This window comes from Streptomyces sp. NPDC033229 (assembly GCF_055576875.1).
Map to the genome: position 1 here is coordinate 158,725 of NZ_JBVIQR010000005.1, position 57,671 is coordinate 216,395.

Annotated in this window: 44 protein-coding genes (2 of these 44 only partly in view); 34 read left to right on the plus strand and 10 right to left on the minus strand. The window is 72.9% G+C overall.

Annotation, left to right across the window (positions count from 1 at the left end; translation table 11 throughout):
• A protein-coding gene (locus ACZ53N_RS07200) for an adenosine deaminase (protein ID WP_469139921.1) crosses the window boundary here: on the minus strand, nt 1-317 show its start. Its footprint begins 706 nt before the window's first position; 317 of the gene's 1,023 nt are visible here — the first part of the coding sequence; the start codon lies at nt 315-317; the stop codon falls past the left edge of the window.
• Nucleotides 318-422: 105 nt separating this feature from the next.
• On the opposite strand from ACZ53N_RS07200, the gene ACZ53N_RS07205 reads away from it, so the two are divergent.
• On the plus strand, nt 423-1,238 hold the full coding sequence (locus ACZ53N_RS07205) for a DUF4190 domain-containing protein (RefSeq protein WP_469139922.1): 816 nt from the start codon (nt 423-425) through the stop codon (nt 1,236-1,238).
• On the opposite strand, the gene ACZ53N_RS07210 is transcribed toward ACZ53N_RS07205, so the two are convergent.
• Complete coding sequence (locus tag ACZ53N_RS07210; RefSeq protein WP_469139987.1) at nt 1,178-1,810, minus strand: NADAR family protein; 633 nt, start codon at nt 1,808-1,810, stop codon at nt 1,178-1,180. The two genes, ACZ53N_RS07205 and ACZ53N_RS07210, sit on opposite strands and share 61 nt — an antisense overlap.
• Before the next feature lie 167 nt (nt 1,811-1,977).
• Here ACZ53N_RS07210 and ACZ53N_RS07215 point away from each other — a divergent pair, with 167 nt between their 5' ends.
• The 8 genes from ACZ53N_RS07215 (at nt 1,978) to ACZ53N_RS07250 (ending at nt 10,779) form a co-directional block, all read left to right on the plus strand.
• Nucleotides 1,978-2,391: a DUF4190 domain-containing protein gene (locus tag ACZ53N_RS07215; protein ID WP_469139923.1), complete on the plus strand. Its 414-nt coding sequence runs from the start codon at nt 1,978-1,980 to the stop codon at nt 2,389-2,391.
• Between the two features lie 153 nt (nt 2,392-2,544).
• On the plus strand, nt 2,545-4,059 hold the full coding sequence (locus tag ACZ53N_RS07220) for a gamma-aminobutyraldehyde dehydrogenase (protein WP_469139924.1): 1,515 nt from the start codon (nt 2,545-2,547) through the stop codon (nt 4,057-4,059).
• 461 nt (nt 4,060-4,520) lie between these two features.
• Nucleotides 4,521-5,714, plus strand: coding sequence for a polyamine ABC transporter substrate-binding protein (locus tag ACZ53N_RS07225; RefSeq protein WP_469139925.1), 1,194 nt, complete (start codon nt 4,521-4,523; stop codon nt 5,712-5,714).
• A gap of 81 nt (nt 5,715-5,795) precedes the next feature.
• Nucleotides 5,796-6,965: an ABC transporter ATP-binding protein gene (locus ACZ53N_RS07230; protein WP_469139926.1), complete on the plus strand. Its 1,170-nt coding sequence runs from the start codon at nt 5,796-5,798 to the stop codon at nt 6,963-6,965.
• A complete protein-coding gene (locus ACZ53N_RS07235) occupies nt 6,965-7,903 on the plus strand; it encodes an ABC transporter permease (protein WP_469139927.1) in 939 nt (312 codons plus the stop codon). Before ACZ53N_RS07230 ends, ACZ53N_RS07235 begins: the two co-directional genes overlap by 1 nt.
• Nucleotides 7,903-8,718: an ABC transporter permease gene (locus ACZ53N_RS07240; RefSeq protein WP_469139928.1), complete on the plus strand. Its 816-nt coding sequence runs from the start codon at nt 7,903-7,905 to the stop codon at nt 8,716-8,718. Before ACZ53N_RS07235 ends, ACZ53N_RS07240 begins: the two co-directional genes overlap by 1 nt.
• A gap of 4 nt (nt 8,719-8,722) precedes the next feature.
• Nucleotides 8,723-10,135, plus strand: coding sequence for an NAD(P)/FAD-dependent oxidoreductase (locus ACZ53N_RS07245; protein ID WP_469139929.1), 1,413 nt, complete (start codon nt 8,723-8,725; stop codon nt 10,133-10,135).
• Nucleotides 10,136-10,329: 194 nt separating this feature from the next.
• Nucleotides 10,330-10,779 (plus strand): bifunctional DNA primase/polymerase, encoded by a 450-nt coding sequence (locus tag ACZ53N_RS07250; RefSeq protein WP_469139930.1) that lies wholly within the window; start codon nt 10,330-10,332, stop codon nt 10,777-10,779.
• On the opposite strand, the gene ACZ53N_RS07255 is transcribed toward ACZ53N_RS07250, so the two are convergent.
• Nucleotides 10,709-11,386, minus strand: a complete 678-nt coding sequence (locus ACZ53N_RS07255) for a phosphatase PAP2 family protein (protein WP_469139931.1) — start codon at nt 11,384-11,386, stop codon at nt 10,709-10,711. The genes ACZ53N_RS07250 and ACZ53N_RS07255 overlap by 71 nt on opposite strands.
• A 374-nt stretch (nt 11,387-11,760) precedes the next feature.
• Nucleotides 11,761-13,119: a 4-aminobutyrate--2-oxoglutarate transaminase gene (gene gabT / locus ACZ53N_RS07260; RefSeq protein WP_469139932.1), complete on the minus strand. Its 1,359-nt coding sequence runs from the start codon at nt 13,117-13,119 to the stop codon at nt 11,761-11,763.
• A 308-nt stretch (nt 13,120-13,427) separates the two neighbouring features.
• Between gabT and ACZ53N_RS07265 the strand changes: the two genes are divergently transcribed.
• The 13 genes from ACZ53N_RS07265 (at nt 13,428) to ACZ53N_RS07325 (ending at nt 32,566) form a co-directional block, all read left to right on the plus strand.
• The gene (locus ACZ53N_RS07265) at nt 13,428-15,668 is read left to right on the plus strand and encodes an ATP-binding protein (protein WP_469139933.1); all 2,241 of its coding nucleotides are present in this window, start codon (nt 13,428-13,430) and stop codon (nt 15,666-15,668) included.
• Nucleotides 15,669-15,761: 93 nt separating this feature from the next.
• Entirely contained in the window at nt 15,762-17,435 is a 1,674-nt protein-coding gene (locus ACZ53N_RS07270) for a PucR family transcriptional regulator (protein ID WP_469139934.1), read from the plus strand.
• A 301-nt stretch (nt 17,436-17,736) separates the two neighbouring features.
• The gene (locus ACZ53N_RS07275) at nt 17,737-19,182 is read left to right on the plus strand and encodes an aldehyde dehydrogenase family protein (protein WP_469139935.1); all 1,446 of its coding nucleotides are present in this window, start codon (nt 17,737-17,739) and stop codon (nt 19,180-19,182) included.
• 205 nt (nt 19,183-19,387) lie between these two features.
• The gene (locus ACZ53N_RS07280) at nt 19,388-20,368 is read left to right on the plus strand and encodes an NADP-dependent oxidoreductase (RefSeq protein WP_469139936.1); all 981 of its coding nucleotides are present in this window, start codon (nt 19,388-19,390) and stop codon (nt 20,366-20,368) included.
• A gap of 305 nt (nt 20,369-20,673) precedes the next feature.
• Nucleotides 20,674-21,918, plus strand: coding sequence for a sensor histidine kinase (locus ACZ53N_RS07285; RefSeq protein WP_469139937.1), 1,245 nt, complete (start codon nt 20,674-20,676; stop codon nt 21,916-21,918).
• Nucleotides 21,902-22,609 carry a response regulator gene (locus tag ACZ53N_RS07290; RefSeq protein WP_469139938.1) on the plus strand — a complete coding sequence of 236 codons (708 nt, stop codon included), beginning with the start codon at nt 21,902-21,904 and terminating at the stop codon, nt 22,607-22,609. The genes ACZ53N_RS07285 and ACZ53N_RS07290 overlap by 17 nt, the downstream gene beginning before the upstream one ends.
• Nucleotides 22,610-22,789: 180 nt before the next feature.
• Nucleotides 22,790-24,724 carry an acyl-CoA dehydrogenase family protein gene (locus ACZ53N_RS07295; protein WP_469139939.1) on the plus strand — a complete coding sequence of 645 codons (1,935 nt, stop codon included), beginning with the start codon at nt 22,790-22,792 and terminating at the stop codon, nt 24,722-24,724.
• A gap of 291 nt (nt 24,725-25,015) precedes the next feature.
• Nucleotides 25,016-26,293 (plus strand): 1-deoxy-D-xylulose-5-phosphate reductoisomerase, encoded by a 1,278-nt coding sequence (gene dxr, locus ACZ53N_RS07300; RefSeq protein WP_469139940.1) that lies wholly within the window; start codon nt 25,016-25,018, stop codon nt 26,291-26,293.
• Nucleotides 26,290-27,591 carry a M50 family metallopeptidase gene (locus ACZ53N_RS07305; RefSeq protein ID WP_469139941.1) on the plus strand — a complete coding sequence of 434 codons (1,302 nt, stop codon included), beginning with the start codon at nt 26,290-26,292 and terminating at the stop codon, nt 27,589-27,591. The genes dxr and ACZ53N_RS07305 overlap by 4 nt, the downstream gene beginning before the upstream one ends.
• 330 nt (nt 27,592-27,921) lie before the next feature.
• Complete coding sequence (ispG, locus tag ACZ53N_RS07310; RefSeq protein WP_469139942.1) at nt 27,922-29,076, plus strand: flavodoxin-dependent (E)-4-hydroxy-3-methylbut-2-enyl-diphosphate synthase; 1,155 nt, start codon at nt 27,922-27,924, stop codon at nt 29,074-29,076.
• Nucleotides 29,077-29,244: 168 nt separating this feature from the next.
• Nucleotides 29,245-30,090: a GNAT family N-acetyltransferase gene (locus tag ACZ53N_RS07315; RefSeq protein ID WP_469139943.1), complete on the plus strand. Its 846-nt coding sequence runs from the start codon at nt 29,245-29,247 to the stop codon at nt 30,088-30,090.
• A gap of 50 nt (nt 30,091-30,140) precedes the next feature.
• Nucleotides 30,141-30,674: a GNAT family N-acetyltransferase gene (locus tag ACZ53N_RS07320; RefSeq protein WP_362212005.1), complete on the plus strand. Its 534-nt coding sequence runs from the start codon at nt 30,141-30,143 to the stop codon at nt 30,672-30,674.
• 194 nt (nt 30,675-30,868) lie between these two features.
• On the plus strand, nt 30,869-32,566 hold the full coding sequence (locus ACZ53N_RS07325) for a proline--tRNA ligase (protein ID WP_469139944.1): 1,698 nt from the start codon (nt 30,869-30,871) through the stop codon (nt 32,564-32,566).
• Nucleotides 32,567-32,722: 156 nt separating this feature from the next.
• On the opposite strand, the gene ACZ53N_RS07330 is transcribed toward ACZ53N_RS07325, so the two are convergent.
• The 3 genes from ACZ53N_RS07330 to ACZ53N_RS07340 are packed head-to-tail and all read right to left on the minus strand — an operon-like array spanning nt 32,723 to nt 34,769.
• Complete coding sequence (locus ACZ53N_RS07330; RefSeq protein WP_469139945.1) at nt 32,723-33,679, minus strand: aminoglycoside phosphotransferase family protein; 957 nt, start codon at nt 33,677-33,679, stop codon at nt 32,723-32,725.
• A gap of 29 nt (nt 33,680-33,708) precedes the next feature.
• Nucleotides 33,709-34,203, minus strand: coding sequence for a ferritin-like domain-containing protein (locus ACZ53N_RS07335; protein ID WP_469139946.1), 495 nt, complete (start codon nt 34,201-34,203; stop codon nt 33,709-33,711).
• Nucleotides 34,200-34,769 (minus strand): hypothetical protein, encoded by a 570-nt coding sequence (locus ACZ53N_RS07340; RefSeq protein WP_469139947.1) that lies wholly within the window; start codon nt 34,767-34,769, stop codon nt 34,200-34,202. Before ACZ53N_RS07340 ends, ACZ53N_RS07335 begins: the two co-directional genes overlap by 4 nt.
• A gap of 170 nt (nt 34,770-34,939) precedes the next feature.
• Here ACZ53N_RS07340 and rimP point away from each other — a divergent pair, with 170 nt between their 5' ends.
• The 9 genes from rimP (at nt 34,940) to ACZ53N_RS07385 (ending at nt 47,757) form a co-directional block, all read left to right on the plus strand.
• Entirely contained in the window at nt 34,940-35,473 is a 534-nt protein-coding gene (gene rimP / locus ACZ53N_RS07345) for a ribosome maturation factor RimP (RefSeq protein WP_469139948.1), read from the plus strand.
• Nucleotides 35,474-35,475: 2 nt separating this feature from the next.
• A complete protein-coding gene (nusA, locus tag ACZ53N_RS07350) occupies nt 35,476-36,528 on the plus strand; it encodes a transcription termination factor NusA (protein WP_469139949.1) in 1,053 nt (350 codons plus the stop codon).
• A gap of 176 nt (nt 36,529-36,704) precedes the next feature.
• Complete coding sequence (locus ACZ53N_RS07355) at nt 36,705-37,001, plus strand: YlxR family protein (protein WP_469139950.1); 297 nt, start codon at nt 36,705-36,707, stop codon at nt 36,999-37,001.
• Between the two features lie 146 nt (nt 37,002-37,147).
• Complete coding sequence (infB, locus tag ACZ53N_RS07360) at nt 37,148-40,225, plus strand: translation initiation factor IF-2 (RefSeq protein WP_469139951.1); 3,078 nt, start codon at nt 37,148-37,150, stop codon at nt 40,223-40,225.
• A 133-nt stretch (nt 40,226-40,358) separates the two neighbouring features.
• Complete coding sequence (locus ACZ53N_RS07365) at nt 40,359-40,652, plus strand: DUF503 domain-containing protein (RefSeq protein ID WP_130880199.1); 294 nt, start codon at nt 40,359-40,361, stop codon at nt 40,650-40,652.
• A 31-nt stretch (nt 40,653-40,683) separates the two neighbouring features.
• Entirely contained in the window at nt 40,684-41,166 is a 483-nt protein-coding gene (gene rbfA, locus ACZ53N_RS07370; protein WP_469139952.1) for a 30S ribosome-binding factor RbfA, read from the plus strand.
• Nucleotides 41,163-42,197, plus strand: a complete 1,035-nt coding sequence (truB, locus tag ACZ53N_RS07375; RefSeq protein WP_469139953.1) for a tRNA pseudouridine(55) synthase TruB — start codon at nt 41,163-41,165, stop codon at nt 42,195-42,197. Before rbfA ends, truB begins: the two co-directional genes overlap by 4 nt.
• 270 nt (nt 42,198-42,467) lie before the next feature.
• Nucleotides 42,468-46,739: a serine protease gene (locus tag ACZ53N_RS07380; RefSeq protein WP_469139954.1), complete on the plus strand. Its 4,272-nt coding sequence runs from the start codon at nt 42,468-42,470 to the stop codon at nt 46,737-46,739.
• A gap of 52 nt (nt 46,740-46,791) precedes the next feature.
• The gene (locus ACZ53N_RS07385) at nt 46,792-47,757 is read left to right on the plus strand and encodes a bifunctional riboflavin kinase/FAD synthetase (protein ID WP_469139955.1); all 966 of its coding nucleotides are present in this window, start codon (nt 46,792-46,794) and stop codon (nt 47,755-47,757) included.
• Nucleotides 47,758-47,863: 106 nt separating this feature from the next.
• Here the strand turns inward: ACZ53N_RS07385 and ACZ53N_RS07390 are convergent, their stop codons facing one another.
• The 3 genes from ACZ53N_RS07390 to eccE form a co-directional block, all read right to left on the minus strand.
• Nucleotides 47,864-50,695 carry an SCO5717 family growth-regulating ATPase gene (locus ACZ53N_RS07390; protein WP_469139956.1) on the minus strand — a complete coding sequence of 944 codons (2,832 nt, stop codon included), beginning with the start codon at nt 50,693-50,695 and terminating at the stop codon, nt 47,864-47,866.
• Between the two features lie 358 nt (nt 50,696-51,053).
• Entirely contained in the window at nt 51,054-51,806 is a 753-nt protein-coding gene (locus ACZ53N_RS07395) for a hypothetical protein (RefSeq protein ID WP_469139957.1), read from the minus strand.
• Nucleotides 51,806-53,146, minus strand: coding sequence for a type VII secretion protein EccE (gene eccE / locus ACZ53N_RS07400; protein WP_469139958.1), 1,341 nt, complete (start codon nt 53,144-53,146; stop codon nt 51,806-51,808). Before eccE ends, ACZ53N_RS07395 begins: the two co-directional genes overlap by 1 nt.
• Before the next feature lie 195 nt (nt 53,147-53,341).
• On the opposite strand from eccE, the gene eccB reads away from it, so the two are divergent.
• The 3 genes in view from eccB to ACZ53N_RS07415 are tightly spaced (at most 23 nt apart) and all read left to right on the plus strand, a layout consistent with a single transcriptional unit that may run on beyond the window.
• Entirely contained in the window at nt 53,342-54,943 is a 1,602-nt protein-coding gene (gene eccB / locus ACZ53N_RS07405) for a type VII secretion protein EccB (protein ID WP_469139959.1), read from the plus strand.
• A gap of 4 nt (nt 54,944-54,947) precedes the next feature.
• Entirely contained in the window at nt 54,948-56,336 is a 1,389-nt protein-coding gene (gene mycP / locus ACZ53N_RS07410) for a type VII secretion-associated serine protease mycosin (RefSeq protein ID WP_469139960.1), read from the plus strand.
• A 23-nt stretch (nt 56,337-56,359) separates the two neighbouring features.
• Nucleotides 56,360-57,671, plus strand: the 5' portion of a protein-coding gene (locus tag ACZ53N_RS07415) for an outer membrane protein assembly factor BamB family protein (RefSeq protein ID WP_469139961.1). The gene runs 113 nt beyond the window's last position; only the first 1,312 of its 1,425 coding nucleotides appear in the window; the start codon lies at nt 56,360-56,362; its stop codon lies off the right edge, out of view.

A 57,671-nucleotide genomic window follows, 5' to 3' on the forward strand; every position in this document is an offset into this window, starting at 1 on the left:
GTCGAGCTGTAGGGGGTGACGGTGAGTTCGGCGTAGCGGATGTTCTGCCGGGCCATGTCACGGGCGACCTCGTACGTCAGCAGACGTACGTCCTCCGCGTCACGGATCAGGTCGACCACGGACAGATAGACCTCGATGAAATGCGCGAAGTCGCGGAAGGTGAAGAAGTCCGCGAGGGCCTCGGGATCCGTCGGCACCGGCGAGTCCGGGTGGCGGGCCGCCAGCTCGGCGACGATGCGCGGGGAAGCGGAGCCGACATGGTGGACATGCAGCTCGGCCTTCGGAAGCCCGGCGATGAACGAGTCGAGTACGGACATGCACGGCCTCCAGGGCGGTTCGGTAGGTGCCGATCATCGTATGCGGGGCGGGCGTCACCGCCGTGCCCAGGCCTTAGCATGACGGGATAACGACAGGGGAGGGTCATGTCCGACAAGGACGCGCAGCCGGAGCAGCGGGACACAAACCCCTGGCCTCCGCAGGAGCACCGGGTGCCGCTGGAGAAGCCCGGCACACGGCCCACCTGGGAGCCGCCGACGGACGCCGCCGCAGCGCCCGCCCCGGCCCCCTCGCAGCAGCCCACTCAGACGGCCATGCCCGCCGCCGCGCCGGCGCCCGCTCCCGCCGGGCCGACGCCCGGCAGGGTGCCTCCCGTGCCACTCGCGCCGACCGGCCCGGGGACGCCGAGCGCGTACCCGGGCGGCAGCACGTACGGTCAGACCCCGTACGCACCGCCCGGCTACCCGCAGCCGCCCGTGCGGCCCCACGGACAGCAGGCCGCCCCCTACGGACAGCCGCCGTTCGGTCAGCCCCCGTACGGGCAGGCGGGCTACGGCTATCCGTCGGCCGCCGGCTACGCGCAGGGCTGGCAGGCACCCGCGATGACGCCCAACAACGGCCTCGGCGTCGCCGCTCTCGTGCTCGGCATCATCGGCACGGTCCTGTGCTGGACGCTGGTGTTCAGCTTCATATGCGGGGTGCTCGCGATCGTCTTCGGCGCGATAGGCCGCGGCAAGGCGCGCACCGGTGAGGCGAACAACGCCGGGCAGGCCCTCGCGGGGCTGATACTCGGCGGCGCCGCGCTCGTCGCCACCGCCTTGATGGTCGTCGTCTACATCAACATCGACGAGCAGGAAGACACCCGGTACGCCCCGGACGACCCCGACGCGACCTACGGCGCCTATATGCCGGCGCCACCCGGGCCCGCCTCGCTCGTCTTCCCGGCGGCCGCCAGCCGCTGACGGGCCTCCATCAGCGCGAAGCCCAGCAGATTCTCCCCGAGCCACCGGCCGGGGTCCTGTGCCCGCTCGTCGTCGGCGGCCAGGCCGATGCCCCAGATCCGGTCCAGGGGACTGGCCTCCACCAATACCCGGTCCCCGGTGCCGAGCAGATAGGCACTCAGCTCCGGGTGCTGGGCGAATTTGTGGACGCTTCCCTCGACCACCAGCGCGAACCGGTGCCGCCGCCACACTTCCTCGTCGAATCCGCGCACCGAACGGCCCGCGTCCTTGGCCTGCTTGGGGTGCCCTGCCGCCAGCACCCGGGCCTCTGCCTCCGCGTCCCCGAAGAGCCGGGCCTTGCCCGCCATCATCCAGTGCTCGGCCGTGGCATAGACGACACCGTCCACCGAGAACGGTGACTCCCACCACTGGCTGAAGCACCCGGGCCCCGCACTGCCGTCCCGGCGCGGCCGGTGGCCCCAGAAATAGACGTACTTGACGCCCTCTCCACGGGCGAGCACCGCCCGCAGTTCCGCGACCGAACGCGGGCCGTCGGCAACCCCCTCCGGCGCCGGGACGGACGCGTTCCCCATGTCGTTCCGCACGCTGCTTCCCCCGTTGTCGTTCACGCCGTCATTCTGTCATCGGGCGCTGACAGCGGATCCGTGGAGGACCCGGCGACCCTGCGGGCCCGGCGGCCCATCACCTCGTGATCTATGGCCATAGCATTACTCGACGCCATTTCACAGAGGAGCCCGCCATGTCCGGCTATCAGCAGAACCCCTATTCCGGGCCCCAGCCGCCGCCCGCACCCCAGGGCCACGGCTACCCGGTGGCACCCCCGGTCCAGCCGTACGGACAGCCCGGTGGCCACCCCGGATACGCGACGCCGACACAGCCGCGCAACGGGCTGGGCACCGCGGGCATGGTGTGCGGCATCGTCGGTGCGGTGTGCGGCCTGACCTTCGTCCTGTGGTTCTTCGCCTTCGTCCTCGGCGTCCTGGCGATCGTCTTCGGCGGTATCGGCCGGTCCCGGGTGACGCAGGGGGAGGCGGACAACCGCGGCCCCGCGACCGCCGGCATCGTCCTCGGCATCACCGCTCTGGTGCTCCCGATCCTCTGGTTCGCCCTGGCCGTGACCCTCCTGCGCGATCTCGGGCCCCTGCCCTCGTAGGTCACCGGCCGTCCGCAAACTGATTCCGTCGCCAATCCAAAACGCCGCGACGGAATCCCTTGTTGTGGATCGGAGCCTCTGCCAGGATCGACACTCGATACCGGTTGGAGCTACGCCCGTCCGAGGTCATCGCGGTCGGCGGAGGAGTGCGCCATGAGTCAACGGTTCGACGCTACGGAACGATTCGCCAAGGGCGCGCAGTACATCGGCGGCAGCCTGCGGGCCGGGTCCTCCGGCCGCCGACACGCGGTCGTCGACCCGGCGACCGGGGCGGAGGTCCTCGACTACGAGCTGGCCGGGGACGCCGACGTCGACGCGGCCGTGGCCGCCGCCGAGCGGGCCTTCCCCCAGTGGGCGGGCGCCACACCGGGCGAGCGCTCGGACGCGCTGCACCGGTTCGCCGCCGTGCTCGCCGAGCGGGCCGGGGATTTCGCGCGCGCCGAGTCGGCCCAGTGCGGCAAGCCGCTCCGGCTCACCACCGAGTTCGACGTGCCGGGCACGGTCGACAACACCGCCTTCTTCGCGGGCGCCGCCCGGCATCTGGAGGGCAAGTCGGCGGGGGAGTACAGCGCCGACCACACCTCGTACGTCCGCCGGGAGCCGATCGGTGTCGTCGGCTCGATCGCGCCATGGAACTACCCCCTCCAGATGGCCGCCTGGAAGGTCCTGCCGGCGATCGCCGCGGGCAACACCATTGTGCTCAAGCCCGCCGAGCTGACCCCGCTGACCTCCCTGATGTTCGCCCAGGCGGCCACCGACGCCGGGATCCCGGACGGGGTCGTCAACGTCGTCAGCGGGGCGGGCAGGGACGCCGGAGAACGTCTCGTCGGCCATCCGTCCGTCGCCATGACCTCCTTCACGGGCTCCACGGCCGTCGGCAAGCGGGTCGCCGAGCTCGCCACCACCACGGTCAAGCGGGTCCATCTGGAACTCGGCGGCAAGGCCCCCTTCGTCGTCTTCGACGACGCCGACCTGGAGGCCGCCGTCCACGGCGCGGTCGCGGGTTCGCTCATCAACACCGGCCAGGACTGCACGGCCGCGACCCGCGCGTATGTGCAGCGACCGCTGTACGAGGCCTTCGTGGCCGGCGTGGCCGATCTGATGGCCACCGTCCGGCTCGGCGACCCCTTCGACGACCGGACCGACCTGGGCCCGCTGATCTCGCACACCCAGCGGGACCGGGTCGCGGACTTCGTCGACCGGGCCCGCTCGTACGCCACCGTCGTCACCGGTGGCGAGGCACCCGGCGGAGAGCTGGCCAAGGGCGCCTACTACCTCCCCACGCTCGTCACCGGCGCACCCCAGGACAGCGAGATCGTCCAGGCCGAGATCTTCGGTCCGGTGCTGGTCGTGCTGCCCTTCGACAGCGACGACGAGGGCATCGCCCTGGCCAACGACACCCCCTACGGACTCGCCGCCTCCGCCTGGAGCCGGGACGTCTACCGCGCGGGCCGCGCCACCCGGGAGATCAAGGCCGGCTGCGTCTGGGTCAACGACCACATTCCGATCATCAGCGAGATGCCGCACGGCGGCTACAAGGCCTCTGGATACGGCAAGGACATGTCGGCCTATTCCTTCGAGGAGTACACCCAGGTCAAACACGTCATGTACGACAACACGGCCGTTGCGAGAAAGGACTGGCACCGCACGGTCTTCGGCGCGCGCTGAAGACGCCGGGGCGGCGATCCCGGGCGGCGGGACGCGGGGCGCGTCGTCCGTGAATACGCGCGGGCATCCCGCCGAAACACCGTGCGGAATGTCGTGCGAAACGGTCCGCCTTATGCGCGGCGGGCCGTCAATTCACCGTGCGGTCAATTCACCGCCCGCCGATGCCCGATGCCCGATGCCCGATGCCCGTCCCGTCCCGTACCGGCTCCGGCTCCGCGGCCGTATCGGCCGGTCCGGGCGCCGGGCGGGGGTGCCGCCGTGCGCCCATCCGTGATGAATGCCGGTATTTTCTTGTGCCGCGGTGAAATCCCCGCTTTTCGCGCGAGCGGGCGCGCGCGACCGGCCGTTCACCGAATCGGTCGCGTAACCAAAAGGCAACAACGGAATCCCTTGTTCATGGCGAATGGCTCTGTCAGGATCCTCCTCCAAAGCCCGTTGGAGCTACGGAAAGGGCATTCCGAATGGAGCGCTACCAGCCGCGTGCGGCATTGACCCGGCGGTCCCTGTTGCGGGCCGGGGGCGCCGGTGCGCTCACGCTCGGCGCCCTCGGCGCACTGGGCGGCTGCGGTATTCCGCCCGCCGGTCGCACCGGCGTGGACGGCTCGTCCGAGGACCGCTCCGCGTCGGAGAAAACGCTTTCCTTCTCCAACTGGACCGAGTACATCGACGTCGGCGAGGACGACAAGAGCCGCCCCACCCTGGACGACTTCCGGCGGCGCACCGGCATCGAGGTCGCGTACACCGAGGACATCAACGACAACGTCGAGTTCTTCGGCAAGGTCAGCAAGCAGCTCGCCGCCGGACAGGGCATCGGCCGCGACCTGATCTGTGTCACGGACTGGATGGCCGGCCGCATGATCGGCCTCGGCTGGGCGCAGCGGCTGGACGCCGCCAACCTGCCGAACGCCTACGCCAACCTCGCCCCCGGCTTCCGCACCCCCGACTGGGACCCCGGCCGCGCCCACTCCTACCCCTGGACCGGCATCCCCGCAGTCATCGCCTACAACCGCAAGGCGACCGGCGGCCGCACGGTCGACTCCGTCTCCCAGCTCCTCGACGACCCCCGGCTCAAGGGCCGCGTCGGCCTGCTGTCCGAGATGCGCGACACCGTCGGCCTCACCCTCCTCGACATGGGCAAGCGGCCCGAGCACGTCACCGCCGACGACTACGGCGCCGCGATCGACCGGCTGCAGAAGGCCGTCGACCGCCGACAGATCCGCCGCTTCACCGGCAACGACTACACAGGCGACCTCAACAGCGGCGACATCGCCGCCTGCATCGCCTGGGCGGGCGACCTCGTCCAGCTCCAGGCCGACAATGCCGACATCCAGTTCGCGGTCCCGGACGCCGGCTACATGCTTTCCAGCGACAATCTTCTGGTCCCCAACCACGCCCGCCACAAGAAGAACGCCGAGCGACTGATCGACTACTACTACCAACCCAAGGTCGCGGCCCGGCTCGCCGCTTCCATCAACTATGTGAGCCCGGTGGCGGGCCTCCGCGAGGAACTCGCGAAAATCGACAAGGATCTGGCCGACAACACCTTGATCATCCCCAGTGAGGCGATGGCGGCGAAGGCACACGCCTTCCGCTCGCTGTCCGCCGAGGAGGACAAGGCGTTCGAAGCCGCATTCGCCGAGCTCACCGGCGCCTGACAGCCCGTACCCGCTCACCCCGTTTCCCCTGTACGCGGCCGACCTTCCCCGGCGCCCCCCGACACCCCTGGACCGACACCCATGACAGCAACCGCCCCGACCGAGCGCACCGGCACCGAGGTCCGGCTCACCGGGATCAGCAAGAGCTACGGTGCCTTCACCGCCGTGCACCCGCTCGACCTGACCGTCCCCGGCGGCTCGTTCTTCGCCCTCCTCGGCGCCTCCGGCTGCGGCAAGACCACCACCCTGCGCATGATCGCCGGTCTTGAGGACCCCAGCGCCGGCACCGTCGAGCTGGCCGGCGCGGACGTCACCGCCCTCCCCCCGCACAAGCGGCCCGTCAACACCGTCTTCCAGAGCTACGCGCTCTTCCCGCACCTCGACATCTACGAGAACGTCGCCTTCGGGCTGCGCCGCCGCGGCATCAAGTCCGTCAAGAAGCAGGTCGGCGACATGCTCGACCTCGTCCAGCTCGGCGACTTCGCCCGCCGCAAGCCCCAGCAGCTCTCCGGTGGCCAGCAGCAGCGCGTCGCCGTCGCCCGCGCCCTGATCAACCACCCGCAGGTGCTGCTCCTCGACGAACCGCTGGGCGCCCTCGACCTCAAGCTGCGCCGCCAGATGCAGCTCGAGCTCAAGCGCATCCAGACCGAGGTGGGCATCACCTTCATCCACGTCACCCACGACCAGGAGGAGGCCATGACCATGGCCGACACGGTCGCGGTGATGAACGGCGGCCGGGTCGAGCAGCTCGGCGCCCCCGCCGACCTCTACGAGATGCCTCGCACCACCTTCGTCGCCAACTTCCTCGGCACCTCCAACCTCATCACCGCCGACGTCCTCGACGCCTCCGGCAGTGATCTGGTCCTCCAGGCCGCGAGCAGCAAACTCGCGCTCCCCGCCGAGCGATGTACGGTCACCCCCCGCACCGGCGGGCGGCTGCTGATCGGGATACGGCCCGAGAAGATCAGCCTCACCCACGCCGACGACGCCGGCACCGTCCCCGACGGCCGCAACCGCGTCACCGGCCGCATCGCCACCTCCAGCTTCATCGGCGTCTCCACCCAGTACCTCGTCGACAGCCCCGTCACCGCCGGCACCGCGCCGCTGGCCGTCTACGAGCAGAACATCGAACGCGACCACCGGCTCGTCCCCGGCGCCGAGGTCGTCCTGCACTGGAACCCCGGCCACAGCTTCGGTCTCGACGCCGCGCAGAGCATCGAGGCGGGCACGGACGCGGGGGAGGGCACCTGATGGCACACCCACAGGCCACCGCCACCGCCACCGACCCCGCCTCCGAGGCCCCGCCCGCGCTCCGCGCCGCGGCCCGCCGCAAGAAGGTCGTCCCTTACTGGCTGCTGCTCCCCGGCATCCTCTGGCTGCTCGTCTTCTTCGCCGCGCCGCTGGTCTACCAGGCCTCCACGTCCGTACAGACCGGCTCACTCGAAGAGGGCTTCGAGGTCACCTGGCACTTCGCGACCTACTGGGACGCGGCCACCGAGTACTACCCGCAGTTCCTGCGCTCGGTCGGCTACGCCGCCACCGCCACCGTGGGCTGCCTCGCCCTCGGCTACCCGCTCGCCTACCTCATCGCCTTCAAGGCGGGCCGCTGGCGCAACGTACTGATGATCCTGGTGATAGCGCCGTTCTTCACCAGCTTCCTGATCCGCACCCTGGCCTGGAAGACGATCCTCTCCGACGGTGGCCCCGTCGTCTCCGCCCTCAACTCGCTGCATGTTCTCGGCCTCACCGACGCACTGGGCATCACCGAGGGCCACCGCGTGCTCGCCACCCCGCTGGCCGTTGTCTGCGGTCTGACCTACAACTTCCTCCCTTTCATGATCCTGCCGCTCTACACCTCCCTCGAACGCATCGACCCGAGGCTCCACGAGGCGGCCGGCGACCTCTACGCCAAGCCGCTGACCACCTTCCGCAAGGTGACCTTCCCGCTGTCCATGCCGGGCGTCGTCGCGGGCACCCTGCTCACCTTCATCCCCGCCACCGGCGACTACATCAACGCCGAACTGCTCGGCTCCACCGACCAGAAGATGATCGGCAACGTCATCCAGTCCCAGTTCCTGCGCGTCCTGGACTACCCGACCGCCGCCGCGCTGTCCTTCATCCTCATGGCGGCCATCCTCGCCATGGTCACGCTCTACATCCGCAAGTCCGGGACGGAGGACCTGGTCTGATGACTGCTCCCTCGGGCCTGTCGCGCCTGGCGCGCCGGCTGCGCCGCAACCTCGTCGTGATCGCAGGGCTGGGCACGCTCTGCTATTTGATGCTGCCCAACGTCGTCGTGACGGTCTTCTCGTTCAACAAGCCCAACGGCCGGTTCAACTACGAGTGGCAGCGCTTCTCCACCGACGCCTGGGCCGACCCCTGCGGCGTCGCCGACCTGTGCGGTTCGCTGTCCCTCAGCCTCGAGATCGCCGTCTGGGCGACCCTGGGATCCACGGTCCTGGGCACGATGATCGCCTTCGCGCTCGCCCGCTACCGCTTCCGCGCCCGCTCCTCGGTGAGCACCCTGCTGTTCCTGCCGATGGCCATGCCCGAGGTCGTCATGGCCGCCTCGCTGGCCACCCTCTTCCTCAACATGGGCGTCAGCTTCGGCTTCTGGACCATCCTCATCGCCCACATCATGTTCTGCCTGAGCTTCGTGGTCACCGCCGTCAAGGCGCGTGTGATGAGCATGGATCCCCGGCTCGAACAGGCCGCGCAGGACCTCTACGCCACCCCGCTGCAGACCTTCCTGCGCGTCACGCTCCCCATCGCCGCCCCCGGGATCGCCGCGGGCGCGCTGCTCTCCTTCGCCCTGTCCTTCGACGACTTCATCATCACGAACTTCAACGCCGGCTCCACTGTGACCTTCCCCATGTTCGTCTGGGGATCCGCGCAAAGGGGCACACCCGTTCAGATCAATGTCATCGGAACGGCGATGTTCGTCATCGCCGTGCTGTGCGTGCTCGTCGGTCAGCTGGCCGGCGGACGCCGCAAAAGGAGCTGAGAACATGGCCGCTCGTGCCATGAACCCTGTCCAATCACTTTCCGACGCCGCGCCGCGCCCCTACTGGCTCGACGACCCCGCCCGGCCGGCCCCCCTCCCCGCGCTCGTCGGCGACGAGCACTGCGATCTGCTCGTCGTCGGCGGCGGTTACTCCGGCCTGTGGACCGCGCTGAATGCCAAGGAGCGCGACCCCGGCCGGGACGTCGTCCTCATCGAGAGCCAGGAGGTCGGCTGGGCCGCCTCCGGCCGCAACGGCGGCTTCTGCTCCTCCTCCCTCACCCACGGCTGGGCCAACGGCCAGTCCCGCTGGCCCGAGGAGCTCACCACCCTGGAGCGGCTCGGCCGCCGCAACCTCGACGAGTTCGAGGCCGCCCTCACCCGCCACGGCGTCGACTGCGACTTCGAGCGCACCGGCGAGATCGACATCGCCACCGCCCCGCACCAGGTGCAGGAGCTGCGCGAGGCCGCCGACGAGGTCGCGGCCCTCGGCCTGCCCGACTACGAGTTCCTCGACCGCGACGCCCTGCGCGCCGAGGTCGACTCCCCGACCTTCCTCGCCGGGCTCTGGGACCGCACGGGCGTCGCGATGCTGCACCCCGCCAAGCTCGCCTGGGGCCTCAAGCGCGCCTGCCTGGACCTCGGCGTCCGGATCTACGAACAGACCCCCGGCACCGAGCTCTCCTCGCGCAACGCCGGCGTCGCCGTCCGCACCCCCTACGGCCGGGTCTTCGCCCGGCACGCCGCGCTGGGCACCAACGCCTTCCCCTCGCTGGTCAAGCGGCTGCGCCCGTACATCACCCCGGTCTACGACTACGCGCTGATGACCGAGCCGCTCAGCCCTGAGCAGCTGGCCGCCGTCGGCTGGAAGCGCCGCCAGGGGCTCGGCGACGCGGCCAACCACTTCCATTACTTCCGCATCACACGTGACAACCGCATCCTGTGGGGCGGCTACGACATCGTCCATCACTACGGCGGCGGGGTCCGCTCCGAGTACGACCACCACCCCGCCACCTACCAGAAGCTCGCCGAGCACTTCTTCCGCTGCTTCCCGCAGCTCGAGGGCGTGCGCTTCACCCACAACTGGGGCGGTGCCATCGACACCTGCTCCCGCTTCTCGGCGTTCTTCGGCACCGCGCACGGCGGGCGGGTCGCCTACGCGCTCGGCTACACCGGTCTCGGCGTCGGCGCGAGCCGCTTCGGCGCGGACGTCATGCTCGACCTGCTCTCCGGCGAGCGCACCGAGCGCACGGAGCTGGAGATGGTCCGCAGCAAGCCGCTGCCGTTCCCGCCCGAGCCGATGCGGTCGGTGGGGATCGGCATCACCCAGTGGTCGATGACCCGGGCCGACGAGAACGGCGGCCGCCGAAACCTCTGGCTCAAGGCCATGGACAAGGTCGGCATGGGCTTCGACAGCTGACCCGCCGCCGCGTGAGCAGGGCGCGTCCCCGCGCCCGCTCGCGCCCGGCGCCTGGCCCGTCGGCTCTGTGCGCCTTTCATCACCCGTGCGCCCTTCATCACCCGTTCGGGGTGAAAAACCCGCGTAATGATCCGCCCGGGGCGGCCTCTCATCCGTGAACGCGAACAAGCGGACACGGAGTGGAGGAACCACACATGAGTGGCGACGTGGGGGCGAGGAACGCGGTGGAGTGGCTGGCTTCGGCGGCACCCGACCCCGAGACCTGCCGATGGGAGTGGGAACGCAGCCCGCTGGGGGTGGCACTGCTGCCCGCGGGCCGGCTGTGGGACGTGCTCATTCTCCCCGGCGGCCTCGGCCACCCCACGCTGGACGTGCTGAGCCGGCGCGCCGACCGGCCGGGCCCGGTGCTCGCCGACCACCGCGTGGGGTTCTTCGTCCCGCCGGGCACGGCCGCCCGCTGGGTCGCCACGGGCGTACGGGGGGCCGGGCGCGGGGCGTGGGTCGTCGTCCCCCACCCGGGCCGGTCCGTGAGCGCGCTGCGCTGGCTCGTGCCGCCCGACGGGTCGGGCACGCTCAACGATCCGGCGACGCTGGAGCTCGCGATGCACGAGGCCGTCGCCGGCCGCGGCGAGCCGGGCCGGTGAGCAGCAGGGCCAGAGCCCACAGCAGCACCCCGGACAGACACCACGCGCCCACGACGTCCAACGGCCAGTGGTAGCCGCGCCGGACCAGCCCGATGCCCACGCCGATGTTGAGCAGCACGCATCCGGTGATCGTCACCCTGCGCACGCGCGACGACGGCGGCGGGCCGGTCCGGTGGAGCAGGAGCAGCACCGCGGCGCCATAGGCGACGGCTGCCGTGGCGGTATGACCAGAGGGAAAGAATCCGTCGTGCGCGCCGGGCGGCATCCCCGGCGGTCCGGGGCGGGCGATCGCGTTCTTGACCGGGACGACCAGGGCCGGCACGACCGCCATCGTGACCGCCGCGGCAAGCGGGGGCAGCCACCGGCGGGGCGCCCGGGCCCGGAAGGCCGTCGCGATCATCGCGGCGGCCAGCACGGGCAGCGCGACGGCCGTGTTGCCGAGGTCGGCGAAGAGCTCCGCGACGCCGCGGGGAATGCCCGAGCCGACCGTCGCGCGGCCCAGCCGCTCGTCGAGGGCGCGCAACGGGCCGTGGCCGGCGATCTGCCAGGTGACCAGGGCGAAGAGCAGTGCGCACAGCGCCGGAAGGAGGGCGGCGGGTGACGTCACCGCCGACGGGCGCGAAGTCGGCGGCCCCGGAACAGGGGGGGTAGTTCCGAGGCCGCCGTGGGGACCGGTGGGCCGCGCGCCCCGGGGGGTATGGGGCGGGCGGTCTTCCGATCGGTGAGGATGTCCGGAGCCAGGGGCTCCAGTGGTGTGCGCGATGGCACGACCGGGTCGGCACTGGGGAAGCACCGGCTCGGCATCGCCCGCAGTCCCCTGCGAGCGAGGTGTTTCACTCATCTGAAGAAACCGTACGGCAGGTAGGGCGGGCCGGACACCCGGATCACCCCTCCACCACCTGCCCCGCACAGGTTCTTCACTCCCCGTATCCCATCCCCGTGGTCACGTCCGTATCCCTGACCCGTGACCACGGGCGGGGATCACAGACGGTCGAACGCGGCCTCGATGATGTCCAGACCCTCGTTCAGCAGGTCCTCGCCGATGACCAGCGGCGGCAGGAAGCGCAGCACGTTGCCGTACGTACCGCAGGTGAGGACCAGCAGACCCTCCGCGTGGCAGGCCTTCGCGAGCGCGCCCGCGGCCGCCGCGTTCGGGGTCTTGGTGCCCGGCTCCACCAGCTCGATCGCGATCATCGCACCGCGACCGCGGATGTCACCGATGATGGCGCCGTTGTCCAGCTTGTCCCGCATGTCGGCGAGGCGGCCCTTCATGACCTCCTCGATGCGCTTGGCCTTGGCGTTCAGGTCCAGCTCACGCATGGTCTCGATGGAACCGAGCGCCGCGGCGCACGCCACCGGGTTGCCGCCGTAGGTGCCGCCGAGGCCACCCGCGTGGGCCGCGTCCATGATCTCCGCGCGGCCGGTGACGGCGGCGAGCGGCAGACCGCCCGCGATGCCCTTGGCGGTGGTGATCAGGTCCGGGACGATGCCCTCGTCCTCGCACGCGAACCACTGGCCGGTGCGGCAGAAGCCGGACTGGATCTCGTCCGCGACGAAGACGATGCCGTTGTCCTTCGCGAACTGCGCGATGGCGGGCAGGAAGCCCTTGGCCGGCTCGATGAAGCCGCCCTCGCCCAGGATCGGCTCGATGATGATCGCCGCGACGTTCTCCGCGCCGATCTGCTTGGTGATCTGGTCGATGGCCTGGGCGGACGCCTCGGCGCCACAGTTCTCCGGGCCGGTCGGCCAGCGGTAGCCGTACGCCACCGGCACGCGGTAGACCTCGGGCGCGAACGGGCCGAAGCCCTGCTTGTACGGCATGTTCTTGGCGGTGAGCGCCATCGTCAGGTTCGTGCGGCCGTGGTAGCCGTGGTCGAAGACGACGACCGCCTGGCGCTTGGTGTACGCACGGGCGATCTTCACCGCGTTCTCGACGGCCTCGGCGCCCGAGTTGAACAGCGCCGACTTCTTGGCGTGGTCGCCGGGGGACAGCTCGGCGAGCTGCTCACAGACCTCCACGTAGCCCTCGTAGGGGGTCACCATGAAACAGGTGTGGGTGAAGTCGGCGAGCTGCGCGGACGCGCGGCGCACCACGGCCTCCGCGCTGGAGCCCACCGAGGTCACGGCGATGCCGGAACCGAAGTCGATCAGCGAGTTGCCGTCCACGTCCTCGATGACACCGCCGCCCGCGCGCACGGTGAACACCGGCAGCACCGAACCCACGCCACCGGCGACCGTCTGAAGACGGCGGGCCTGCAGCTCCAGCGACTTCGGGCCGGGGATCGCGGTGACGACACGGCGCTCCTGGGGAAGGGACGGGCCTCCGGTCAGTTCGGTCATGAGGTGCGCTCCAGGGAGAGAAAGAGGCGGCGAAAGGGGCTTTTACGTCGCAGGCTAGGGCGGGGGAGCAGGCCTCGGCATGTTCCGTTCGGGAGCAGTGCGCGCGTCGCCTTGTCCGTCACGGACATGGCGGCCCGGCGCCCCCGCCCGCGCGCACCCTCCGAGTGATCATGCGCACGCTACGGGCGTGGCATCGCCGGGGACGCTGAACTCCCGGGCGACGGCCACTAGATTGGGCGACGGCCCGCACCCGGAACGGCGGATACGGGCACGGCGGCAGGACGGCTGGTCGGGGGCAAGGGGCAGCGATGGACACCGAGGACACCTACGGCGAACCGGGCACCCGGGACAACCGGCTGCCCCGCCCGGCGGACCCGCCGGCCGGGCACCCCGCCATGCCGCCCGTACCGCCGGCTCCTCTCGCCAAGCCGGCCCCGACGCCCCCCGCCCCGCCTGCCCCTCCCGCACCTCTTTCCGGGCCGCCCCGCCCCGCTGCCCTGCCGCTGCCCGGCGCCCCACCCGCCGGGCCCGTCCCCGCCGCCCCGCCGCCCGGGTCGGCCTTCCTCGCCTGGCTGCGCACCCCCCGCCCGGCGGCGGCCCCCGGCATCTGGGCCTTCGGCCACCGGCCCAGGCCGCCGCACGAACCGGACCGGATCGCCGGGCGACCGCTGGTCAGCGGGGCGGTCATCTCCTTCCTCTGCGGCTGGCTGCTGTGGTCCCTGATGTGGAACGGCTACCTCGGCCCGTTCTGGATCTGGCCGCTGTACGCCCTCACCCCGGACGCCTGGCACGAGGGCATGGTCGCCGTCTGGACCGTGTACCTCTACTACGCCCTCGTCATCGGCGTCCTGCTCGTCGTCTTCGGCCGCCTCGGCCGCTGGGCACAGGTCTGGCGCCGCTACGCCGCCCCCGCCCTGCGCCGACTGTGGGACGACTCCGGCACCCCGCCACCCGCCGCCCCGGCCCCCCGCGAGGACCCCGCTGAGTGGCCCCGGCTGCGCGCCGCCGGGGCGCACGACGCCGCCGACCGGCTGTCGGCCGACGCCCGGCACGGGCTGATGAACGACGTCGACCACGCCCGCATCCAGCACGCGTGGGAGTCGACCCGGGCCCGGCCCGGCGGCCCCGCCTCCTTCACCGACACCGTGCTCCGCCACGGCGCCGCCGCCTGCGCCCACCCCTCCGGCTCCCGCGACCTGCCCGTACGTGCCGCCCTGCACGACCTGCTCACCCGGCAGGTCCGCATCGGCACCGCCGCCGACGACGACCGCAACCCCTACGACCACCGCGGCGCCGGGTGCGCGCTCGACCCCGGGCTGCTCGGCACCTCGCTCCTCGCCGTCGGCCCGCCCGGCTGCGGCAAGACCGCCCGCTTGGTGCGACCCGTCCTGGAGTCGCTGTGCCTCCAGGCACTCGCCGGGCGGACCGCCGTCGTCGTGGTCGGCGCCGCGGGCGCCGGGCTCGCGCCGGACGAGTCCTTCGACATCGTGGTGAAGATCGGACGCCCGGACTCCGAGTACGACCTCGACCTGTACGGGGGCACCGACGACCCCGACGAAGCCGCCACGGTCCTCGCCGAGGGGCTCGTCGGCGACATCACCTCCGGCCTCCCCAGCGGGGACGCCCGGCGCGCCGCCACGGCACTCGCCCAGCTGCTGGGCCCCTACCGCGCCGCCCACGGCCGCTTCCCGTCCGTGCCCGAACTGCGGGAACTCCTCGACCGGTCCGCCGACGCCGGCACCGCGCTGCGCACCGCCCTGCGGGCCGCGGGCCTGGACGCCCATCTCCGCGAGCTCGACGCCCGCGAGCGGCAGGCGCAGCGCCCCGACGACCCCGGCGCGTTCCTCGCCGACCGGCTCGCCCTCCTCGACCGGCCCGCCTTCGCCCGCTTCTTCGACACCACCGCCCCCGGCCGCACCTTCTCGCTCCGCAGCCTCGAACACCCGCTGCGGGTCCGTATCGACCTGCCCGAGCGCGGCCACGCCGAGGCGTCCCGGCTGCTGGCCCGGCTCGTCCTCGCGCAGTTCACGGAGTCCGCCGTCGGCCGCGCCGACCGCTCGCTGTTCACCTGTCTGGTCCTGGACGACGCCACCCACACGATCACCGCCGAAGCCGTCCGGGGACTGCAGCGGCTGCGCTCCGCCAACGCCGGGGCCGTGCTCACCCTCCGCACGCTCGACGACGTGCCCGAGGCGCTGCGCAGCGCCCTGCTCGGCTCGGTCGGCTGCCGGATGGCCTTCTCCGGCGTCACCACCTGGGACGGCGCGCGCTTCGCCGAGGTCTGGGGCAAGGAGTGGGTCGAGACCCGCGACATCACCGACCAGCAGGTCATCGCCCACGAGCCGCTGACCCGCGCCAGCCACGTCGTCCGGCGGGTGATCACCGGCCGCGCGGTCACCGCCCAGTCGGTCACCGTCCGCAAGGTGGAGCGGGAGCGCTGGTCCGCCTCCGAGCTGGCGCACGCGGTGCCCGCCGGGCACGCCGTGCTGTCCGTGACGTCCGTGCAGGGGGGGAGCGCGCCGCCGGTCCTGGTCGACCTCAGGAAGTGAGCGTTGGCCGGGCAATGCGCCACTGAGGCAGAATCGGTCACAGCCGTTCATACGGGACGGCACAGTCATCGCGACGCCCCTCCCGAAGGTGCCATGCCTCCCACGCTCGCCTCACTCGTCCACCACTCCGCGCTCAAGCTCGCCGTGCTCGCGGGGGAGGACCGGCTGGACACCCCCGTCCGCTGGGCGCACGTCAGCGAGCTGGTCGACCCGGTGCCGTGGATGGACGGCGGCGAACTGCTGCTGATCACCGCGATGAAGATCGACGCCGAGGACCCGGAGGCGATGCGCGGCTATGTGCGACGGCTCGTCCGCGCGGGTGTCGTGGGGCTCGGCTTCGCCGTCGGCGTCAACTACGAGCAGGTGCCGACGGCACTGATCGAGGCGGCCCGGACCGAGGGGCTGCCCCTGCTGGAGGTGCCCCGCCGCACCCCCTTCCTCGCCATCACCAAGGCCGTTTCCGCGGCCATCGCCGCCGACCAGTACCGGGCGGTGACCGCCGGTTTCGAGGCCCAGCGCGAGCTGACCCGGGCCGCGCTCGGCGCCGACGGGCCCGCCGCGCTCCTCGCCAGGCTCGCCGCGCACCTCGGCGGCTGGGCCGCGCTCTACGATGCCTCGGGCGCGGTCGTGGCCGCCGCCCCCGACTGGGCCGAGCGCCGCGCCGCCCGGCTGAGTGCCGACGCCCGGCGGCTGCGGGAGCGGCCCGCACCCGCCAGCGCCGTCGTCGGCGCGGACCCCGACGACGAGGGGGCCGACCGCGTCGAACTCCAGTCCCTCGGCACGGGCCGCCGCACCCGCGCGGTCCTCGCTGTCGGCACCGACGCGCCCCTGGGCACCGCCGATCGCTACGCCGTGCACTCCGCGATCGCGCTCCTCACCCTCACCACCGAGCGCTCCCGTGCCCTGCGGGACGCGGAACAGCGGCTGGGCGCGGCGGTACTGCGGATGCTGCTGGCGGGCGAGCCGGAACACGCGCGGACCGTCGCGGGGGAGCTGTACGGCGGGCTGCTCGACGCGCCCTTCCGGATGCTGGTCGCGGAAGCGGCCACCGTGCCCGGCGAGGCGGAGGCGGCGGAGCCGCGCGACGCCGGCACCGGCCCGCACGACGCGCTCGGCGGGCTCGCCGACGCGCTGGAGACCGCCGCGAGCCGGGTGGCCGAGCCGGTGCTCGTCGTCCCCGACGGCGGCCGGCTGATCGTCCTCGCACCGGACGGCGGCGCGGCCGTCGCCGCCTGCGCCGAGCACGCCCGCGCGATCGAGGCCCGCCGCAGCGCCGCGAAGAGCCGTACGACCGCGGCCCGCACCCCGCGCGACCGGACCGTCCCCGCGCCGGAGGACGGCAGTCTCGACGTGGTGCTCGGCCTCTCCGCCCCGAACGTCGCCCTCGCCGCCGCGACCGCCTTCCACCAGGCCGAACAGGCCCTGTCCGTGGCCCGCCGCCGTGGCCGGGCCCTCGTCGAGCACGAGGAGGTCGCCGCCGGTTCCGTCCTGCCGCTCCTCGCCGACGAGGCGGTACGCGCCTTCGCCGACGGCATGCTCCGGGCCCTGCGTGACCACGACGCGACGGGCCGCGGCGACCTCGTCGCCTCGCTCCGCGCCTGGCTCTCCCGCCATGGCCAATGGGACGCGGCCGCCGCCGACCTGGGCGTCCACCGCCACACCCTCCGCTACCGCATGCGCCGTGTCGAGGAGATCCTCGGCCGCTCCCTGGACGACCCGGACGTCCGCATGGAGCTGTGGCTGGCCCTGAAGGCGACGTCGAAGTAGCGGGGCGGCGGTAGGCGCCGCGGTGGCGGGAGACAACAGCCCGTTCGTACCGAGCCGCAGCACGAACGGGCCACCCGGGTCGCCCGACCCGCCGCGCCGGAGCAGCCGAACCGTGCCGCGGCCCCCGCGCGGGACGCGCAGCCGCGCTACCGGCCCCCGGCGGAGCCGGAAAACCCCCCTTAACCCTCCATCGCGGCGCGCGAGCGCCCCCGTGTGCGCCATCTCGGACAATCGGCCCCCGGCCGACCCGCACCTACGGTGGGGGAGCTAATCATCCGCACCACCTGGAAGGGCCGGGATTGTGACTGCTCCCCACGCGTTCTGGCTGGCCGGCCGCGAGGCCACCGGCGAGGACACCTTCGACGTCACGAACTCCTGGGACGGCCGTCTCGTCGGCACCGTGAGCGTCCCCACCGAGGAGCAGGTCGAGGAGGCCGTGGCCGCCGCGCACGCCGTGCGCGACGAGTTCGCGGCGACCCCGGCGCACGTCCGGGCCGCGGCCCTCGACCACGTGTCGAAGCGGCTGACCGAGCGCACCGAGGAGATCGCGCAGATCATCTCCGCCGAGAACGGCAAGCCCATCAAGTGGGCCCGCGGCGAGGTCGGCCGTGCCGTCTCCGTGTTCCGCTTCGCGGCCGAGGAAGCCCGTCGCTACAACGCCGGTGACGCCCAGCGGCTGGACACCGACGCCGGCGGCGTCGGCCGGCTCGCGCTGACGCGCCGCGTCCCGCGCGGCACCGTGCTGGGCATCGCGCCGTTCAACTTCCCGCTCAACCTGAGCGCGCACAAGGTCGCCCCGGCCATCGCGGTCGGCGCCCCGATCATCCTCAAGCCCGCCCCGGCGACCCCGATCTCCTCGCTGATCCTCGGCGAGCTGCTGGCCGAGACGGACCTGCCGGCCGGTTCGTGGAGCGTGCTGCCGGTGCCCAACGACCGGATGCCCGCCCTCGTCAAGGACGAGCGGCTGCCGGTCATCTCCTTCACCGGCTCCGGCCCCGTGGGCTGGTCGATCCTGGACTCCGTGCCGCGCAAGCACGTCACCCTGGAGCTCGGCGGCAACGGCGCGGCCGTCGTCCTCGCCGACTGGTCCTCCGAGGCCGACCTGGACTGGGCGGCGCAGCGCATCGCCACCTTCTCCAACTACCAGGGCGGCCAGTCCTGCATCTCCGTGCAGCGCGTCATCGCCGACGCCTCGCTGTACGAGCGGCTCCTGCCGAAGGTCGTCGCGGCCGTCGAGGCGCAGGTGACCGGCGACCCGTCCGACCCGGCCACCGAGGTCGGCCCGCTGGTCAGCGAGGACGCCGCCAAGCGCGTCGAGGCGTGGGTCGACGAGGCCGTCGCGGCCGGTGCCACGCTGCTCGCGGGCGGCAAGCGCGAGGGCGCCACCTACGCCCCGACCGTGCTCGCCGACGTCCCCGCCGGCGTGACGATCGCGTGCGAGGAGGTCTTCGGCCCGGTCCTCACGATCACCAAGGCCGACGACGAGGCCGCTGCCTTCGCCGCCGTCAACGACTCCCCGTACGGCCTCCAGGCGGGCGTGTTCACGCACGACCTGAAGACCGCCTTCCGCGCGCACCGCGCGCTGGAGGTCGGCGGCGTGGTCGTCGGCGACGTGCCGTCCTACCGCGCGGACCAGATGCCGTACGGCGGTGCCAAGCAGTCCGGCGTGGGCCGCGAGGGCGTGCGCTACGCGATGGACGACTACACCTACGAGCGGGTGCTGGTCATGACGGGCCTGGACCTGTAAGTCCAGTCCACGATCCGCGATCCGCGGGACGGACGGCCGCGGTGCACGCTGGTGCGCCCCGGCCGTCCGCCGTTTTCCCCGCACCCGGGCCCCCGGATCCCGTGGCCCGATCCTTGCGCAGAGTGGCAGCACGGCCAGTCGCCGGAGGCGCCCCGCTCCGGCAGCCTGGAGGCATCGAACGGCACCACCGCGAGGAGAAACCCCCATGTCCGACACCACCGCCACCACCCCCGGCACCGCTCGCCCCATGCGTGCCATCCGGCAGGAGAAGGCGGGCGGCCCCGAGGTGCTGGAGCTGGTCGAGACCGACCGCCCCGAGCCCGGGCTCGGCGAGGTCCTGGTGCGGGTCCACGCCGCCGGGGTCAACCCCGTCGACTGGAAGACCCGGACGCGCGGCCGCTTCTACTCGGGCCACACCCCGCCCTTCACCCTCGGCTTCGACGTGTCCGGCGTGATCGAGCAGGTCGGTGAGGGCGTGACCGTCCATGCCGTCGGCGACGAGGTGTACGGCATGCCCCGCTTCCCGGCCCCCGCCGGCGCCTACGCCGAGTATCTGACCGCCCCCGCCCGCCATCTGGCGCCCAAGCCGCACGGCGTCGAGCACGTACGGGCGGCCGCGCTGCCGCTGGCCGCGCTCACCGCCTGGCAGTGCCTCGTCGACACCGCCGACGTACGGGAGGGGCAGCGCGTCCTGATCCACGCGGCGGCGGGCGGCGTCGGCCACCTGGCCGTCCAGATCGCCAAGGCCCGCGGCGCGTACGTCATCGGCACGGCGAGCGCCGCCAAGCACGAGTTCCTGCGCGGCCTCGGCGCCGACGAACTGATCGACTATCACGCGCAGGACTTCGCCGAGGCCGTCGGGGACGTCGACGTCGTCCTGGAGTCCGTCGGCGGCGACTACCCCGCCCGCTCGCTGCGCACCCTGCGCCCCGGGGGCACCCTCGTGTCGATCCTCCCGCTGGAGGAGTCGGTGTACGCCGAGGCCGGCGCCCGCGGTGTCCGCGCCACCCGGCTGGTGGTGGAGCCGGACCAGGCCGGCCTGCGCGGCATCACCGAACTCGTCGAGTCCGGACGGCTGCGGTGCGAGATCGCCGCCGTACTGCCCCTGGAGGACGCCGCCAAGGCCCACGAACTGGGCGAGACGGGCCGCACCTCCGGGAAGATCGTGCTCACGGTCCACATCTGAGCGGATGACCGGGGCCGGACGATTGGGGAGCCGGACGACCGGCGTCCGCGCCCGCCGAGGCGGTGCGCTCCGGCCCTCGGCCGGAGCGCACCGCGTTCCCCCGTGCACCGGCGCCTTCCTCGACGCTCCCCCGTGCCGGCAGTACCGACCCTACGGAGGGCGCCGCGCCCAAGTCGTCCCGTGGCGGGTGGAATCCCCCGTCAACCCCCGCGGTACCCCGGCCGTCCGTCTCCACCCCACGCGGTAGGCGGCAGTGCCTCCGCCGGAGCGATGCGCGGCCCGTGACACGCCGCTACGCTGCGGCGATGTTGACGCCTCAAGCGCTGGAGCGGCGGATCGCCGGCTGGCCGCGAGCGGCGCTGGACGTGCCGCTCGCCGTCGGATTCACCGTGGTCGCCCTGCTGTTGGGGCAGGAGCGGCCCCCCGCGGGGTGGCACGCCCTGGACACGGGCGGCCTCGTCCTGACCGTCGTGACCAACATGCTGCCGGCCGGGCGGAGACGCATGCCGATCACCGTCTTCACCACGATCTGCGTGCTGTACCTCGTCCATGTCGCCGCCGGCTACTGGCCCGTCATCCAGTCGGCCGCCGCGATGCTCGCGTTCTACACCGTCGCCGCCGCCCGTCCGCCGCGCACCACCGGACTGTGCGCGGGCGGGCTCTTCGCGCTGTGGGTGGTCTCCGGGCTGTCGAACCCCCACAGCGACATGGGGACCGTCGCCGCCCAGAGCGTCGTCACCCCGGCCGCCTTGTGGTGGTTCGGCAACGCCGCCCGCCGACTGGCCCGGCGCAACGCGCAATTGTCCGCCGTCACCGAGCAGCTCCGCCGCGAACGGGACGGCAACGCCCGGCGCGCCGTCGCCGAGGAACGCGTCCGCATCGCCCGCGAGCTGCACGACGTGGTCGCCCACCACATGTCCGTCATCTCCGTGCAGGCGGGCCTCGCGCATTACGTCTTCACGACCGACCCCGACACCGCCCGGCAGGCCCTCGGCACCATATCGGGCACCAGCGGCGAGGCCCTGGAGGAACTGCGCCGCCTGCTCGCCGTGCTCCGCGTCGGCCCGGAAGGGGCGGGCGACAGCGGCGGGGACGGCGCCCACCAGCCCGCCCCCGGCCTGGACCGGCTGGAGGAGACGGCCGAGCGGGTACGGGCCGCCGGGGTGCCGGTCACGCTGGAGATCGTGGGGGAGCGCCCACGACTGCCCCCGGGACCCGACCTGTGCGCCTATCGCGTCGTCCAGGAAGCGCTCACCAACGTCATCAAACACGCCCGGCCCGCCGCGGCCACCGTCCGTGTCGAATTCCGGCCCCACCAGCTGACCGTGCGCGTCACCGACGGCGGAGGGCGGCGGGTTCCGGCCAACCCCGGCCCGTCGGACGGACACGGGTTGATCGGCATGCGCGAGCGCGCCAGGATCTACGGGGGAACCCTGGTCGCCGGACCGCGCGACCTGGGCGGGTTCGAGGTCCGGCTGACTCTTCCCCTGCGGCCGGCGGCCGGAGCCGCACGGGAGAGGGACGGACCGGGGCATGACGGCAAGCACTGACGGGGCGGCGGACATCCGCGTCCTCGTCGTGGACGACCAGATCCTCATCCGGGCCGGCGTCGCGGCCCTGCTGCGCGCCGCCCCGGGCACGACCGTCGTCGCCGAGGCGTCCGACGGCGAGGAAGCCGTCGCGGCCGCCGCCGAGCACCGGCCCGACGTGATCCTCATGGACATCCGGATGCCCGGCCTCAGCGGCACGGCCGCCACCGAGCGGATCCTGGCCGCCGCCGAGCGGGACGGTGTGCCCGCCCCGCGTGTCCTGGTCCTGACCACCTTCGATCTCGACGAGTACGTCTACGAGGCGCTGCGCGCCGGGGCCGCCGGCTTCCTGCTCAAGGACGCCGGACCGCACCGGCTGCTGGCCGCCGTCGCCGCCGTCGCGGGCGGCGACACCCTCTTCGCCCCGACCGTCACCCGCCGCCTCGTCGAGGCCTTCGCCCATCGGCTCCCCACCCCCGCCCCGCCGCCGCCCGAGACGCTCGAAGCCCTCACCGGCCGGGAGCTGGAGGTGCTGCGCCTGACCGCGCGCGGGCTGTCGAACGCGGAGATCGCCGCCGAGCTGGTCATCAGCGAGGCCACCGTCAAGACCCATCTGAACCGGGCCATGGCCAAGCTGGGCCTGTGCAGCCGCGCCCAGGCCGTCGTGGTCGCCTACGAGAGCGGCCTCGTCACCCCCGGCGCGGGACGCTGACCCGCGCGCTCTTCACGCGCGCCGTTCACCCGCTCGTACGGTCGAGGGGGTACGCCGCAGGCCGGATCATTGCGCGCGGTCTGGTAGAGCCCGTGGGGATCGGGTAGGTACATACGGACGAGTAGCACCGGTCGGTAGTCGACCGGGACAACCGCCCCGACGTAAGCGGCGAGGTGCCTCATGTCCGCACCATCCGTACGACCGGTCTCCGAGCGAGAAGCCCGCCAGGTCGCCGAAGCGGCCCGCGAACAGGACTGGAAGAAGCCCAGCTTCGCCAAGGAGCTCTTCCTCGGCCGGTTCCGGCTCGACCTGATCCACCCCCATCCCTCCCCCGCGGTGGAGGACGTCCGGCGCGGCGAGGAGTTCCTGTCCAAGCTGCGCGACTTCTGCGAGACCCGGATCGACAGCGCCCGGATCGAGCGCGAGGCCCGGATCCCGGACGAGACGATCGAGGGGCTCAAGGAACTCGGCGCGCTCGGCATGAAGATCGACACCAAATACGGCGGCCTCGGCCTGACCCAGGTCTACTACAACAAGGCCCTCGCCCTCGTCGGCTCCGCCAGCCCGGCCATCGGGGCGCTGCTCTCCGCCCACCAGTCCATCGGCGTGCCCCAGCCGCTCAAGCTCTTCGGCACCCAGGAGCAGCGGGACACCTTCCTGCCGCGCTGCGCCCGCACCGACATCTCGGCGTTCCTGCTCACCGAGCCGGACGTCGGCTCCGACCCGGCCCGGCTGGCCACCCTCGCCGTGCCCGACGGCGACGACTACATCCTCGACGGCGTGAAGCTGTGGACCACCAACGGCGTCGTCGCCGACCTGCTCGTCGTCATGGCCCGGGTGCCCAGGAGCGAGGGCCACAAGGGCGGCATCACCGCCTTCGTCGTCGAGGCGGCCTCCGAGGGCGTCACCGTCGAGAACCGCAACGCCTTCATGGGCCTGCGCGGCCTGGAGAACGGCGTCACCCGCTTCCACCAGGTCCGGGTCCCCGCCGCGCACCGCATCGGCCCCGAGGGCGCCGGCCTGAAGATCGCCCTCACCACCCTCAACACCGGCCGCCTCTCGTTGCCCGCCATGTGCGTCGGCGCCGGCAAGTGGTGCCTCAAGATCGCACGCGAGTGGTCCACCGTCCGCGAGCAGTGGGGCAAGCCCATCGCCCGGCACGAAGCCGTCGGCTCGAAGATCGCCTTCATCGCCGCCACCACCTTCGCCCTCGAGGCCGTCGTCGACCTCTCCTCCCAGATGGCCGACGAGGACCGCAACGACATCCGCATCGAAGCGGCCCTCGCCAAGCTCTACGGCTCCGAGATGGGCTGGCTCATGGCGGACGAGCTGGTCCAGATCCGCGGCGGCCGCGGCTTCGAGACCGCGGCGTCCCTCGCCGCCCGCGGCGAGCGGGCCGTCCCCACCGAGCAGATCCTGCGCGACCTGCGCATCAATCGCATCTTCGAGGGCTCCAGCGAGATCATGCACCTGCTGATCGCCCGGGAGGCGGTCGACGCCCACCTCTCGGTGGCCGGTGACCTGATCGACCCGGAGAAGACCCTCGGTGAAAAGGCCAAGGCCGGTGCCCGGGCCGGCGGCTTCTACGCCCGCTGGCTGCCCAAGCTCGTCACCGGCCCCGGACAGCTGCCGCGCACCTACACCGAATTCCACCCGCCCGGCCACCGGGACCTCTCCGGCCATCTGCGCTTCGCCGAGCGCTCCTCGCGCAGGCTCGCCCGCTCCACCTTCTACGCCATGTCCCGCTGGCAGGGCCGGCTGGAGACCAAGCAGGGCTTCCTCGGCCGGATCGTCGACATCGGCGCCGAGCTCTTCGCCATCAGCGCCGCCTGCGTCCGCGCCGAGGCCCTGCGCGCCGAGGGCGACCACGGCACCGAGGCCTATCAGCTCGCCGACGCCTTCTGCCGGCAGTCCCGGATCCGCGTCGAGGAGCTGTTCGGCCGGCTGTGGACCAACACCGACGAGCTCGACCGCAAGGTCGTCTCCAGCGTGATGTCCGGTGCCTACGAGTGGCTGGAGCGCGGCGTCGTCGACCCCAGCGGCGAAGGCCCCTGGATCGCCGACGCCACCCCCGGCCCCTCCAAGGCGGAGAACGTCCACCGGCCCATCCATTAGGGCCTGGCCGACGGCTCATGGGGGCGCACCACCGCTGCGCGGCGGTGTCCTCAATCGCCGGACGGGCTGCTGTGCTGTGTCCTCAAGCGCCGGACGGGCTGGTTGTACCAGCCCGTCCGGGGGCACCTCCCAGCGGTAGCTGGGGGAGCTTGAGGACGCGCCCGCAGGGCGCTACCGCCGCGGGCGGCAGCCGGGTGGCATCCGGCCGGCAGCCGGGCGAGATCCGCCGGACAGGCACCGGCGGGGGGCTCCCGGTCCGTCTTCCGGCCGGAAGAGGCAACAATGGAGCCCATGACGGACTCCCTCGCTGACCCGCATCTGCGCTACGCCGCGCCCCCCGCCTCCGGCGGCCCGCGCGAGATCGTGATCCTCGGCTCGACCGGCTCGATCGGTACCCAGGCCATCGACCTCGTGCTCCGCAACCCCGACCGGTTCGTGGTGACGGCCCTGTCGGCCGCGGGCGGCCGGGTGGCACTGCTGGCGGAGCAGGCCCGGCGGCTGTGGGTCCGGCGGGTCGCCGTCGCGCAGGCCGACAAGGTGCCGGACCTGCGCGAGGCGCTCGCCGCGCAGTACGGCGGCGAGCCGCTGCCCGAGATCCTGGCCGGTCCCGACGCGGCCACCGAGCTCGCATGCGGTGAGTGCCACACCGTTCTCAACGGCATCACCGGCTCGATCGGCCTGGCCCCCACCCTCGCCGCGCTGGAGGCGGGCCGGACCCTGGCCCTGGCCAACAAGGAATCGCTGATCGTCGGCGGCCCCTTGGTCAAGGCGGTCGCCAAGCCGGGACAGATCATCCCGGTCGACTCCGAGCACGCCGCGCTCTTCCAGGCGCTGCTGGGCGGCACCCGCGCCGAGGTCCGCAAGCTCGTCGTCACCGCCTCGGGCGGGCCCTTCCGCGGCCGGACGAAGGCGGAGCTCGCCGCCGTGACCCCCCAGGACGCCCTCGCGCACCCCACCTGGTCCATGGGCCCGGTCATCACGATCAACTCCGCGACCCTGGTCAACAAGGGGCTGGAGGTCATCGAGGCGCATCTGCTCTACGACATCCCCTTCGACCGCATCGAGGTCGTCGTCCACCCGCAGTCCTACGTCCACTCGATGGTGGAGTTCACCGACGGCTCGACCCTCGCGCAGGCCACCCCGCCGGACATGCGCGGCCCGATCGCCATCGGCCTCGGCTGGCCCGAACGGGTCCCCGACGCGGCCCCGGCGTTCGACTGGTCCAAGGCGTCCACCTGGGAATTCTTCCCGCTCGACGAGGAGGCCTTCCCCTCGGTCGCCCTCGCCCGGCACGTCGGCGGCCTCGGCGGCACGGCGCCCGCGGTCTTCAACGCGGCGAACGAGGAGTGCGTCGACGCGTTCCTCGCCGGCCGGCTGCCGTTCAATGGCATCGTGGACACCGTCGCCGAGGTGGTCGCGGAGCACGGGACCCCCGTCGCGGGAACCCACCTCACGGTCCCGGACGTCCTGCAAGCGGAGACCTGGGCACGCGCCCGGGCCCGCGAACTGGTAGGTCGTACGGCATCGGCGGCCCGCACGGCTCAAGCGACCTCGGAGGCCCCCGTATGACGACACTGATGACGATCCTGGGGATAGTCGTCTTCGTGGTGGGCTTGCTGTTCTCCATCGCCTGGCACGAGCTGGGACACCTCTCGACCGCGAAGATGTTCGGCATCCGGGTGCCGCAGTACATGGTCGGCTTCGGCCCGACGATCTTCTCGCGGAAGAAGGGCGACACCGAGTACGGCATCAAGGCCGTTCCGCTCGGCGGCTACATCCGCATGATCGGCATGTTCCCGCCCGGCGCGGACGGGAAGATCACCGCCCGCTCCACCTCGCCGTGGCGCGGCATGATCGAGGACGCCCGCTCGGCCGCCTTCGAGGAGCTGCGGCCCGGCGACGAATCCCGGCTCTTCTACACGCGCAAGCCGTGGAAGCGCGTGATCGTGATGTTCGCGGGGCCGTTCATGAACCTCGTCCTCGCGGTGGTGATCTTCCTCGGCGTGATGATGTCCTTCGGCATCAACACCCAGACCACGACCGTCTCCACGGTCTCGGACTGTGTCGTCTCGGCCAACGCCAAGACCGACAAGTGCCCCACCGGCGCCAAGGACTCCCCGGCCAAGGCGGCCGGCCTCCAGCCCCGCGACAGGATCGTGGCCTTCAACGGCCACCGGGTCGGCGACTGGGCCACCCTCCAGAAGGACATCCGCAAGACCACCGGACCCGCCACGATCACCGTCGAGCGGGACGGGCAGCGCAAGACGCTGACCGCGGACCTGATCTCCAACGAGGTGCAGAAGTACGACGCCAAGGGCACGCCCGTCAAGGGCAAGACCGTGACGGCCGGCTTCCTCGGCTTCACGCCCGCCACCGGCGTCGTACCGCAGACCTTCGGCCAGTCCGTCGACCGTATGGGCGACATGATCGAGTCCGGTGTCGAGTCGCTGATCGCCCTGCCCGGCAAGGTCCCCGACCTGTGGAACGCGGCCTTCGACGACGGTGAGCGCAAGCCCGACTCCCCGATGGGCGTCGTCGGCGCCGCCCGGGTCGGCGGGGAGGTCTTCAACCTCGACATCCCGCCGTCGCAGCAGGTCGCGACCATGCTCTTCCTGGTCGCGGGCTTCAACCTCTCGCTGTTCCTGTTCAACATGCTGCCGCTGCTGCCGCTGGACGGCGGACACATCGCCGGCGCGCTGTGGGAGTCCGTCCGACGGGCCTTCGCCAAGGTCTTCCGACGGCCCGACCCGGGCCCGTTCGACGTGGCGAAGCTGATGCCGGTGGCCTATGTGGTGGCCGGAATCTTCATCTGCTTCACCCTCCTCGTCCTGATCGCGGACGTCGTGAACCCCGTGCGGCTCACGTAGGCCTTTACCGGCCGGTGTCGGTTGGCGGCGCACCCGCCGTTCCGTCCTCGATCGCCGGACGGGCTGCTGTGCTTTGTCCTCGATCGCCGGACGGGCTGTTCGCAGCCCGTCCGGCGATCGAGGACACGCCGCGCAGCGGAAGTGCGCACGTACGCGAAAAAATCAGGCACCTGCCCATTTGTGACGGCCGGACGCGCTTTGTGTCCGGCCGTCCTTCTTTGCGCGGTCTTCGCGGCGGGATGTGCTTCGAGGTGACCCGGTGCCGTAATCTCGAATCCTGGAGCCCGCCGATCTCGGGACCTTGATTCACACCTTGGGGTTGCACGCCACATGACTGCGATTTCGCTCGGAATGCCGTCCGTCCCGACCAAGCTCGCCGACCGCCGGGTCAGCCGCAAGATCCAGGTCGGATCGGTGGCCGTCGGCGGCGACGCGCCGGTGTCGGTCCAGTCGATGACGACGACGCGGACCTCGGACATCGGCGCGACCCTTCAGCAGATCGCGGAGCTGACGGCCTCGGGTTGTCAGATCGTGCGGGTGGCGTGCCCGACGCAGGACGACGCCGACGCCCTCCCGATCATCGCGAAGAAGTCGCAGATCCCGGTGATCGCGGACATCCACTTCCAGCCGAAGTACGTCTTCGCGGCGATCGACGCGGGCTGTGCGGCGGTCCGGGTGAACCCGGGCAACATCAAGCAGTTCGACGACAAGGTCAAGGAGATCGCCAAGGCGGCTTCCGCGACGGGCACCCCGATCCGGATCGGCGTGAACGCCGGGTCGCTGGACGCGCGGCTGCTCCAGAAGTACGGCAAGGCCACCCCCGAGGCCCTGGTCGAGTCCGCCCTCTGGGAGGCCTCGCTGTTCGAGGAGCACGGTTTCCGCGACATCAAGATCTCGGTCAAGCACAACGACCCGGTCGTGATGGTCAACGCCTACCGGCAGCTCGCCGCCCAGTGCGACTACCCCCTCCACCTGGGCGTGACCGAGGCGGGTCCCGCGTTCCAGGGCACGATCAAGTCCGCGGTCGCCTTCGGCGCGCTGCTCTCCGAGGGCATCGGCGACACGATCCGGGTCTCGCTGTCGGCGCCGCCGGCGGAGGAGATCAAGGTCGGTATCCAGATCCTGGAGTCCCTCAACCTGCGCCAGCGACGGCTGGAGATCGTCTCCTGCCCGTCCTGCGGCCGCTCCCAGGTCGATGTGTACAAGCTCGCGGAGGAGGTCACCGCGGGCCTGGAGGGCATGGAGGTGCCGCTGCGCGTCGCGGTCATGGGCTGCGTCGTCAACGGTCCCGGCGAGGCCCGTGAGGCCGACCTCGGCGTCGCCTCCGGCAACGGCAAGGGACAGATCTTCGTGAAGGGCGAGGTCATCAAGACCGTCCCGGAGTCGAAGATCGTGGAGACCCTCATCGAGGAAGCCCTGAAGCTCGCCGCGCAGATGGAGAAGGACGGCATCGCCTCCGGCGAGCCCCAGATCAGCGTCGGCTGACACCCCGCACCCGTCGCACGCCCCTCGATCCACGGCTGCCCCGCCCCCGCGGCGGGGCACGGCGGGCACCCCCTCCGGTCAGGGGAGGTGTACGAAGGGGACGGAGAGGTACAGTGCCAAGACCTGTTCCCATGGCCTCCGGCCCGCGACGGTGAGGCAATCCGACACGTGTTGACGACGACCACCACCAAGGTCCTGGAGCCCGGCGACCTCGACGCGGCCCTCGCCGTCCTCGACCGCGAGCCCGTCGCCAACGCCTTCGTCGCCGCGCGGGTGCACGCCGCCGGTCTCGACCCCTGGCGGCTCGGCGGCGAGATGTGGGGCTGGTACGCGGGCGGCCGCCTCGAATCCCTCTGCTACGCCGGCGCCAACCTCGTCCCCATCTGCGCCGGACCCGAGGCTGTACGGGCCTTCGCCGACCGCGCCCGCCGCTCCGGCCGCCGCTGCTCCTCCATCGTCGGTCCGGCCGAGGCGACCACCGAGCTGTGGTCCCTCCTCGAACCCCACTGGGGCCCGGCCCGTGAGGTCCGCGCCCACCAGCCCCTGATGGTCACCCGCGCCATGTCCGCGGACATCGCGCCCGACCCGCTCGTCCGCCGCATCCGCAAGGACGAGCTGGACGTGGTCATGCCCGCGTGCGTGGCGATGTTCACCGAGGAGGTCGGTGTCTCCCCGCTCGCCGGGGACGGCGGGCTGCTGTACCAGGCCCGCGTCGCCGAGCTCGTCGGAGCCGGCCGCTCCTTCGCCCGCATCGAGGACGGCCGCGTCGTCTTCAAGGCCGAGATCGGCGCGGCGACGGCCCTCGCCTGCCAGATCCAGGGCGTCTGGGTCGCCCCCGAGTACCGGGGCCGCGGCCTGTCCGAGACCGGCATGGCCGCCGTCCTCGGCTACGCCCTGCGCGAGGTCTCACCCGTCGTCAGCCTCTACGTCAACGACTACAACACGGCGGCACGCGCGGCATACCGACGGGTGGGTTTCGAGGAAGTCGGCGCGTTCACGAGCGTGCTGTTCTGACTTGTCGCGGGCGACCGCACAAGCGGCTGCCGCCCAGGTAGCCTCCGGGCATGGATGACATCGTGGTCGGACCGCTCGACCTCGCCGCGCGGGTCGACGACGCGCTCGCCGTGCAGGCGCTCGCCTTCGGGCTCACCGACGACGAGGTCGGCGTTCGGCGCCACATCGTGCTTCGCCACCTCGGCTGCCGCGGCGCCCGCGCCCTCGGGGCGACCACGGACAGCGGCCGGCTGGTCGGCTTCGTCTACGGCATGCCGAACGACCGCGCCCACTGGTGGTCCACGGTCGTCGAGCCGTATCTGCGCGCCACCGGCTCCGAGGGCTGGCTGGACGACGCCTTCGTGATCACCGAGCTGCACGTCCACCCCGCCTACCAGAACCGGCGGATCGGCCGGTCACTGATCACCACGATCACCGCGAGCGCGCGGGAGCCGCGCAGCATCCTCTCCGCGATCGACACCGACAGCCCGGCCCGAGCCCTCTACCGCAAGCTCGGCTACCACGACCTGGCCCGACCGGTGCACTTTCCGAGTGCGCCGAGGCCGTATGCGGTGATGGGGGCGCCGTTGCCGTTGCTGGGGTGACCGGGGTGGGCCGGGGGTCCGGGGGTTGTCCCCGGGGGATGCGGTCCGAGTGCGCCGAGGCCGTATGCGGTGATGGGGGCGCCGTTGCCGTTGCTGGGGTGACCTGCCGCTCCCCGCGTCACGGAAGTCGTTTCCCGACCGTTGTCCCCTGCCGCTAATCTCCTCGCATTCCCACTACGCAGCAGGAGACCACGATGGCCCACGTCCAGCGCATGTCCACGACGATGATCAAGACGCTGCGCGACGACCCGGCCGACGCCGAGACCGCCAGTCACAAGCTGCTGGTCCGCGCCGGGTACGTCCGCCGTACGTCCGCGGGCGTGTGGACCTGGCTGCCGCTCGGTAAGAAGGTGCTGGACAACGTCTCGCGCGTGGTGCGCGAGGAGATGGACGCCATCGGCGGCCAGGAGGTCCTGCTGCCGGCGCTGCTGCCCAAGGAGCCCTACGAGGCGAGCGGGCGCTGGGAGGAGTACGGCGATCTCCTCTTCCGTCTGAAGGACCGCAAGGGCGCCGACTATCTGCTCGGGCCCACGCACGAGGAGATCTTCACCCTCACGGTCAAGGACCAGTGCACGTCCTACAAGGACCTGCCCGTGATCCTCTACCAGATCCAGACGAAGTACCGCGACGAGGCGCGTCCCCGCTCCGGCGTGCTGCGCGGGCGCGAGTTCCAGATGAAGGACTCGTACTCCTTCGACACCACGGACGAGGGCCTCGCCGAGTCCTACCGGCTGCACCGCGAGGCGTACACGCGGATCTTCGAGCGGCTCGGCCTCGACTACCGCGTCGTGTCCGCCGTCTCGGGCGCGATGGGCGGCTCGGCGTCGGAGGAGTTCCTGGCCCCGGCCGGGGCCGGCGAGGACACCTTCGTCGACTGTCCGGCCTGTGACTACGCCGCCAACACCGAGGCGGTCACCGCGGTCGTGGCGCCCGTCGACCCGTCGGACCACGGCCCCGTCGAGGAGCTGGACACCCCCGACACCCCCACCATCGAGACTCTCGCCGCGCACCTGGGCGTGCCCGCCTCGGCGACGTTGAAGAACCTTCTGGTCAAGGTCGACGGCGAGATCACGGCCGTCGGCGTACCGGGCGACCGCGAGGTGGACCTCGGCAAGCTCGGTGAGCACCTGGCCCCCGCCGTCGTGGAGTTGGTGAAGGCCGAGGACTTCGTCGGCCGGCCCGATCTCGTCCGCGGCTACGTCGGCCCGCAGGGCCTCGGGGTGCGCTACATCGCCGACCCCCGCGTGGCCCCCGGCACGGCCTGGGTCACCGGCGCCAACAAGGCCGACAAGCACGCCCGCAACGTGGTGTGCGGGCGGGACTTCGAGGTCGACCAGTACCTCGACGTCGTCGTGGTCGAGCCCGGCGACCCGTGCCCCCGCTGTGGCGCGGGCCTGGAGATCGGGCGGGCGATCGAGATCGGCCATATCTTCCAGCTCGGCCGGAAGTACGCCGACGCCTTCGGCCTCGACGTGCTCGGGCAGCAGGGCAAGCCGGTGCGGGTCACCATGGGTTCGTACGGCATCGGCGTCTCCCGGGCCGTCGCCGCGCTCGCCGAGCAGACCCACGACGCGTCGGGTCTGTGCTGGCCGCGCGAGGTCGCCCCGGCGGACGTGCACATCGTCGCGGCGGGCAAGGCCGTGCAGACGGAACTCGCCCTGGAACTGGCCGAGAAGCTGGGCGCCGCGGGCGTCCGGGTCCTGGTCGACGACCGCGCGGGCGTGTCGCCCGGCGTGAAGTTCACCGACGCGGAACTGATCGGTGTGCCCACGATCCTCGTCGTCGGTCGCGGTGCCGCCTCCGGCGTGGTCGAACTCAAGGACCGCCGCACCGGCACCCGTGAGGAACTGCCCGTGGACGAGGCGCTGAGCCGCTTGGCCGCGGCGGTGTAGGGCGCGTTGCCGTCGGCGGCGGGCGCCCTGCGGGCGCGCGTCCTCAATCGCCGGACGGGCTTGATGTGGCTGGGCTCAGCCAAAACCAGCCCGTCCGGCGATTGAGGACACCGCCGCGCAGCGGTGGTGCGCCCCCGGCCAAGCAAGCGCGCAGCGCTACAGCAAGCCGGCGAACTCCAGGAGGAGTTCGCCCGCCGGGCGGGCACCGGTGGACAGTTCGCGGACGCCCGCTTCCACCGCCCGGAAGACCGTCCAGCCACGCAGCCGGTCGCGGTCGACGTCCAGCGACTCCGCCAGCTTCGCCACCCGGCGCCGTGCCGCGGCGGGTGCGCCGGGGGCGGCCAGCAGGGTGTCGAGCCGGTCCCGAACCAGCCAGGCCAGGTCATAGGCCCGCTCTCCGACCAGCGGGCGCGGACCGATCGCCAGCCAGGGCGAGCGGTCGCCCGCGAGGACGTTGCCCTGGTGGTAGTCGCCGTGCAACAGGGACGGCTGCGGGTCCCCGGCGTCGGCCACCAGGCCCTCGCGCAGGTCCAGCGCCTCGTCGATCATCGTCCGGACGTCCGCCGCCCACGACTCGGCGCGGTGCTCGCGCAGCACGTCCGCCAGCGTGGCCGTGTGGTCCGCGACGCCGGTGAACGGGTGCCCCTCCGCCGGTGGTACCCACAGGCGCTGCAACGTCGCCGCCGCCTCCAACAGGGCTTTGGCGTCCGCCAGGGAGCGCAGGCTCACATCGCCGTGCAGTCGCTCCAGGAGCAGCACGCCCGCGCCCGGGTCGGCGCGCAACGGCCGCACCGCGCCCCGGCCGTTCCAGTGGGCGAGCGCCGCGTGTTCCCGGGCGATCGCGCCGTCGGGCAGGCCGAGCTTGAGCGCCGCGGGGGTGCCGTCGGACTGCCGGACGAGGACGACCATGCTGGTCCGGCCGCCCGGGGTCTGCACCCGATCGGGCGTCAACTCCCAGCGGTCCAGGTACTCCTGGGCGCTGCCGGGCAGGTCGGCGAGCCATCGGAGTGCCGCCGCGCCGCCCTCTTCGCCCTCCCGGGCCCCCCGGCTTTCGCGGCCCAGGGCGCGCACCAGCCGCTCCGGCGGTTCGAGGCGGTCCTTCGCGTTGGCCATCCCTGCGCTGTCCTTTTCGTCTGTGCTGGTCAGAGGCGCTTCGACGCGCCGTCCGGTGAGCTGTCGGCGCCGGTTCGAGGAGCCCGCTCGACGAGCCCAGGGAAGGCTACGCTGCCGCCCCGCCAGCGCACCGCCCGCACCGCCGCCTCGCGCAGCGCGGCCGCCGCCTCGCGGCGCCGGGCGCCGGTGGCGGCCCGTACGAGATCGGCGTAGACGGCGGCGAGCCGGCTCTCCAGCTCCGCCGCGAGCCGCACGGCCGCGGCCTCGTCCGGCACGGCGAACGGCAGCGCGTACGCGGCGGACGCGGCCTCGGGCGTGCCGCCCAGGGACCGGACGGAGCGCCACATCGCGTCCCGGCGGGCCCGGTGGGCGTCGTGCGCCTCCCGGGCCTCCGACTGCCGTGCCTCGCCGACGCGCGCGCCGACGACCCCGTACCCGTACACGGCGGCGTGCTCGGCCGCGAGCGCCGCCTGGGCCGCCTCCAGCGCCGGGTCGTGCTTCTTGGAGCCGGGTGACGCGCTCACGCGACACCGCCGAGGAGATAGGCGTGGGCCGCGCCCGAGGCCGCGACGGAGGCGAGGAGACGGGCGAGTTCGGGCGGCGCGGAGGCCAGGGCCGCGGTGTGGGTGTCGGCGGTACGCCGCTCGGCGTCCGCGAGGGCGGCCAGCGCCGCCTTCTCGTCCTGGGGAACCGCGGGGCCGGCCTTCCCGGCGGGCGCGGAAGCGGAAGGCCCGGAAGGGGAGCCCGAAGCCGAAGCGGAACCCGAAGCGGAAGGAGAAGCGGAGGCCGGGCGCGCCCCGAGGGCCGCCGCGTGCCGGGCGACCTCGGCCCGCAGCGGGCGCAGCCGCTCAGCGAGCGCGGCGTGCGCGCCGATCGTCGCGTCGTACCGCTCCAGCAGCGCCGCCGAGCCCCGCCCGGCGCGGGCGCGCAGCCGCTCCTCGGCCGAGGAGCGTTCGTCGCGGGGGTCCGGATCGTCGGAACAGCCGGTCAGCAGCGCGCCGCCGCCCGCCAGCAGGGCCGCCGCGCCGCCTGCCAGTACCCTGCGTCTGCGCGGGTCGCCGGGGCCCCGCGTCGTCGTCGTGAGCGACACGATCCTCTTTCCGCCTGGTCGGGTCATGATCACCGGACGTGAGCGTACCGGCGCGCGGTCACCCGACCGGGGAGCGGGCACCGAATCGTCAGTCGGCTGCCGGAACAGATAGGCTTTGACCAGACACGCGACATTCCCACAACAGCACACGCGGCCGAGGAGTCACCCGGATGAGCACCACCCAGAGCGAGAGGCTGCGCGAATTGCTCGCCCCTCTCGTCAGCGCGCGAGAGCTGGATCTGGAAGAGGTCGAGGTGACGCCGGCCGGCAAGCGCCGTGTGCTCCGCATCGTGGTCGATTCCGATGAGGGTGTGCAGCTGGACGCGTGTGCGGAAGTCAGCCGTGCGATCTCCGAGAAGCTCGACGAGACGGACGTCATGGGCGGGACCCCCTATGTGCTGGAGGTCACCTCGCCCGGCGCCGACCGCCCCCTGACCGAGCACCGCCACTACGTACGGGCCACCGGCCGCCTGATCAAGGCGCAGCTGACCGAGGGCGGCGAGCTCGTCGCGCGCATCGTCGCCGTCGACGACGAGGGGCTGGACCTGGAGGTACCGGGTGTGAAGGGCCGCAAGCCCACCGCCCGAAGGCTGGCCTTCGCGGAGATCGCGAAGGCCCGCGTGGAGATCGAGTTCAACCGGAAGTCCCCGCAAGAAGCCGACATGGCCGAGGACGAGACCGACGAGAGTCAAGAGGAGGCGTAGCCGTGGACATCGACATGAGTGCCCTGCGGGGTCTGGTGCGAGAGAAGGAGATCTCTTTCGACCTGCTGGTCGAGGCGATCGAGTCGGCCCTCCTCATCGCGTACCACCGCACCGAGGGAAGCCGCCGCCGCGCCCGCGTCGAGCTGGACCGCGCGTCCGGCCACGTCACGGTGTGGGCGAAGGAGGACCCGCAGGACCTGGAGGAGGGCGAGGAGCCCCGCGAGTTCGACGACACGCCTTCCGGCTTCGGCCGGATCGCGGCGACCACCGCCAAGCAGGTCATCCTCCAGCGTCTGCGCGACGCCGAGGACGAGATCACTTTCGGTGAGTTCGCCGGCCGCGAGGGCGACGTCGTCGCGGGCGTCGTCCAGCAGGGCAAGGACCCCAAGAACGTCCTGGTCGACATCGGCAAGCTGGAAGCCATCCTGCCGGTCCAGGAGCAGGTGCCGGGCGAGGAGTACAAGCACGGCACGCGTCTTCGGACGTACGTCGTCCGGGTGGCGAAGGGTGTCCGCGGTCCGTCCGTGACGCTCTCGCGCACCCACCCCAACCTGGTGAAGAAGCTCTTCGCCATGGAGGTCCCGGAGATCGCGGACGGCTCGGTGGAGATCGCCGCCATCGCCCGCGAGGCCGGCCACCGCACCAAGATCGCTGTCCGGTCCACCCGGTCCGGGCTGAACGCCAAGGGCGCCTGCATCGGCCCGATGGGCGGCCGCGTCCGCGCGGTCATGGCCGAGCTGCACGGCGAGAAGATCGACATCGTCGACTGGTCGGACGACCCGGCGGAGCTCGTGGCGCACGCGCTGTCCCCCGCGCGGGTGAGCAAGGTCGAGGTCGTGGACCTCGGCGCGCGCTCCGCCCGGGTGACCGTGCCGGACTACCAGCTCTCCCTCGCCATCGGCAAAGAAGGCCAGAACGCCCGCCTCGCGGCGCGGCTGACCGGCTGGCGGATCGACATCCGCCCGGACACCGAGCAGGACGGGCAGTCCTCGGACCGCTCCGACCGTTCCGAGCAGCCCTACCGTTCCGAGCGGGCCGACCGCTACCGGGACTGATCAGCGGGAAGATCAACTGAACCACGGGAGGGGCGCGGGCCGGCAACGGCCCGCCGCCCCTCGCGAGTGACATCCGGAGCCATATCCGGAGCGGCCCCGAAGGGTGGCCGAAATCCATATGTGCCCGATCATCGCCCCACAGGGATGAGGTCGGCGCGGGGAGGTAGACTTAATCAGTGTCTGGCCGGACGCATGCCCGCGCATGCCCTGAGCGCACCTGTGTGGGGTGCCGGGAGCGAGCGGCCAAGGGCGATCTGCTGCGGATCGTGGTGAACGAGGGCGCTTGCGTCCCCGATCCTCGCGGTACGCTGCCCGGCCGGGGTGCCTCCGTGCATCCCACACTGGTCTGCCTCGATCTGGCGGTCCGCCGCCGGGCGTTCTCCCGGGCCTTCAAAAGCCAGGGACCGTTCGATACCTCGGCGCTTCGGCACTACGTCGATCAGGCCGAGCGGCACGGCCAGGCAACACCGTAAGAAGAACGGCACGGGAAACCGTGCGGTCAGGTACCTCGCGAGTTGGAAGTAGGTCGAGATTGCGATGAGCACTCGATGAGTACGCGATGAGTACGCCCATGAAGTAGCGACGGTCCGGTGGACAACCCGGACCTAGAAGGAGCGATGTGGCTAAGGTCCGGGTATACGAACTCGCCAAGGAGTTCGGTGTTGAGAGCAAGGTCGTCATGGCCAAGCTCCAAGAACTTGGTGAATTCGTCCGTTCGGCGTCCTCGACGATCGAGGCGCCTGTAGTCCGCAAGTTGACTGACGCTTTGCAGGGGCCCGGCGGCAACGCCGGCAAGTCCGCTGCCAAGCCCGCGGCGCCGCGCAAGGCAGCGCCCGCAAAGCCGGGTGCCCCCACTCCGGGTGCCCCGGCCCGTCCCGCTGCCCCGGCCCCCAAGCCGGCCGCGGAGACCCCCGCAACCCCCAAGCCCGCAGGTGGCGCGCCGACCCCGGGTCCCCGCCCGGGTCCGAAGCCCGCCCCGGCGGCTCCGGCCAAGCCCGCGCCGGTCACCCCGGTGCCCGCCGCGGAGTTCTCCGCGCCGGCCCCGGCCCAGCCGAGCCAGCAGGCCCCCTCCGGTCCGCGCCCCGGCGCCACCCCCGGCCCGCGTCCGGCTCGTCCGGCGCCCGCCGGTCGTGACGGCGGTCAGCGGGAAGGCGGCCGCCCCGAGCGTGCCCCCCGCCCGCAGGGCCAGGGTGCCCCGCGTCCCGGTGGCGCCCGTCCGGCCGGTCCCCGTCCGGGCAACAACCCCTTCACCTCCGGTGGCTCCACCGGCATGGCCCGCCCGCAGGCCCCCCGTCCCGGTGGCGCCCCGCGTCCCGGCGGCGACCGGCCCGGCCCCGGCGGTCCGCGTCCGCAGGGCGGTCCCGGCGGCGCTCCCCGTCCCCAGGGTCAGGGCGGCGCCCGTCCGAGCCCCGGTGGCATGCCTCGTCCGCAGGGCGGTCCCGGTGGCGCTCCGCGTCCCGGTGGCGCTCCGGCGGGCAACCGCCCGAACCCGGGCATGATGCCGCAGCGTCCGGCTGCCGGTCCCCGTCCGGGCCCCGGTGGCGGCGGTCGCGGTCCCGGCGGCGGCGCGGGTCGTCCCGGCGGTGCCGGTCGTCCCGGCGGCGGCGGCTTCGCCGGCCGTCCGGCCGGTCCCGGTGGCGGCGGTCGTCCCGGTGGCGGCGGCGGCTTCGCCGGTCGTCCCGGTGGCGGTGGCGCTCCCGGTGGCGGCGGCGGCTTCGGCGGTCGTCCCGGCTTCGGTGGCCGTCCCGGCGGTCCCGGTGCCCGTGGTGGCACGCAGGGTGCGTTCGGCCGTCCCGGCGGTCCGGCGCGTCGTGGTCGCAAGTCGAAGCGGCAGAGGCGCCAGGAGTACGAGGCCATGCAGGCCCCGTCCGTCGGCGGCGTGATGCTGCCCCGCGGTGGCGGCGAGACCATTCGTCTGTCCCGTGGTGCCTCCCTCACCGACTTCGCGGAGAAGATCGGCGCCAACCCGGCGTCGCTCGTCGCCGTGATGATGAACCTCGGCGAGATGGTCACCGCGACCCAGTCGGTGTCCGACGAGACGCTGACGCTCCTCGGTGACGAGATGAACTACCAGGTTCAGATCGTCAGCCCCGAGGAGGAGGACCGCGAGCTGCTCGAGTCGTTCTCCATCGAGTTCGGTGAGAACGAGGGCGGCGAGGAGATGCTCGTCTCCCGTCCGCCGGTCGTGACCGTCATGGGTCACGTCGACCACGGTAAGACCCGACTGCTGGACGCCATCCGCAAGACGAACGTCGTCGCGGGCGAGGCCGGCGGTATCACGCAGCACATCGGTGCGTACCAGGTCGCCACCGAGGTCAACGGCGAAGAGCGCGCCATCACCTTCATCGACACCCCGGGTCACGAGGCGTTCACCGCCATGCGTGCCCGTGGTGCCAAGTCGACCGACATCGCGATCCTCGTGGTGGCGGCCAACGACGGTGTCATGCCGCAGACGATCGAGGCGCTGAACCACGCCAAGGCGGCCGACGTGCCGATCGTGGTCGCGGTCAACAAGATCGACGTCGAGGGTGCCGACCCGACCAAGGTGCGCGGTCAGCTCACCGAGTTCGGTCTGGTGGCCGAGGAGTACGGCGGCGACACCATGTTCGTCGACATCTCCGCCAAGCAGGGTCTGAACATCGACTCCCTGCTGGAGGCCGTGGTCCTCACCGCGGACGCCTCGCTCGACCTGCGCGCCAACGCGGAGCAGGACGCGCAGGGTATTGCGATCGAGGCCCACCTCGACCGTGGCCGCGGCGCCGTGGCCACCGTGCTCGTCCAGCGCGGTACCCTCCGCGTCGGTGACACGATGGTCGCCGGTGACGCCTACGGCCGTGTCCGCGCGATGCTCGACGACAAGGGCCAGAACGTGGAAGAGGCGGGTCCCTCGACCCCGGTCCTCGTCCTCGGTCTGACCAACGTCCCGGGCGCCGGCGACAACTTCCTCGTCGTCGACGAGGACCGCACGGCCCGCCAGATCGCCGAGAAGCGCGCTGCGCGTGAGCGCAACGCCGCCTTCGCCAAGCGCACCCGCCGGGTGTCCCTCGAGGACCTCGACAAGGTGCTCAAGGCCGGTCTGGTCCAGGATCTCAACATCATCATCAAGGGCGACGCGTCCGGTTCGGTGGAGGCTCTCGAGTCCTCGCTGCTCCAGCTCGACGTCGGCGAAGAGGTCGAGATCCGCGTGCTGCACCGCGGTGTGGGTGCGGTCACCGAGTCGGACATCAACCTGGCGACCGGCTCCGACGCCATCGTCATCGGCTTCAACGTCCGCGCCGAGGGCCGTGCCACGCAGATGGCCGAGCGCGAGGGCGTCGACGTCCGCTACTACTCGGTCATCTACCAGGCGATCGAGGAGATCGAGGCGGCCCTGAAGGGCATGCTGAAGCCGGAGTACGAAGAGGTCGAGCTCGGTACGGCGGAGATCCGCGAGATCTACCGCTCGTCCAAGCTGGGCAACATCGCGGGTGTTCTCATCCGCTCCGGCGAGGTCAAGCGCAACACCAAGGCGCGCCTCATCCGCGACGGCAAGGTCGTCGCCGAGGACCTCACGATCCAGGGTCTGCGTCGTTTCAAGGACGACGTCACCGAGATCCGCGAAGGCTACGAGGGCGGTATCAACCTCGGAAACTTCAACGACATCAAGGTCGACGACGTCATCGCGACGTACGAGATGCGCGAGAAGCCGCGCGGCTGATCCGCGTAGAACGACTCGGGGCCGATCGGCGGATTATTTCCGTCGATCGGCCCCGGCCGTTGCATGTACGGTTCTAAGAGCTCGTACACACAGCTTCACCTCACGCCTCCCGGGTGGGCTTCACCCGTTACGCATGTATGTAGGGACACTGTCCTTCGACCTCCTCCTCGGCGACGTCCGGTCGCTGAAGGAGAAGCGCTCCGTCGTCCGTCCGATCGTCGCCGAGCTGCACCGCAAGTACGCGGTGAGCGTGGCGGAGGTCGGCGACCAGGACCTCCACCGCAGAGCCGAGATAGGCCTGGCGGCGGTCTCGGGCGACGCGGCGCACCTCACGGACGTGCTGGACCGCTGCGAGCGCCTCGTCGCCGGGCGGCCGGAGGTGGAACTGCTGTCGGTGAGACGGCGGATCCACGGCGACGACGACTGATGACTGAACCGAAGAAGAAAGAAGTAGGCGCATGACCGACAACGCGCGGGCGCGCAAACTGGCCGACCGCATCCGAGTGATCATTGCGGAGACCCTCCAGCGCCGGATCAAGGACCCGCGGCTCGGCTATGTGACCATCACCGACACCCGGGTCACGGGCGATCTGCAGCAGGCCACCGTGTTCTACACGGTCTACGGCGACGACGAGGAGCGGGCCGCCTCGGCGGCCGCGCTGGAGAGCGCCAAGGGCGTCCTGCGCTCCACGGTCGGCCGGGAGACCGGGGTCCGCTTCACCCCGACCCTGACCTTCGTCCCGGACGCCCTGCCGGACAACGCCCGGACCATCGACGACCTGCTCGCCAAGGCCAAGGCCAAGGACGCGGAGGTCCGTGAGGTGTCCTCGGGCGCGCAGTACGCCGGCGACGCCGACCCGTACCGCAAGCCGGGCGAGGACGAGGACGGCGACGACGCCGGTTCGGACGGCTCGGACAGCAAGGGTGCAGCCTCCGAATGAACCACCAGGCACCCAGCGAGCGCCCCGCGGTGACCCCGGCGGCCGACGCGAGCGCCCCGCCCGCCGCCGAGGTCGCCCCGGCCGCGGAGCCCAAGGGCCCCGCGGCACGGCCGGAGCGCTCGAAGGCGAAGGGACCGCGCCCGGTCTGCCCGGACGGTCTGGTCATCGTCGACAAGCCGGCCGGTTTCACCTCGCACGACGTCGTCGCCAAGATGCGCGGCATCGCGCGGACCCGGAAGGTCGGCCACGCCGGGACCCTCGACCCGATGGCGACCGGTGTGCTCGTCCTCGGCGTCGAGCGGGCGACCAAGCTGCTCGGTCACCTCGCGCTGACCGAGAAGGAGTACGTGGCCACCATCCGGCTCGGGCAGAACACCGTGACGGATGACGCCGAGGGCGAGATCACCTCGTCCGCCGACGCCTCCGGGGTCACCCGCGAGGCGATCGACGCCGGGGTCGCCAAGCTCACCGGCACGATCATGCAGGTCCCGTCGAAGGTCAGCGCGATCAAGATCGACGGCAAGCGGTCGTACGCCCGCGCCCGCGAGGGCGAGGACTTCGAGATCCCGGCCCGGCCGGTGACGGTCTCCTCCTTCGCCGTGCACGCCGTGCACCCGGCCGAGGCGGCCGACGGCACCCCGGTACAGGACCTGCTCGTCTCCGTCGTCTGCTCGTCGGGCACCTACGTCCGCGCCCTCGCGCGCGACCTGGGCGCCGACACCGGCGTCGGCGGCCACCTCACGGCCCTGCGCCGCACCCGCGTCGGCCCGTACGCGCTGGGTGAGGCCCGCACGCTGGACCAGCTCCAGGAGGAGCTGACCGTCATGCCCGTCGCCGACGCGGCCGCCGCTGCGTTCCAGCGCTGGGACGTGAACGAGGAGCAGGCGCGCCTGCTCGGCAACGGCGTCCGGATCAAGGTCCCGCTCTTCGACACCACGGGGCCGATCGCGGTCTTCGGCCCGGACGGCCGCTTCCTGGTGCTGGTCGAGAACCAGGGCGGCAAGGCGAAGAGCCTCGCGGTCTTCGGCTGAGACCCGGCTCCGGCCGAGAACCTTCCGGCTCCGACAGAGGGCGGGCGCACTGCGCCCGCCCTCTGTCTCGCTTTCGGCGCCGTCGTCGCGCCCCACGCGATACCCCTCCGCTGCCGTCTATCCGTCCGGCGCCGCGGATTCACCCCAATGGGCAGGCGCTCGGAGTGAACAACGGGGGTGGAAGGGGGCGCGTTCGGCTCGTGATCTGTCCTGCCGATCATCCGCTGCCTACGGTCGGAACGAACCGGCATGGCGGGGAGGTATCGGCGGATGAGTGCTCGGCGGGCCGATGCGGACGAATCATTGGTGCGTATCCGCGATCTCGCCGGGCGGCCACGCGGCACGGGTTTCGTGGCCGACGACCGTGGCACCGTGATCACCAGCCATGAGGCGGTCGACGGTCTGGCCCGGCTGGTGCTGCACGCGCCGGGCGAGCGCACCTGCCTCGTCGGCGTCGAGGCGGTCACCCCGCTGCCCGGCGCGGACCTCGCCCTCGTGCGCACCGAGGGCCTCTGCGTGCCTCCGCTGCCGGTCGCGGGCGCCGAGTGCGTCGAAGGCGGCGCGAAGGTACGGCTGAGGGCCGGCCGCTGGCAGACCGCCCAGATCATCGGCGACGCCCTGGTGATCTACACCGCGACCGACCGCTTCCATCTGCTCGGGGCGGCGCTGGAGCTGTCCCTCGGCGAGCGGGACGGCCTGCGGCTCGGCGAGGAGGCCACGGGCGGCCCCGTCATCGACGCCCGCACCGGTGCGGTCGTCGCCGTCCTCGGTACCGCGCTCCACACCGAACACCGGGCCGGCGGCTTCGCCATCCCCCTGCGTGCCGCCGCCGCGGCCTCCCCGGACGGCCCCCTGGCCGCGCTTCTCGAGCGCAACGCGGCCACGGTCCCCGCGTACGGTCCCGAGCTCAATCTCGCGGGCGGTCTGCAGCTGACGGCGACCTCGCTGGGCCCGGTCACGGCCTCCCTCGCGTGGAGCGAGCCCGTGGCACGACCGGAGATCGAGAGGGAGTTCGCGCGGTTCCTGAGCGATGACGATGAGGATGACGCCGTCGCGAGCGAAGGACCTGGCGGGGTCGGCGAGGGCGTCGGCGCGGGGCCTGGGGACTGCGGCCAGGGCCCGGCGGCACCGTCCGGAGGCTGCGGGGTTGCCGACCCGGACGCCCGCCGGTGTGGCGGGGGGCCGGATTCGGAGGGCAGCTGTGGTGGCCTGTCGGGGGCCGCTTCGCGTGGCGATCAGGGTTGTCGCCACTGCGGTGGTGGAGGTGGCCGGCCCGACGGTCCGGCGGCAAAAGCCGGCCCCACCCGCCGCGGTGACAGCCGCGAACCGGACGACGGCCCGCCGGATCCTCACCCTGCCCGAAGCGGTAGGGCAAGCGTGCTGGGCCTGGTCGGTGACCCCGGTACCGGACGTACGACCGAGCTGGCGGCGCTCGCCGGGCGGCGGGCGCGGGGGGACGAACCCGCACCGACCGTGTGGTTGCGCGGCGCGGACCTGCGGGTCGGGGACGAGAGCGTCCGGGACGCCGTCGCGCGGGTCCTGGAGACCGCCGGACGGATCGTCACCGCCTCGGCGGGCGCCGACGGCACCGTGGGGGACCCCACCGACGCCACCCCCGAGGCCGTCGCGGAAATGGCGCACCGCGTGGGCCGCCCGCTCCTGATCCTGCTCGACGGCCCCGAGGAGATGCCGCCCGGCCTCGCCCACGCCCTCGCCGGCTGGACCGCCGCGACCGCGGACTGGCTGGAGAAGACGGCCACCCGGCTGATCGTCGCCTGCCGCCCGGAGCACTGGGAGAGCGCCGGTGCCCTCTTCCCGCCCGGCGCGCTGCACGTGCCGTCGCCCGCGTCCCACCCCCGCGCGCTGCCGCCCTGCGTCCTGCTCACCGACCTCGCGCCCGGCCAGGCCGCCGAGGCCCGCGCCGCCTACGGCCTCACCCCCGACGCCCTCTCCCCGGCGGACGCCTGCCACCCCCTCACCCTGCGCCTCCTCGCCGAGGTCCAGGCCGCGCTCCCGGACGGCCACGTGCGCGGCGGCCCCGAGGACCGGGCCCCCGACCGGTGGGACGTCTTCTCCGCCCACCTCGATCTCGTGTGCCTGCGGATCGCCGTCCGGCTGGCCGCCGCGCGCACACCACCGCCGCGCGGTGCGGCGGTGCGGCGGCTCGCCACCCGCGTCGCCGGGCAGGTGCACGAGGCCGCGCGGCGGTGCCTGGGCCCGGGCCAGGGGGAGCTGGAACGGGAGGCCTTCGAGGAGCTGTTCCCCTGGCGCACGGGCTGGGCCTCCGCCGTGCTCACCGAGGGCCTGCTCGTCCCGGCCGGCGCGGGGTACCGCTTCGCACACGAGGAATTCTCCGACTGGCTCCAGGGCGCGCACCTCGACCTCGATACCGCCCTGCACGCCCTGGTGCACCACTGGTACGAGCCCGAGGGCACCCCCGGCCGGGCCGCCGCCCGGCTGCCGTCCCGGCGGGAGGAGGAGTCCGCGCGGACACCGGCGGCCCGCCGCCGCAGCCGGCGCGGCGGCGACGCCGCGCGGAAGCCGTCCCGGCCGCTCCCCGTCCCGCGCCATCGCATCGGCCCGGTCCTCCAGGCGTTGTTCCTCCTCGCCCGGCGCTCGGGCCCCGCCGAGCTCGCCGACCGCCTCGGCGCGCTGGTCCACGCCGTCGAGACCGTCCCGCTGCGGTCCATGCCGGTCCCCGAGGAGGGCGGGGCGGAGCAGGAGACCGGGGCCACGGCGGCGGACGGGGTGCCGGCCAACGGGGAGGAGGCACCCCGGACCGTTCCCGACCCCGTCTGGTGGGCCGCACACCTGCTCGGCGAAGCGTTGCTGCGGGTACCGGACGCCACGCCCTACCTCGATGTCCTGCGGCTGCTCGCCGAGCGCGTCACCGCCCGCTCCCTGGCCCACGGCGGCTTCGACGGCGGAGCCACCCGCACCTTCGGCGGCCTCGCGGAATTCGGACCGTGGTTCTGGCTCCGGCTGCCGCTCGGCACCGCCGACCGCCTCGAACTGCTGCGCGTCCTCGTCCCCGCCGACGGACCGCCCCCCGGACCGGCCGCCGCCCCCGCCGCCCAGCGCCCCTCGCCGCAGCCGGACCGCTTCCTGACCGCCGTGGCGACCGTGCTCACCGAGGACCCCTGCACGGCGCAGCCGCTGCTGTGCCAGTGGTTCGGCGACGACCGCCCCCTCCAGACGACACCGGACGGCGGCGCCACCGGCTTCGGCGTGCGCCCCACTGTCTCCGCCGCCGCCCAGGCCCTCCTGCACACCCACCGCAGGCGCGCCGTCGACGACCTGGCCGAGGCGCTCGTGGACGCCGCGCACCCCCACGCCGACGAGTTGTTGTCCGCCCTCGCCGAGGACGAGCCCTCCGCGCTCTGCCGGGCCGTCGACCGCTGGGCCCACCACGACCGCGTCGACCGGCACGTGGCCGCCGCCGCGTACGCGCTCAAGGCCGCGCCCCACGTCACCACCGAGGCCGACCGGCAACTGCTGCGCTACTCCGCGCTCGCCCTGCTCGACCGCCCCGCCGAGGGCACCCTGCACGGCGTGGCGCTCGCCCTGCTCGTCCGCGACCGGCAGACCCGATCCAAACATCTCCCGCAGGCGATCGCCCGCTTCACCTCCGGCGACCCGCACCTGCCGCCCGGCGCCCTCGCCGCTGCCCTGACCACCCACCCCGAGCCCGTCCTCGCCGCCTTCCGCGCCCGGCTCTACCAGCCGGGGGAGGGGCCGGGCGACGTGCTGCGCACCCTCGCCGAGGTCACCACCCCCGCCCTGGCCCGTCGCGCGGCCTCGCTCGTGCGCGAGCACCTGGAGCACCACCCCGAGGGCGCCGCCCACGCCGCCGCGTTCGTCGACCGGCGGCTGGAGGCGGGCCCGGCCGGCCGGGCCGTTCTCTTCCCGCTGGTCGCGGATCTGCTGCGGACCCACCCGGCCCAGGTCCGCCGGGCCCTCGCGCCCGTCCTGGCCGCCCCGGGCACGTCCGTGTCCCGCCCGCTGCGCCAGGAGTTGCTGGAGGTGCTGCTGGAGTGCGAGCAGTACGGGCCGCACGAGCGGGACGTCACCGTCCTCGACACCCTGCTGCGGGCGGTGGTGAGCGGGGTCGGCGAGCGCGGTGAGGCGCGGACGCGGGACCTCGTCCATCGCACGGGGCTGTTGATGGCCCGGACGCCGGAGGGTGCCGCCTGCTTCGACCGACGGCTGACCCAGCTCGCCCGTGACGTGCCGGCCTTCGGCGCCCAGGTGCGGGGGTGGCTGCGGACCGCGCCGGCGCAGTGGGCGGTGGTGGTGGGCCCGGGCGCGCGCATCAGGCTGACGGCGGGAGGGGAGTCGGAGCCGACGGGCAGGGAGGGTGCCGGTCCGGCGCGGACCCCGTCGTCCCCCGAGACTCCGCCGTCGTCCGAAGATCGGGCGGAGGCGGCGGACGCGCGCATTCCGGATGCTGCGGCGGATTCGGCGGACCCGAAGGCGGCGGCGGACCCCGCGACCAGTGCACCGGCCGATGCGAACCGTCGTCTACCGGCATGGCACTCTTAGTCCTGCGTAAAACGACAGACAAAGGTTCGGGTTCGGGCGAGGAGCGGGCACAGTGCAGCGCTGGCGTGGCTTGGAGGACATCCCCCAGGACTGGGGGCGCAGCGTCGTCACCATCGGCTCGTACGACGGCGTGCACCGCGGGCATCAGCTGATCATCGGCCGGGCGGTGGAGCGGGCGCGCGAACTGGGCGTGCCCTCGGTCGTGGTGACCTTCGACCCGCACCCCAGCGAGGTCGTGCGCCCCGGCAGCCACCCGCCCCTGCTGGCGCCGCACCACCGGCGCGCGGAGCTGATGGCCGAGCTCGGGGTGGACGCGGTGCTGATCCTGCCGTTCACGGCGGAGTTCTCGAAGCTCTCGCCCGCCGAATTCGTGGTGAAGGTGCTCGTCGACAAGCTGCACGCGCGGCTCGTCGTCGAAGGCCCGAACTTCCGCTTCGGCCACCGCGCGGCCGGCGACGTCGGCCTCCTGAAGGAGCTCGGCGGCACCTATGACTACGACGTCGAGGTCATCGACCTGTATGTGACCGGCGCGGCGGGCGGCGGACTGCCGTTCTCCTCCACCCTGACCCGGCGCCTGGTCGCCGAGGGGGACGTGGCGGGCGCCATGGAGATCCTCGGCCGCCCGCACCGCGTCGAGGGCGTCGTGGTGCGCGGCGCGCAGCGCGGCCGCGAGCTGGGCTTCCCGACCGCCAACGTGGAGACGCTGCCGCACACCGCGATCCCGGCGGACGGGGTCTACGCGGGCTGGCTGACCGTCGGCGCCGAGGCGATGCCCGCGGCCATCTCGGTCGGTACGAACGTGCAGTTCGACGCCACCGAGCGGACGGTGGAGGCCTACGCCATCGACCGGGTCGACCTCGATCTGTACGGGATGCACGCGGCCGTGGACTTCCTCGCCTACCTGCGCGGGATGGAGAAGTTCGAGTCCATCGAGGCCCTGCTGGACTGCATGGCGGACGACGTGAAGCGGGCGCGGGAACTGGTCGCGGCCCACGAGAGCGCCGCCCCGGTCGGCTGACGACCCACGCGCGTACCGCGTACGTGTGACGTACGGGTGAAACGAGGGGCCCCGGGCGGCGACTGCCGCCCGGGGCCCTTTCGTGTCCCCGTGGTTGCTGCTGCGGTTACTGCTGAGGGGGGTACTGCTGGGGGTAGCCGTAGTCACCCTGCTGGGGAGGCTGCTGCCAGCCGCCCGGCTGCTGGTACGGACCCGGCTGCTGGTAGGGCTGCTGAGGCTGCCCGCCGTACGGGTTGGGGGCCGCGGGCGCGCCCTGACCGGGGTATCCGGGATACCCGGGCTGGGCGGGGTCCGGCGCGTAGCCGCCCGGCACCGGCGGGGCCAGGTGCGGCGGCGGGGTGCCGCCGTCGGAGGTCCACAGGCCTTGCTGCTGCTGCGCCCGTACGAAGTCCTCGGCGACCATGGCGGACAGGTTGAAGTACGCCTCGCGGGTCTTCGGCCGCATCATGTCGAGATCGACCTCCGCACCCGCCGCCAGGTGCTCGTCGAAGGGCACGACGACGACACCGCGGCAGCGGGTCTCGAAGTGCGACACGATGTCCTCCACCTTGATCATCTTTCCGGTCTCCCGGACCCCGGAGATGACCGTGATGCTCCGCGAGACGAGCTCGGCGTAGCCGTGCGCGGAGAGCCAGTCGAGGGTGGTGCTGGCGCTGCTCGCACCGTCGACGGACGGCGTCGAGATGATTATCAGCTGGTCGGCGAGGTCGAGGACGCCGCGCATCGCGCTGTAGAGCAGACCGGTGCCCGAGTCGGTGAGGATGATCGGGTACTGCTTGCCCAGGACGTCTATCGCCCGCCGGTAGTCCTCGTCGTTGAAGGTCGTCGAGACCGCCGGGTCCACGTCGTTGGCGATGATCTCCAGACCGGAGGGCGCCTGCGAGGTGTAACGGCGGATGTCCATGTAACTGTGCAGGCCCGGAATCGCCTGCACGAGGTCACGGATCGTCGCACCCGTCTCGCGGCGCACCCGGCGGCCGAGCGTGCCCGCGTCGGGGTTGGCGTCGATCGCGAGGATCTTGTCCTGGCGCTCGCTGGCGAGCGTCGAGCCGAGCGCGGTGGTGGTCGTCGTCTTGCCGACACCGCCCTTGAGGCTGATGACCGCGATGCGGTAGCAGGACAGCACCGGCGTCCGGATCAGCTCCAGCTTGCGCTGCCGCTCGGCCTCTTCCTTCTTGCCGCCGAACTTGAACCGGCTGTTGCCGCTCTGCTTCCTCGGCTTGGGCTTGTTCTTGAGCAGCCGCTCCGAGGACAGCTCCACCGCCGCGGTGTAACCGAGCGGCGCCCCGTGCACGGACCGCTGCCGCTGCTCCGGCGCCACGGCCGGCCAGCCGCCGGTCCGCGGGTCGACGGGGGCGGCGGGCTGCGCGGGGTCGGGCATGGCCCCGGGCGGCACCGGGGACGCGGCCGGGGGGAGCGCACCGGGCGGCGGTGCGTACGCGGCGTGCGGAGCCTGCGGTGTCCGGGGTGCCTGCGGCGGCTGACCCGGCGAGTACGGGCCGGGCTGGGCGGTGTACGGGCCGGGAGCGGCCGCGGGGGGCTGCTGCCCGGACGGCGGCATGCCGGGGCTCTGTTGCGCCTGCGCGGGCTGACCGGGCATCGGCTGACCGGGCATCGGTTGTGCCGGGCCGGGCTGTCCGGGGACGGCGGCCGGGGGCATCGCCCCGGGCTGGTCGTACGACGACTGCGGGGCGGCACCGGGGCCGGCGTCCTGCGGCCGCGGGTAGCCGTAACCGCCCTGCGGCGCCGGCGTGTGGGCCTGCGGCGCCGGTACGGGGGCGGCCGGGGCGTCGGTGCGCGGGTAGCCGTAACCACCCGTGCCCGGGCCCTCCTGGCTCTCCCGGCCCTCCTCATGGTCCGGGAGGTGCAGCGGGGCAGAGGCCTCGGGGGCGGGGTCGCGCGGCGCCGGGATCGTTGCGGCCGCGTGCGGCTCCGGCTCCGGCTCCGCCGAGCGGGCTTCCGCGTCGGGGCGGGGATAGCCGTAACCACCGGTCGGCGCGGGGGCGTCGGCCTCGGGTGCCGCCGGGGGCTCCTCGGCGGGAGGGGCACTCGGCAGCGGCGGAGGCCCGGCAGGCGCGGGCGCCGCGGCGGCCGGGGTGCTCCGCGCATCGGGGCGCGGGTAGCCGTAGCCGTCGGCCGGGGGTGTGGGTGCGTCGGCGGGGGCGCTTTGGAGCGGCGGTCCGGTGGGCGCCGGAGCGTCCTGCGCGTCGGGGCGCGGGTAGCCATAGCCGCCCTGCGGGGCCGTGGGGTTGGGCGGGGGCGGGAAGGCCTGCGGTGCCGGCTGGGCGGGCGGCGGCGTCGCGGTCGCACCGGCGCCGGGGAACGGCGCAGCGGCATCCGGCGCCGACGGCGGCCACGTACCCGGGCTCGCGGGCGGGAAGTTCGGGGGAAGTGGCGGCAGCGCGACCTGCGGGAGCGACGGCGGGTCCCACGACTGGGCCGCCGGGCCGTCCGCGTCACCCGAGCCGGCCGCGGTGTCCCCGGCGCCCGGGGCGGCGCCCTTCGGGCCCTCGTCCCTACGGCCCTCGGCCCCTGGGCCCGGTCGCGCCGCGGCGTCGGCGCCCGGGGCGTCCGCCGCCTGCGCGGCGGCATGCGACTCGGCCGCGTCGGCGGCTTTCTCGTCCTGCGCCACGGCACTGGAGAAACGCGTCGTGGCGCCGCCCGCGGCGGGCGCGTCGGCCGTGGGGGACGGCCACAGCGGTTCGCCCGTGGGCGGCGGAGGCGGAGTGTCATCCGCCGCGTCGGCCTCGCTCACGTCGGCGGGAGCACCCTCGGTGGCCCCGGGGCCCGGGGCGGGCGACGGGTTCTGCGTGTACCAGGCGGGCGGCGAGTAGTCGATGGTGAACTCGCCGGTGTGCTCGTAGTCGTGTTCGGCGTCGGACCGGTCCTCGCCGGCTGTGTCCCCTGCCGCGCGGATCTCGTTCCGATCGCTGCCCACAATTCCTCCTGCTGCTGGTTTGGTCCGGCGCCCGATGGAGCCGCCTGTCGGGGCCGACCGATCCCGTCGTCCGACTGCCCGGGTCCCCCATGGGTGACGCGACAGGCGCGGCGTCGGGTTTCTCCCGTGCGTACGCACACCAAGACTAATCGTCATCCGTACCGCCACGGCAGGCCCGTCCCCGACCCATCAGCCGCCCCCGCCGTCACCTGCCCGTCCGCGCCCGAAGTGGCGCCCCGGCCGCTTCTCCGGCATACGGGCGCACGCCCATGCGGAACGTACGGACGACGGAGCCTTCCTGACATGTCCCGTTATCTGCCGCTCATTCACCGGGGAATCGGCACCCGGGCCCCGCCCCTCAGTCCATCCGGCGCTCGGCACCCAGCAGCCCCGCCTCGGGCTCGGTCGGCCGCGTGGCGACGTACATCCGGGACCGGGATGTGCACCAGAGGGTGACGCCGTCCGGAAGCGTGGACAGTGCCTCCACGTCGCTCTGCGGCAGCCCCATGATGCGGCCGGCCTGCCGTGCCTCCTCCGGCGAGACCCGCTGGATGCCGACGAGATCGGCGGCCTCCATCAGCCGCGCGGCGACGGGACTCAGATAGGGGAGCAGGGTCAGCACGGGCTGCCAGGGGGCGGAACCGACGCGTCCACGAGGTGGCCGCGCACCGCAGTCACGGACAAGCAGCACCGGGCTGTGCACCGACGGGCCCTGCGGCGGCAACCGGCCCACGTCGTGCAGGGTGACGCACTGCTGCCCGCTGTTGGCGGCCTGCGCGAGCGCCGTCCACAACGGCCGGCGGCCGGTCTCGACGGCGACGCGGGCACCGGTGGCGACGGAACGCACGGCGATGACCTGTGCCGTCCACGCCCCACCGACCAGGACCACGTCGAAGGGGCTGGGGCGGCCCAGGCCGAGGACCGCCGGAGCGCCCTGCGCGTCGGAGCCGATGACGACACCGTCGTCGCCCACCGGCAGCGCCAGCGACTCGAACTCCTCCGCCGACAGCTCGTGCCGCCCGCGCCGGGGCCCGAGCAGCCCGAAACCGAAGCGCGGCCGACGGACGGCGGGCGCCGGGGCGGGCGGGGGAGTGGGTGAAGCGGCGTTCATCAGCGGGTCCCTCCCAGCGGCAGGGTGGCGAGGACACCGGGCACCTGCTCGCGGTCCAGCCGGATCAGCCCGACCTTCACGGCCCGCGCGGCCCGCTCCATCTCCCGGCCGAGCGCCGCCAGTTCATCGGCGCTGCGCCCGGTGATTCGCACGTGCCCCGTCACCGTCGGGGCGTGCCGCCCGCCGCGCGTGCGCCCACGGCCCAGCGTCAGGCTCAGCGTCGTCACCGACGCGGGCAATGAGGTGAGCAGCGCGGCCAACTGCGGCAGCGGAGTCGCCGCCGGGCCCAACCGGGGCCAGCGGCCCACCCAGTACGTGCTGTGCCACCGGTCGTCGCAGCGCCAGGCGCGGGCGGTCTCGGCGGTCCGGCGCGCGGCGGCCCCCGTGCGCCCCGCTTGGGCCGTGGCCATCGGATTGACGCTCGCGGCCGTGGCGATCGCGGCCGTCAGCTCCTCCTCCGACAGCACCGCCGCCGTGAAGCCCGCGCCGTGCAACCGGCTCGCCAGCTGGTCCGCCGCCCGCAGCACACAGCGCCGCGCGCCCTCCGCGCCGCCACCGCGCGCGGCGACGGCCTCCGGGCACAGTTCCGGGTCGAACTTCAGCGCCACCCAGGTCAGCCGCACGGCGGGGGAGCCGGTCAGCGCCTGCAGCGGCGCATAGCTCCGGGCGGTCAACGCCTGGGCGGGCAGATGCGGCGCGGGCGACGGCAGTGTGCTCTGCACGACCTGAGCGGACTCCAGCCGGATGCCGTCCACGTCCATCGCGTCCCGCAACAGGGCGAGCGGTAGCGCCTTCTCCGTGCGGTGCGCGCGCAGCGGGGCGTCCACGGCCTCGATCCGCAGCACCGCCGTCAGGAACGTCCCGTCCCCGACCAGGCCCACCACGCGCCGCTCACGGGCGGCGAACGCCTCGGTGCGCAGCGCCGGTTCGCACTCCACGACCGGCGCGAGCCCCGGATGCGTCCCCGGGGCCGCGGGCTCCGCAGCGCGCCGCACGCGCCGCCGCAGCGCGAGGCCCGTGGTCAGCCAGTCCACGATCGGCCGGTGTGCCCGGCGCAGCACCGCGAGGAGCACCAGCACCACGGCGAACACCGCCGCCGGCACCAGCGCCGCCCGGCCGACGGCCCACCCGACGAGCACGACGGCCGCCGCCACCTCGACGAGCACCAACTGTCGCAACAGCGACGATCCGGGCGCCCCCGGCCCCGCGGCGGGTCGTGGGAGCACCGCCCCCGAAGCCGCCGGAACGGTGGCGGCGGAGTCCGGCCGGGGTGCCGGGCCTGCCGGCCCGGACCGGCCCGTCGTGCCTCCCGCCGCCCGTACGCGCGTCGCGGCAGCCATCCCCGTCAGAGCCCCCTCGTATATCCCGAAATGCACCGGCAATGCCCGCGCCGAAATGGTGTACCGCCTCTTGAGAGACAGCTCCCCGACGTCGAGCTTCTCTCGCCTACGGGCATAGTAGAGGGTCGGTACGACACCGGGACCGAGGGCGGCGCCCGTCAACCGAAGCCGAATACTGGGGAGAAACGGCGCAACATGGCATCACGGCGGGATGAACTCAACGCCTACACTTTCGCGAAGAAACGGACAGTTGCCGCCTTTCTGCAACCCTCGCCCAGCGGAACGGAAGAGGGAGCGCCGCGCCCGCTGCGCACCGTCCTCCCCGGCATCGTCGTCGGCGCGCTGCTCGTGGCGGGCTTCGGCGCGTGGGGCATGTTCAAGCCCACTGCCCCCAAGGGCTGGGACACCCCCGAGGCCCACGTCATCGTCGGCAGCGAGTCCACGACCCGCTACGTCGTTCTCATGACCGACGGCAAGAAGCAGCTCCACCCGGTGCTCAATCTGGCCTCCGCCAAGCTTCTGCTGACGCCCGACAAGGCATCCGTCATCAAGGTCCGGGAATCCGAACTCGACAACGGCCATATTCCGCGCGGCCCGACTCTCGGCATTCCCTACGCGCCGGACCGTATGCCCAGCGCCGGCCAAGCGGGCAAACAGAAGCAGTGGGCGGTCTGCCAACAGCCGGGCGGCAACGGGAAAACCACTCAAAAGGCGGTTTTCCTTTTCTCGGACCGTGACCCGAAGGGGAAGCAGCTGAACGGGCCGCAACGGCTGCGGGGCAGCCAGGCCCTGTACGTCCAGGGACCGGACGGCGCCCGCTATCTCATCGACCCCAAGGGCACCAAATACCTCATCGGCGGCCCCGACTGGCAGAGCGCCGACACCGCCGACCACAACCTGCTGCTGCGCTCGCTCTTCCGCGACGGCGCCGTTCCGCAGCGCGTCACCAAGGACTGGCTCGGCACGTTCGAGGAAGGCACGCCCATCACCTTCCCCAAGGTGCGCGGCGCCATCGGCGAACCGGCCGGTGTGCCCACGCTCAACACCCGGGCCAACCGCATCGGCACCATCCTCCAGGCCCCGGCCGGCACCGGCACCCAGCACTACGTCGTGCTGCCCGGCAAGGTCGCGCGCGTCTCGGAGTTCGTCGCCAAGCTGCTGCTCAGCAGCAAGGCACTGGCCTCCCTCGGCCAGGCCGGCGCTCCCGAGCGGGTCAGCGCCGCGGACTTCACGCCCGACGCCGAGGAGTTCTACGGCACCTCCCGCTGGCCCGACCTGGTGCCGCGCCAGGCCAACTCCGTCGAGCGCGCCGCAGGCGGTGGCGCCGCCCGCAACACCGTGTGCAGCCTGTTCGGCGGCATGAGCGCAAAGGGCACCCTCGACCTGGGCACCTGGGCGGGCACCGACTACCCCGCCACCATCCCCGACGGCGCCACCAGCGCGTACGTCACCCCCGGGTCCGGTCTCCTCTACCGCCAGGTCACCGGGCGCCAGACCAGGAGCGGCGCGGTGTTCCTCGTCGCCGACACCGGGCTGCGCTACGCCGTGCAGTCCAACAACGACAGCGCCAAGGACACGTCGCGGATCGGCCGGAAGCCCACCCCGGCACCTGGCACGGCCGAGGAGGCGGACGCCGCCGAGGCCGCCGCGCCCGCCCGACAGCAGTCCGACGAGGCCCGCACCCGACTCGGGTACCGGGACGTCGACCCCGTCCCGGTACCCGCGAACTGGTCCGCCTTCCTGCCGACCGGACCGCGCCTGGACTCCAACAGCGCCAAGCAGCCACAGGGTTCGTAGCCTGATGAAGACCACACCCATGACCGGAACACTGCTGGCGGCGGCGCTCCTGGCGGCCCTGAGCGGGGCCGCGGGCCCGATGTCGCCCGACCTCGCCTCCGCCCCCGGCCCGGCCTCCCCGACCCTGTCGGGCAACGGCCAGTGCACGTACCCCGCGAAGCCCATCAAGGGCACGCCGTGGTCACTGCAACGCGTGCTCCTCGACCAGCTCTGGCAGCACACCAAGGGCAAGGACGCCCACGGCCGCCCGGTGCGCGTCGCCGTCATCGACACCGGCGTGGACAATCGCAACCCCCAGCTCAAGGACGCCGTGGACGTCGGCAGCGGCGCCGACCTGCTCGCGGACGGCAAGGGCGGGGGCACGGACGAGGCCGCCAAGGCCGCCAAGGGAGCCAAGGGCTCCGGGGGCTCCGGGGGCGACAAGGGCGGAGACGGGGCCAAGGGCCGGGCCGGCAGCGAGGACAGGAACCGAAGCCAGGGCGGGAGCCAGGGCGGGAATCCGGGACCGACCGTCGACCTCGTCGGCCACGGCACCAAGGTCGCCGGCATCATCGCCGCCCGGCCGTCCCCCGCCAGCGGGTTCGTCGGCATCGCCCCGGAGTCGGTCATCATCCCGATCCGGCAGAACGACGAAAAGGGCAGCGGCACCTCCCGCACCCTCGCCGCGGGCATCAAGAAGGCCGTGGACGAGGGCGCCCGCGTCATCAACATCTCCCAGGACACCACCGACCGGCTGGCGCCCGACTCCGACCTCGAGCTGGCCGTCAAGGCGGCCCTCGCCCGCGACGTCGTCGTGATCGCCTCGGCGGGCAACGACGGGCAGGACGGCAGGTCGAAGGACACCTACCCGGCCGCCTACCCAGGCGTGCTCGCCGTCGGCGCCTCCGACCGCAACAACGAACGCGCCCCCTTCTCCCAGTCGGGCCCGTTCGTCGGTGTCGCCGCACCCGGCGTCGAGATGGTCTCCACCGTGCCCGGCGGCGGCCAGTGCGTCGACAACGGCACCAGCTTCTCCGCGCCCTACGTGGCCGGAGTCGCCGCCCTCATCCGGGCCAAACACCCCGACTGGCGGCAGCACCAGGTGGTGGCGCAGATCGAGCAGACCGCCGAACGCGCCGCCGACGCCCGCGACCGGCACATCGGCTGGGGAGTGGTCGACCCCGTCCGCGCCCTCACCGAGGACGAGCGCCCGATCGACCGCGTCACCCCCCGCCAAGGCCCCGCCCGCACCGTCGCGGCCCCACAGCCCGCAGCCCTGCCGCTGGGGGAGACACCCCAGGAACGTAAGGTGCGGCTCGCGACGTACGCCCTGGGCGGCACGGCCGTCCTGATCGCCGTGATCGCGGGCTCGGCCATGGTCGTAAGAGACCGCAAGCGCCGCCCCTCGCACTAGGCGGCACCGGCACGAAGGAACCCATGACTCAGCCACTTCCCCCACACGACTCGCAGCGCCCGACGGTGCCCCAGGGCTTCGGCCCGGCACCGCAGCCGTTCGGCCCGCCACCGACCGGAGACAGCGGGCCACCACCGGGCGGCTCCCGCACCGGCGGGCGCCGCAAGGGCCTCGTCATCGCGCTCGCGGTGCTGCTCGTCGCCGGAGCGGGCACGGGTGGCTGGCTGCTCTGGGGCAAGGACGACAAGAAGGCGGCCCCCGAGGCGAAGCCCACCCGTTCCGTCGACGCGAAGCTCGACTGGATGGTCCCCATGCCCTCCCCGGACAAGGACCACGCCCAGCGCGTGGCCCCGCTGTGGTTCGCCAAGGGCAACGTCGTGATGAACACGCAGAAGACGGTGACGGCCTACAGCGTCGCCACCGGAAAGCCCAGCTGGACCGTCCCCGTCCCGGGATTCGCCTGCACACAGTCGCCCACGCCCGACGGCGGCGTCGCGGTGATCGTCTACGGCAAGGCGGAGTTCGAGTGCGACAAGCTGATGGCCGTCGACATCGAGCGCGGCCGTCAGCTGTGGACGAAGGACATGGTCAACGCGCAGGGCAACAAGGACATGCGCAGCAACGCCAACATCGTCATCAGCCACGGCCTCGTCAACGTGGCGGAGGTGGGTGAGGCCCTGGTCTACGACGCCAAGAGCGGGGCGAAGCGCAAGGCCGAGAACTACGGCTGCATGGAGCGCGGCTCGGCCGTGAAGGGCGACCGGCAGCTCACGGTCGCCCAGTGCCAGATCTTCGGGCGGCAGTTCGTGATGAACGTGGACCCGAAGACCGGCGTGGAGAAGTGGACCTGGAAGGTCATGGACGGCATCGAGGTGCACAACATCCTCTCCGCCGACCCTCCGGTGCTGGCGGTCGGCCGGGAGAACGACAACTCGCCCTCGGACATCGTGACGCTGGACGACAAGGGCCGTCTGAAGGCCCTGATATCCATCTCGGCGGGCCCGTACCACTTCGAGGAATGCCGAAAAGGAGTGCTGGCGTCCTGCGGCAGGACGGTGACCGACGACAAGACGCTCTACCTCTCCACCCGCAGTGACGAGACGAACCAGGACGGGGTGAGCGTCACCGCCATCGTCGCGATCGACCTGGCCACGGGCAAGAAGCGCTGGACCGCCCCTCTCGGTGGCAACCGCGCCAACCGGCCCGTCGCCATGCACGACGGACGCCTGCTCGTCTACCAGATGGCCACCAAGGACGAGGGCGGCAAGCTGCTCTCCCTCGACCCTGCCGACGGCACCCCGACCGTCTATATGAAGCTGCCCGAGGAGTCCGCCG

Excerpts from the sequence above, each read along its gene's own strand:
- ACZ53N_RS07290 (WP_469139938.1), top strand. The coding sequence starts at position 21,902 with ATGACGGCAAGCACTGACGGGGCGGCGGACATCCGCGTCCTCGTCGTG.
- eccB (WP_469139959.1), top strand. The coding sequence starts at position 53,342 with ATGGCATCACGGCGGGATGAACTCAACGCCTACACTTTCGCGAAGAAA.
- ACZ53N_RS07285 (WP_469139937.1), top strand. The coding sequence starts at position 20,674 with ATGTTGACGCCTCAAGCGCTGGAGCGGCGGATCGCCGGCTGGCCGCGA.
- ACZ53N_RS07265 (WP_469139933.1), top strand. The coding sequence starts at position 13,428 with ATGGACACCGAGGACACCTACGGCGAACCGGGCACCCGGGACAACCGG.
- ACZ53N_RS07215 (WP_469139923.1), top strand. The coding sequence starts at position 1,978 with ATGTCCGGCTATCAGCAGAACCCCTATTCCGGGCCCCAGCCGCCGCCC.
- truB (WP_469139953.1), top strand. The coding sequence starts at position 41,163 with ATGAACCACCAGGCACCCAGCGAGCGCCCCGCGGTGACCCCGGCGGCC.
- ACZ53N_RS07280 (WP_469139936.1), top strand. The coding sequence starts at position 19,388 with ATGTCCGACACCACCGCCACCACCCCCGGCACCGCTCGCCCCATGCGT.
- ACZ53N_RS07205 (WP_469139922.1), top strand. The coding sequence starts at position 423 with ATGTCCGACAAGGACGCGCAGCCGGAGCAGCGGGACACAAACCCCTGG.
- ACZ53N_RS07330 (WP_469139945.1), bottom strand. The coding sequence starts at position 33,679 with ATGGCCAACGCGAAGGACCGCCTCGAACCGCCGGAGCGGCTGGTGCGC.
- rimP (WP_469139948.1), top strand. The coding sequence starts at position 34,940 with ATGAGCACCACCCAGAGCGAGAGGCTGCGCGAATTGCTCGCCCCTCTC.
- ACZ53N_RS07240 (WP_469139928.1), top strand. The coding sequence starts at position 7,903 with ATGACTGCTCCCTCGGGCCTGTCGCGCCTGGCGCGCCGGCTGCGCCGC.
- ACZ53N_RS07245 (WP_469139929.1), top strand. The coding sequence starts at position 8,723 with ATGGCCGCTCGTGCCATGAACCCTGTCCAATCACTTTCCGACGCCGCG.
- ACZ53N_RS07305 (WP_469139941.1), top strand. The coding sequence starts at position 26,290 with ATGACGACACTGATGACGATCCTGGGGATAGTCGTCTTCGTGGTGGGC.
- ACZ53N_RS07295 (WP_469139939.1), top strand. The coding sequence starts at position 22,790 with ATGTCCGCACCATCCGTACGACCGGTCTCCGAGCGAGAAGCCCGCCAG.
- ACZ53N_RS07250 (WP_469139930.1), top strand. The coding sequence starts at position 10,330 with ATGAGTGGCGACGTGGGGGCGAGGAACGCGGTGGAGTGGCTGGCTTCG.
- ACZ53N_RS07320 (WP_362212005.1), top strand. The coding sequence starts at position 30,141 with ATGGATGACATCGTGGTCGGACCGCTCGACCTCGCCGCGCGGGTCGAC.
- ACZ53N_RS07365 (WP_130880199.1), top strand. The coding sequence starts at position 40,359 with ATGTATGTAGGGACACTGTCCTTCGACCTCCTCCTCGGCGACGTCCGG.
- rbfA (WP_469139952.1), top strand. The coding sequence starts at position 40,684 with ATGACCGACAACGCGCGGGCGCGCAAACTGGCCGACCGCATCCGAGTG.
- ACZ53N_RS07235 (WP_469139927.1), top strand. The coding sequence starts at position 6,965 with ATGGCACACCCACAGGCCACCGCCACCGCCACCGACCCCGCCTCCGAG.
- ACZ53N_RS07395 (WP_469139957.1), bottom strand. The coding sequence starts at position 51,806 with ATGAACGCCGCTTCACCCACTCCCCCGCCCGCCCCGGCGCCCGCCGTC.
- eccE (WP_469139958.1), bottom strand. The coding sequence starts at position 53,146 with ATGGCTGCCGCGACGCGCGTACGGGCGGCGGGAGGCACGACGGGCCGG.
- ACZ53N_RS07220 (WP_469139924.1), top strand. The coding sequence starts at position 2,545 with ATGAGTCAACGGTTCGACGCTACGGAACGATTCGCCAAGGGCGCGCAG.
- gabT (WP_469139932.1), bottom strand. The coding sequence starts at position 13,119 with ATGACCGAACTGACCGGAGGCCCGTCCCTTCCCCAGGAGCGCCGTGTC.
- ACZ53N_RS07325 (WP_469139944.1), top strand. The coding sequence starts at position 30,869 with ATGGCCCACGTCCAGCGCATGTCCACGACGATGATCAAGACGCTGCGC.
- mycP (WP_469139960.1), top strand. The coding sequence starts at position 54,948 with ATGAAGACCACACCCATGACCGGAACACTGCTGGCGGCGGCGCTCCTG.
- ACZ53N_RS07230 (WP_469139926.1), top strand. The coding sequence starts at position 5,796 with ATGACAGCAACCGCCCCGACCGAGCGCACCGGCACCGAGGTCCGGCTC.
- ACZ53N_RS07210 (WP_469139987.1), bottom strand. The coding sequence starts at position 1,810 with ATGGGGAACGCGTCCGTCCCGGCGCCGGAGGGGGTTGCCGACGGCCCG.
- ACZ53N_RS07225 (WP_469139925.1), top strand. The coding sequence starts at position 4,521 with ATGGAGCGCTACCAGCCGCGTGCGGCATTGACCCGGCGGTCCCTGTTG.
- ACZ53N_RS07270 (WP_469139934.1), top strand. The coding sequence starts at position 15,762 with ATGCCTCCCACGCTCGCCTCACTCGTCCACCACTCCGCGCTCAAGCTC.
- ACZ53N_RS07380 (WP_469139954.1), top strand. The coding sequence starts at position 42,468 with ATGAGTGCTCGGCGGGCCGATGCGGACGAATCATTGGTGCGTATCCGC.
- dxr (WP_469139940.1), top strand. The coding sequence starts at position 25,016 with ATGACGGACTCCCTCGCTGACCCGCATCTGCGCTACGCCGCGCCCCCC.
- ispG (WP_469139942.1), top strand. The coding sequence starts at position 27,922 with ATGACTGCGATTTCGCTCGGAATGCCGTCCGTCCCGACCAAGCTCGCC.